This is a genomic window from Sorangium sp. So ce131, from assembly GCF_051519095.1.
In the GTDB taxonomy this organism is placed as follows: domain Bacteria; phylum Myxococcota_A; class Polyangia; order Polyangiales; family Polyangiaceae; genus Sorangium.
Genome location: NZ_CP150455.1, coordinates 13,222,648 through 13,280,318 on the forward strand (window position 1 = coordinate 13,222,648; position 57,671 = coordinate 13,280,318).

The 57,671-nt window shown below is 72.5% G+C and carries 40 protein-coding genes (2 of these 40 only partly in view); 26 read left to right on the forward strand and 14 right to left on the reverse strand.

The annotated features are described in order from the left end of the window. Positions 1-441, forward strand: partial view of a hypothetical protein gene (locus tag WMF43_RS48085; RefSeq protein WP_437675613.1) — the 3' portion only. Its footprint begins 114 nt before the window's first position; the window shows 441 of its 555 coding nt (coding positions 115-555); the start codon falls outside the window, past its left edge; the stop codon is at positions 439-441. 46 nt (positions 442-487) lie between these two features. Continuing rightward, positions 488-706 (forward strand): hypothetical protein, encoded by a 219-nt coding sequence (locus WMF43_RS48090; RefSeq protein ID WP_437675614.1) that lies wholly within the window; start codon positions 488-490, stop codon positions 704-706. A 749-nt stretch (positions 707-1,455) separates the two neighbouring features. Here WMF43_RS48090 and WMF43_RS48095 read toward each other — a convergent pair. Together WMF43_RS48095 and WMF43_RS48100 are read right to left on the reverse strand one after the other, a co-directional pair. Next, positions 1,456-1,935, reverse strand: coding sequence for a hemerythrin domain-containing protein (locus WMF43_RS48095; protein WP_437675615.1), 480 nt, complete (start codon positions 1,933-1,935; stop codon positions 1,456-1,458). Between the two features lie 88 nt (positions 1,936-2,023). Further along, on the reverse strand, positions 2,024-2,221 hold the full coding sequence (locus WMF43_RS48100) for a hypothetical protein (protein ID WP_437675616.1): 198 nt from the start codon (positions 2,219-2,221) through the stop codon (positions 2,024-2,026). Positions 2,222-2,984: 763 nt separating this feature from the next. Here WMF43_RS48100 and WMF43_RS48105 point away from each other — a divergent pair. From WMF43_RS48105 to WMF43_RS48115, 3 genes are read left to right on the forward strand one after another with little or no spacing between them, the layout of a single operon-like run. Next, on the forward strand, positions 2,985-4,418 hold the full coding sequence (locus WMF43_RS48105) for a sigma-54-dependent transcriptional regulator (protein ID WP_437675617.1): 1,434 nt from the start codon (positions 2,985-2,987) through the stop codon (positions 4,416-4,418). Between the two features lie 25 nt (positions 4,419-4,443). Continuing rightward, positions 4,444-5,139 (forward strand): histidine kinase, encoded by a 696-nt coding sequence (locus WMF43_RS48110; RefSeq protein WP_437684277.1) that lies wholly within the window; start codon positions 4,444-4,446, stop codon positions 5,137-5,139. Beyond that, positions 5,136-5,507 (forward strand): response regulator, encoded by a 372-nt coding sequence (locus tag WMF43_RS48115; RefSeq protein ID WP_437675618.1) that lies wholly within the window; start codon positions 5,136-5,138, stop codon positions 5,505-5,507. The genes WMF43_RS48110 and WMF43_RS48115 overlap by 4 nt, the downstream gene beginning before the upstream one ends. On the opposite strand, the gene WMF43_RS48120 is transcribed toward WMF43_RS48115, so the two are convergent. Beyond that, entirely contained in the window at positions 5,508-6,938 is a 1,431-nt protein-coding gene (locus tag WMF43_RS48120; RefSeq protein ID WP_437675619.1) for a helix-turn-helix domain-containing protein, read from the reverse strand. A 212-nt stretch (positions 6,939-7,150) separates the two neighbouring features. On the opposite strand from WMF43_RS48120, the gene aceB reads away from it, so the two are divergent. From aceB to WMF43_RS48145, 5 genes are all read left to right on the forward strand, one after another. Next, positions 7,151-8,794 carry a malate synthase A gene (gene aceB / locus WMF43_RS48125; RefSeq protein WP_437675620.1) on the forward strand — a complete coding sequence of 548 codons (1,644 nt, stop codon included), beginning with the start codon at positions 7,151-7,153 and terminating at the stop codon, positions 8,792-8,794. Between the two features lie 55 nt (positions 8,795-8,849). Next, positions 8,850-10,148, forward strand: a complete 1,299-nt coding sequence (gene aceA / locus WMF43_RS48130; RefSeq protein ID WP_437675621.1) for an isocitrate lyase — start codon at positions 8,850-8,852, stop codon at positions 10,146-10,148. Positions 10,149-10,321: 173 nt separating this feature from the next. Beyond that, positions 10,322-12,688: a glutamine--tRNA ligase/YqeY domain fusion protein gene (locus WMF43_RS48135; protein ID WP_437675622.1), complete on the forward strand. Its 2,367-nt coding sequence runs from the start codon at positions 10,322-10,324 to the stop codon at positions 12,686-12,688. A 390-nt stretch (positions 12,689-13,078) separates the two neighbouring features. After that, entirely contained in the window at positions 13,079-13,912 is an 834-nt protein-coding gene (locus tag WMF43_RS48140; RefSeq protein ID WP_437675623.1) for a hypothetical protein, read from the forward strand. A 3-nt stretch (positions 13,913-13,915) separates the two neighbouring features. Continuing rightward, a complete protein-coding gene (locus tag WMF43_RS48145) occupies positions 13,916-17,860 on the forward strand; it encodes a serine/threonine-protein kinase (RefSeq protein ID WP_437675624.1) in 3,945 nt (1,314 codons plus the stop codon). Positions 17,861-17,884: 24 nt separating this feature from the next. Here the strand turns inward: WMF43_RS48145 and WMF43_RS48150 are convergent, their stop codons facing one another. The 3 genes from WMF43_RS48150 to WMF43_RS48160 form a co-directional block, all read right to left on the reverse strand. Then, on the reverse strand, positions 17,885-18,742 hold the full coding sequence (locus tag WMF43_RS48150) for a nucleotidyltransferase family protein (RefSeq protein WP_437675625.1): 858 nt from the start codon (positions 18,740-18,742) through the stop codon (positions 17,885-17,887). 540 nt (positions 18,743-19,282) lie between these two features. Further along, a complete protein-coding gene (locus WMF43_RS48155) occupies positions 19,283-23,815 on the reverse strand; it encodes a serine/threonine-protein kinase (protein WP_437675626.1) in 4,533 nt (1,510 codons plus the stop codon). A gap of 8 nt (positions 23,816-23,823) precedes the next feature. Then, on the reverse strand, positions 23,824-24,666 hold the full coding sequence (locus WMF43_RS48160; protein ID WP_437675627.1) for a hypothetical protein: 843 nt from the start codon (positions 24,664-24,666) through the stop codon (positions 23,824-23,826). 191 nt (positions 24,667-24,857) lie between these two features. On the opposite strand from WMF43_RS48160, the gene WMF43_RS48165 reads away from it, so the two are divergent. Next, positions 24,858-26,354, forward strand: coding sequence for a serine/threonine-protein kinase (locus WMF43_RS48165; protein ID WP_437675628.1), 1,497 nt, complete (start codon positions 24,858-24,860; stop codon positions 26,352-26,354). Positions 26,355-26,678: 324 nt separating this feature from the next. Further along, positions 26,679-27,764: a ferritin-like domain-containing protein gene (locus tag WMF43_RS48170; protein ID WP_437675629.1), complete on the forward strand. Its 1,086-nt coding sequence runs from the start codon at positions 26,679-26,681 to the stop codon at positions 27,762-27,764. Positions 27,765-27,809: 45 nt separating this feature from the next. Here the strand turns inward: WMF43_RS48170 and WMF43_RS48175 are convergent, their stop codons facing one another. Further along, positions 27,810-28,889 (reverse strand): hypothetical protein, encoded by a 1,080-nt coding sequence (locus tag WMF43_RS48175; RefSeq protein WP_437675630.1) that lies wholly within the window; start codon positions 28,887-28,889, stop codon positions 27,810-27,812. 363 nt (positions 28,890-29,252) lie between these two features. After that, a complete protein-coding gene (locus WMF43_RS48180) occupies positions 29,253-29,480 on the reverse strand; it encodes a hypothetical protein (protein WP_437675631.1) in 228 nt (75 codons plus the stop codon). A 395-nt stretch (positions 29,481-29,875) separates the two neighbouring features. On the opposite strand from WMF43_RS48180, the gene WMF43_RS48185 reads away from it, so the two are divergent. Next, positions 29,876-30,571: an RNA polymerase sigma factor gene (locus WMF43_RS48185; RefSeq protein WP_437675632.1), complete on the forward strand. Its 696-nt coding sequence runs from the start codon at positions 29,876-29,878 to the stop codon at positions 30,569-30,571. Then, positions 30,568-31,881 carry a FecR domain-containing protein gene (locus WMF43_RS48190; RefSeq protein WP_437675633.1) on the forward strand — a complete coding sequence of 438 codons (1,314 nt, stop codon included), beginning with the start codon at positions 30,568-30,570 and terminating at the stop codon, positions 31,879-31,881. Before WMF43_RS48185 ends, WMF43_RS48190 begins: the two co-directional genes overlap by 4 nt. A 114-nt stretch (positions 31,882-31,995) precedes the next feature. On the opposite strand, the gene WMF43_RS48195 is transcribed toward WMF43_RS48190, so the two are convergent. After that, positions 31,996-33,762, reverse strand: a complete 1,767-nt coding sequence (locus WMF43_RS48195; RefSeq protein WP_437675634.1) for a sigma 54-interacting transcriptional regulator — start codon at positions 33,760-33,762, stop codon at positions 31,996-31,998. A 323-nt stretch (positions 33,763-34,085) separates the two neighbouring features. Next, on the reverse strand, positions 34,086-34,532 hold the full coding sequence (locus WMF43_RS48200) for a hypothetical protein (RefSeq protein ID WP_437675635.1): 447 nt from the start codon (positions 34,530-34,532) through the stop codon (positions 34,086-34,088). A gap of 515 nt (positions 34,533-35,047) precedes the next feature. Between WMF43_RS48200 and WMF43_RS48205 the strand changes: the two genes are divergently transcribed. From WMF43_RS48205 to WMF43_RS48230, 6 genes are all read left to right on the forward strand, one after another. Continuing rightward, positions 35,048-36,283: a hypothetical protein gene (locus WMF43_RS48205; protein WP_437675636.1), complete on the forward strand. Its 1,236-nt coding sequence runs from the start codon at positions 35,048-35,050 to the stop codon at positions 36,281-36,283. 45 nt (positions 36,284-36,328) lie between these two features. Further along, positions 36,329-37,747 carry an SIR2 family protein gene (locus WMF43_RS48210; RefSeq protein ID WP_437675637.1) on the forward strand — a complete coding sequence of 473 codons (1,419 nt, stop codon included), beginning with the start codon at positions 36,329-36,331 and terminating at the stop codon, positions 37,745-37,747. A gap of 329 nt (positions 37,748-38,076) precedes the next feature. Next, positions 38,077-38,508, forward strand: coding sequence for a hypothetical protein (locus tag WMF43_RS48215; RefSeq protein ID WP_437675638.1), 432 nt, complete (start codon positions 38,077-38,079; stop codon positions 38,506-38,508). 261 nt (positions 38,509-38,769) lie between these two features. Continuing rightward, entirely contained in the window at positions 38,770-41,664 is a 2,895-nt protein-coding gene (locus tag WMF43_RS48220; RefSeq protein WP_437675639.1) for a hypothetical protein, read from the forward strand. After that, positions 41,661-43,346 (forward strand): hypothetical protein, encoded by a 1,686-nt coding sequence (locus WMF43_RS48225; protein ID WP_437675640.1) that lies wholly within the window; start codon positions 41,661-41,663, stop codon positions 43,344-43,346. The genes WMF43_RS48220 and WMF43_RS48225 overlap by 4 nt, the downstream gene beginning before the upstream one ends. 931 nt (positions 43,347-44,277) lie before the next feature. Beyond that, positions 44,278-46,002 (forward strand): PHP domain-containing protein, encoded by a 1,725-nt coding sequence (locus tag WMF43_RS48230; RefSeq protein ID WP_437675641.1) that lies wholly within the window; start codon positions 44,278-44,280, stop codon positions 46,000-46,002. Positions 46,003-46,081: 79 nt separating this feature from the next. Here the strand turns inward: WMF43_RS48230 and WMF43_RS48235 are convergent, their stop codons facing one another. From WMF43_RS48235 to WMF43_RS48250, 4 genes are all read right to left on the reverse strand, one after another. Beyond that, positions 46,082-46,519, reverse strand: coding sequence for a CBS domain-containing protein (locus WMF43_RS48235; RefSeq protein ID WP_437675642.1), 438 nt, complete (start codon positions 46,517-46,519; stop codon positions 46,082-46,084). A 309-nt stretch (positions 46,520-46,828) separates the two neighbouring features. Further along, complete coding sequence (locus WMF43_RS48240; RefSeq protein ID WP_437675643.1) at positions 46,829-47,926, reverse strand: 3-oxoacyl-ACP synthase III family protein; 1,098 nt, start codon at positions 47,924-47,926, stop codon at positions 46,829-46,831. Positions 47,927-47,971: 45 nt separating this feature from the next. Next, complete coding sequence (locus tag WMF43_RS48245; RefSeq protein WP_437675644.1) at positions 47,972-49,831, reverse strand: thiamine pyrophosphate-binding protein; 1,860 nt, start codon at positions 49,829-49,831, stop codon at positions 47,972-47,974. Positions 49,832-50,135: 304 nt separating this feature from the next. Continuing rightward, entirely contained in the window at positions 50,136-50,630 is a 495-nt protein-coding gene (locus WMF43_RS48250; RefSeq protein WP_437675645.1) for a hypothetical protein, read from the reverse strand. A gap of 104 nt (positions 50,631-50,734) precedes the next feature. Here WMF43_RS48250 and WMF43_RS48255 point away from each other — a divergent pair, with 104 nt between their 5' ends. The 6 genes from WMF43_RS48255 to WMF43_RS48280 form a co-directional block, all read left to right on the forward strand. After that, the gene (locus WMF43_RS48255) at positions 50,735-52,135 is read left to right on the forward strand and encodes a pyridoxal-phosphate dependent enzyme (RefSeq protein ID WP_437675646.1); all 1,401 of its coding nucleotides are present in this window, start codon (positions 50,735-50,737) and stop codon (positions 52,133-52,135) included. A 52-nt stretch (positions 52,136-52,187) separates the two neighbouring features. Further along, on the forward strand, positions 52,188-53,147 hold the full coding sequence (locus tag WMF43_RS48260) for a cyclase family protein (protein WP_437675647.1): 960 nt from the start codon (positions 52,188-52,190) through the stop codon (positions 53,145-53,147). A 479-nt stretch (positions 53,148-53,626) separates the two neighbouring features. Beyond that, positions 53,627-53,971 carry a hypothetical protein gene (locus WMF43_RS48265; protein ID WP_437675648.1) on the forward strand — a complete coding sequence of 115 codons (345 nt, stop codon included), beginning with the start codon at positions 53,627-53,629 and terminating at the stop codon, positions 53,969-53,971. A gap of 342 nt (positions 53,972-54,313) precedes the next feature. After that, a complete protein-coding gene (locus WMF43_RS48270; protein WP_437675649.1) occupies positions 54,314-56,854 on the forward strand; it encodes an AAA-like domain-containing protein in 2,541 nt (846 codons plus the stop codon). Continuing rightward, entirely contained in the window at positions 56,851-57,360 is a 510-nt protein-coding gene (locus WMF43_RS48275; RefSeq protein ID WP_437684230.1) for an AAA-like domain-containing protein, read from the forward strand. The genes WMF43_RS48270 and WMF43_RS48275 overlap by 4 nt, the downstream gene beginning before the upstream one ends. Before the next feature lie 117 nt (positions 57,361-57,477). Beyond that, positions 57,478-57,671 carry the 5' portion of a tetratricopeptide repeat protein gene (locus tag WMF43_RS48280; protein WP_437675650.1) on the forward strand. 1,477 nt of this gene lie beyond the right edge of the window, so 194 of the gene's 1,671 nt are visible here — the first part of the coding sequence; its start codon is at positions 57,478-57,480; the stop codon falls past the right edge of the window.

The window sequence follows — 57,671 nt, forward strand, 5'->3', positions numbered from 1 at the left end:
CAGAAGGCGGCGGAGGTCGCGAGCGAGCTCGACAAGAAGGTCGCCGAGATCGATCAGCGGGCGGAGCGGGAGACCGACAAGGCGCTGCGGGAGGCCGCGGAGGAGCTCAACGAAGCCGCGATCGACGCCCGCGAGAAGAGCGCGGAGGCGCAGTCGGAGCTCGCGAAGGCGCGCGACGACGTGCGCGAGTCGACGACGCGCCGGGTCGAGAACCTCGAGAAGGACGTCGTGGAGCTCCGCGCCAAGCTCGAGAAGAAGATGCCCAAGGTCGAGGCCGACAAGCTGGTGAAGGAGCTGGAGCAGAAGTCGGAGGCGGTCCGCAGGAGCCTGCGCGACCTCGACGCGGCGACGAGCACGAACCTCAATGACGTGAGGAGGGTCGTCACGCAGCAGGTCGAGGAGCTCGATCGCGCCATCCAGGAAGCGAGGCGGCGCGTCTGAGCGCAGGCGTGTCGGTTTCACGAATTGCTGACATCAGGAGGATCCCATGGAAAATCAGAAGGTTTCTCAGCAGAAGCAGTCCACGGAGATCGAGGGCGAGGGCAACCACTCGGCCGACCGGCGCTACCGCGAGGGTGTGGAGAGGTCGGTGAAGGGCGGCCACATCGAGGAGGGCGCCGAGGAGGCTGCCCGCGCGCTGGACGGTCCGGAAGGCGAGGAGCTGCGCGAGGCCCAGGAGGCGACGCGCAAGGGCAGGCCGAGCTGAGCCGGCGGAGGAAGCCATGATCCGGGAGCTCCGTTGCAAGGCTTGCGGCCGGAGGTACATCTTTGTGTCGACGGCGGCGGCGCCGTGCCGAGCTTGCGGCTCGGGGCTCGAAGAGATGGAGCTCGAGCGCGGGATTTACGAGCTCGCGGACGAGGGGGCGACGAGCGCTTCCTCGTCGGCGGGGCCGAGCCGGGAGGACAGGATGGTTCCGGAGGATCTCGGGTATGGGGAGTCTCATGGGTATGGGCCTTCCCATGGGGGACCCACCGGCCCCGGCGACGCGCCAGCGACCACCCCTTGAGGCACGACGTTCCCCTGTTCGCGAGCTCCGCCGCCATCCCCCCCACCCCGTCTTTCGTCCCTCGTCCCCCGTCCCCCGTCCCTCGTCTTTCGTCCCTCGTCTTTCGTCTCTCGTCCCTCGTGCACGTCCTCGTGATCGTGCTCGTGATCGATCGTGCGCTAGCCCGCTCACCCGTTATCGGCGAGGACGAGCAGGCCGGAGCGTGCACGAGGACGTGCATGTAACGATCACGATCACGATCACGAGGACGTGCACGAAAGACGAAAGACGAGGGACGAGAGACGAAAGACGAGAGACGAAAGACGAGAGACGATGACAAAAGAGAACGGAGACGCCGGCCGCCGGCGCTGAACGCACGACACCCCTCAAGCGCTCGGGGGAGCGCTGGAGAGCCTCGCAGAACTCGACTTGAAGGGGGAGAAGACGACCCGGGCAGAGGCGCCGGCCGTCAGGCCGCCGTCGCCGTGCGCACCGGGGCGACGGCCGGACCATGGCTGCGGTGAGAGTGCGCGACGAGCGCGTCGTACAGCTCCAGCATCTGCTGCCCGAGCCGCTCGTTCACGTCCTCCGTCAGCTCCACCTCGATCTTCGGCAAGAGCTCCCTCTCCTCCTCGACGACGTGGTGCGCCACGAGATCCCTCAGCGCGATGAGCTTGCTCCTGAAGCTCGGATCCTCCGGCGCCGTGTTGACCACACGCCGGATCTCGAACCGAGCGACCGTGTGCTCCTCGCAAGCCCCTCCGATGAGATCCGGCTCGATCGCCAGCAGCTCCGGAAAGAGCACCACCTGCTCGGCGAGCATGTGGGCCAGCAGGTGCTTCGTCAGCTCGTCCGTCACCCGCTGGACATCGCCTTTGCCCGAGAGCGCCAGATCAAACAGCCTCTCGGCTTCGCGGTGTTGCCCCTTCAAGAGCTGGGTCGCTTTCATGCATTCTTCTCCCAAAGAACGGAGGTTGAGGTCGGAGGTCCTGAGTTCTGGTCAAGAGGAGTCTTGTCCGCCCGGCGTCGCGCAGCGCTCAGGCCGCGAGGTGCGCAACACCCCGCAGCGGCTCGCCGCCGAGCAGCACGCGCAGCAGCGACGACCGGAGCACCAGCTCCCTCGAGGACGCCGCCGCGATGAGGATGGCCGCGCTCACGCGGCCGAGGAGACCAAGCTTGTCCCGCAAGCGCGACTGAAAGCTCGAAGAAGGCTCGCCCGGCCGCTGAATCAGCATCTCGACATCACACATCCGCGCGCCCAGCGAGGCTGCACACTCGGTCCAGGAGGCGCCGGACTCAGCGATTGCGAGGCGCTCCCCGCCCCGCACCCCGCCGCGTCGCCCCCTCTCCATCATGGAGCACGCCCGAGCAAGCTCCATGCCGCGTGCCGCAGCCAGGAGGAACGCTGGCCCTCACGCGGAATGTGAGCCTGGTTGTGCAATTTCGCCCCTCCAGGCCGGGAACCTCGCCAGACTCAGCCGCCGCGACGCTCCGAGCTGAACTATGTCGAACACGGAACAGCCGGATCGCATGAAATGTTCACCAGCCGCGCCAGAGGGCTCCAGCCCACGCGACACCCACGGTGCGTCCGTCGTGGCCAATGGCGCGGATTCACTCCGCTCTTCCGTAAGCTCGCCCGCCCCTGCGACCCCCGGTCCCTTGACCAGGGCGCGCGGTCGTTGAAGAAAAACAGGACGGTCATGCCTGGAAAGGCCGGCCGCCGGCGACATTACCGGGAGGCAGGCGGGCCTCCAGGGCTCCGACGCCGTCAGCCGGGGCGGATGACCTCCCCGGGGAGCGCTCCGCCCCCCACGTCCGGGGGAGCAGCACTCGACGCGGAGCATCCGCTGAGGCAAGAACGCCCAGGTGTGGCGAAACGTCACGTGAAAGAACGGCAGCGCTGAGCTGGCTGGGCTTGATAGCGAGGTGCCTCCGTGGCACGTTCCCTGCAACTGCAGGCAGCGGTCGACCTATAGAGCTGCCGGGGAAGGACACGCGATGAGCGGCAGGATACTCGTCGTAGATGACGACGAAGCGACGTGCGATCTGGTCGAAGCCCTCCTCAAGAGGCAGGAATTCTCGGTGGCGGCGAGGACCTCCGCCAAGAGCGCGCTGGAGCTTGTCAGCGAGGACGATTTCGACGTCGTGCTCACCGACGTCGGCATGAGCGAGATGAGCGGGCTCGAGCTGTGCGAGCGCATCCTCGGCGCGCGGCCCGACATGCTCGTCATCGTGATGACGGCGCTCGGGAGCATGGAGACCGCCATCTCCGCGATGCGCGCCGGGGCGTTCGACTTCGTCACGAAGCCGCTCGACTCGAACCTCCTCGGCCTCACCGTGTCGCGGGCCGTCCAGCACCGGCGGCTCCGCTCCGAGGTGCGGCGCCTCCGCGAGGCCGCCCACGACGTCCAGCAGACCAAGGGCCTCGTCGGGCGCAGCCCCGCGATGAAGCGCGTGTACGACCTGATCGGGCGCGTCGCGCGGAGCGACGCGTCCGTCCTCGTGCACGGCGAGACGGGCACCGGCAAGGAGCTCATCGCGCGCGCCATCCACGAGGCGAGCGGCAGGCCCGGGCCGTTCGTGGCCGTCAACTGTGCCGCCGTGCCGCAGGCCCTGCTCGAGAGCGAGCTCTTCGGGCACGCGCGCGGCGCCTTCACCGACGCCAAGACCCAGCGGACCGGGCTCTTCCTGGAGGCGAGCGGCGGCACCATCTTCCTCGACGAGATCGGCGAGATGCCGCTAGAGGTCCAGCCGAAGCTGCTCCGCGCGCTCCAGGAGCGGAAGGTGCGGCCGGTGGGCTCGAACGCCGAGATCCCCTTCGACGCGCGCATCGTGACCGCGACGAACCGCGACCTCGAGACCGAGGTGTACGAGAAGCGGTTCCGCGAGGACCTCTATTACCGCGTCAATGTGGTGAAGATCGACCTGCCGCCGCTCCGCGAGCGCGGGACCGACGTGCTCCACCTCGCGATGCACTTCCTCGAGAAGTTCTCGTCCCGCAGCGGCAAGGGCGTGCTCTCGCTCTCGACCGCGGCGGCGGAGAAGCTCACCGCGTACAACTGGCCCGGCAACGTGCGCGAGCTGGAGAACAGCATCGAACGCGCGGTGGCGCTCGCCCGCTTCGAGCAGATCACCGTCGAGGACCTGCCCGAGAAGGTCCAGGCCTACCGGCCCGACCGCTTCGTCGTCGCCGTCGACGAGCCGGCGGAGATCATGACGATGGACGAGCTCGAGAAGCGCTACATCAAGCGGGTGCTCGCGCTGGTCGGCGGCAACAAGTCGCGCGCCGCGCAGATGCTCGGGTTCGACCGGCGCACGCTCTACCGCAAGCTGGAGCGCTACGGCGAGCAGGATGGCTCGGGGGGTGACGAAGGCCCAGACAAGGACAAGGCTGCCTCTTCGCCAGGATCGGCGAGCTCTACCCTGAGCTGACGGAGGCGTGAGGCACGAAAGAAGAATGACGGAAAAGGCGCTGCCCGAGTCGGTCTACAAACTGTTCGCCCGCACGGGGCACGACGTCCGCGGACCCGCCGGCGTCGTCGCCGGCGCGCTCGACGAGCTCGAGCGCGCGCTCGGCGGGGAGGCCACGGCTCGGAACGCCGCGTTCTTCACGATGGCGCGGCGGGGCGTGCGGCGCCTGCTCCGCCTCGCCGACCGCTACACCGCCGCGTCCGAGCTGGCGCGCCAGGGGGACGCCCCGGTGCAGGCGATGGACCTCGAGGCGCTCGTCCGCCAGGCCGTGTCGGAGGCGTCGTTCGTGTACGGCAGGCGCCAGGTCACGGTCGCGCTCGACCTCGCGCCGCTGCGCGGCTTCGCCCACGCCCCGTCGATGACCGCGGCGCTCGCGGACGCGCTCATGCTCGCCCTGCGCGCCGCCCGGTCGCGGGTCGCGGTGGAGCTCGCCGCCCACGGCGAAAAGGCGCGCGTGGTGCTCACGAGCGACGCGGACACGGCGACCGTGGAGGAGCTCTTCCAGGCCGCGCTCCTGCCCGACTCGGATCCGCTCGACGAGGGCGCGTTGCCCGTCCGGGTCATCGACGGCGTGCTCAAGGCGCACGGCGGCACGGCGCGGGCCGAGCGCACCGGCGCGGAGACGCGCATCACCCTGGAGTGGCCCCTGAAGGAAGCGGACCACAAGGCCGCCGGCCGATGAGCGACGAGCTTCCCCTGGTCCTCGTGGTCGACGACGACGACGACACGGCGTCGCTGCTCGGCATGGCGCTCCGCCGCCGGGGGTTCCGCGTGAGCGCGGCGCCCTCGTGCGCCGCGGCGCGCGCGGCGCTCGCCGAGCGCACGGTCGACGCCCTGGTGACGGACGTGTCGCTCCCGGATGGCAGCGGCATCGAGCTCGCCGCCTCGCTCGAGACCAAGCCGCGCGCGATCATCGTGGTGAGCGGCTTCGGCGGCGACGACGACCGCGAGAAGAGCCGCGCCGCCGGCGCCCACGCCCACCTCGTCAAGCCGGTCGACGTGGCCCGGCTCGTGTCCACGCTCAACGGGCTGCTCGGCCGACAGGGCTGATCACTTGCCGACGGGCGCATAGAACGAGACGCCCCGGCGGTTCTCGTCGAGGCGCAGCGGGTGCTGCAGCGACGGGAGCGCCCGCTGCGCGCAGTCGAGGCGCTCACACGTCCGGCACGTCACGCCCACCGGCACGGCGGCGTCGATGTTGTCGAGGTCCACGCCGTCGGCGTAGACGAGCTCGCGGGCGTAGCGCACGTCGCAGCCCATGCCGATCGACTGCACGGTGTGCGGCACGTGGTAGCCGCCGCGATCGCTGCGCACGGTGCGGGCAATGCAGAAGTAGACGGCGCCGTCGGGCATCTGCGAGAGCTGGACCCGGATCATGCCGGGCGTCATGAGCGCGGTGTGGATGTTCCAGCGGGGGCACGCGCCGCTGAACCGCGCGAAGCGGATGCCCGAGCCGCTGAAGCGCTTCGAGATGTTGCCGGCGATGTCGATGCGGACCATGTGCATCGGCACGCCCTCGGCGCCGGGGCGGCGGAGCGTGGTCAGCCGGTGGCACACCTGCTCGAAGCTCGTGCCGAAGCGGTGCGCGAGCAGCTCGATGTCGTAGCGCTCGGTGCGCGCCGCCTCGAGGAACGGCTGGTACGGCATGAGGACGGCCGCGGCGAAGTAGTTGGCGAGCGCGACGCGGGCGAGCGCGCGCGACTCCGGGGTCGTGAGGTTCTCGTCGCGCAGGACGCGGTCGATCGCCGACGACTGCGTCAGCAGGCCGACCTGGTGCGCGAGCTGGAAGCGGCGGCTCCGGGGCGGCAGCACCTCGGAGATGCTGAGCACGCGCCGGTCCGGGTCGTACCGCCGCATCGCCTGGCGCTCGTCCGCGACCCGCACGATGCGCACGTCGATGCCGCGCGTCGCCTGCAGGTACCGGACGAGCCCCCGGTACACGTCGTCAGCGTCGAGCTGCCCCTCCCGCCAGAGCACCTCGGCCCCCTCCTCGAGCTCGGGGAAGTGGTTCATCCGGCGCTGGATGAGGTCGCTGACCTCCTCCGACGGCAGGCGCGAGTTGTCGACCCCCACGAACCCGTCGCCCGCCAGCCGCTCCCCGAGTGTATCCAGCGACTCTCGGGTCGTTGCGTACGTCCGGTAGAGCGTGAGCACCGCGCGCGCGACGTTCGGGGACGACGCGACGAGCTCGCGCAGGTCCGCGTTCGTCAGCCCGTGGCTCTCGAAGATGGGATCGCCGAAGACCTCGTGGAGGTCGGCCGTGAGCCGGACGTCCTCTTCCGACGCGAACGTCTGGAGATCCAGCTGGAATACCTGAGCCAGCCGGATCAGAAGTGGTGCGGTCAACGGTCTTCGGTTGTTTTCTATGAGATTCAGATAACTCGCTGAGACCCCGAGTCGATCCGCGAGGTCGACCTGCGTCATGTGCTCACGACGCCGGAGCGCCCGGACCTTGGCTCCGAGTAGAGGTGCATCGGCCATGAGAACCCTCCCGAACGTAGCTTGACTTACTGAACCCGCGTGTAGACCCGGGATCCGGTCGTGGAAATTTACAATAGTTTACTCGTTGACAACCTGTAAAGGTCTTTTGTCAACATCGTTATCTGCCTGGATTTCAAAGGGAAGTTGACCCTGAAACACAGTGGACAATCATAGGTTCGTTGTAACGACGCGCAGCGTTGCAGGAGATGCGGATGAGCCACCTTCATGAGACCTTGAACCTCAGCCTGCTCGGCCCCCGGGTCGCGGGCGACGACGCCGTGCTCACGCCCGAGGCCCTTCGCTTCCTCGCGAGCCTCGGGCGGAAATTCACGGACCGGGTGCCGGCGCTGCTCGGCCGCCGCCGCGAGGTGCAGGCGCGGCTGGACAAGGGCGAACGGTTCGATTTCCTCCGCGAGACGCGGGACGTGCGCGAGGGGGACTGGACGGTCGCGCCGCTGCCGGAGGACCTGCTCGACCGGCGGGTGGAGATCACGGGGCCGGTCGATCCCAAGATGATCATCAACGCGCTGAACTCGGGCGCGAGCGTGTTCATGGCGGACTTCGAGGACGCGACGTCCCCGACGTGGAAGAACCTCATCGAGGGGCAGGCCGCGCTGCGGCTCGCGGCGCGCCGCGAGCTCCGTTACGAGGATCCGGCGACAGGCAAACGCTACGCCCTCGGCGACAAGCTGGCGACCCTGCTCGTGCGCCCGCGCGGCTGGCACCTCTGGGAGAGGCACGTGGAGCTCGACGGAAAGCCGCTTCCGGGCGGGCTCTTCGACTTCGGGCTCTTCTTCTTCCACAACGCGCGTGAGCTCGTCCGGCGCGGCACCGGCCCGTATTTCTACCTGCCGAAGATGGAGAGTCACCTCGAAGCGCGGCTTTGGAATGACATCTTCCTTTTCGCGCAGGAGGCGCTCGGCCTGCCCGCCGGCACGATCAAGGCGACGGTCCTCATCGAGACGTTGCCCGCGGCGTTCGAGATGGACGAGATCCTCTATGAGCTCCGGCAGCACTCCGCCGGGCTCAACTGCGGTCGGTGGGATTACATCTTCAGCTTCATCAAGAAGCTGCGGAACGACCCGTCCTGCGTGATGCCGGACCGCTCGCAGGTGACGATGGAGCAGCATTTCCTGCGCTCGTACACCCAGCTGCTCGTGAAGACCTGCCACCGTCGCGGCGTGCACGCGATGGGCGGCATGGCGGCGCAGATCCCGATCAAGAGCGACCCCGAGGCGAACCGCGCGGCGCTCGAGAAGGTGCGCGCGGACAAGCTGCGCGAGGTCAAGGACGGGCACGACGGCACCTGGGTCGCGCACCCGGGGCTCGTGCCGCTCGCGCGCGAGGTGTTCGACGCGCACATGCCCGCGCCGAACCAGATCGATCGCAAGCGCGAGGACGTGCAGGTCGCCGCGGCCGATCTGCTGAAGGTCCCCGCGGGCCCGCGCACCGAGGCCGGCCTGCGCCACAACATCCGCGTCGGCGTCCAGTACCTCGAGGCGTGGATCAGCGGCCTCGGCTGCGTCCCGCTCTACAACCTCATGGAGGACGCGGCGACGGCGGAGATCTCCCGCACCCAGGTCTGGCAGTGGATCCGCCACAAGGCGACGCTGGACGACGGCGCGCCGCTCACCGTGGAGCGCTTCCGCGCCGCGATGGACAGCGAGATGGCGGCCCTGCGCGGCGCGCTCGGCGAGGCGCGCTTCGACGGCGGTCGCTTCGCCGAGGCGCGCGCGCTGTTCGAGCGCCTGTCGATCGGCGACACGTTCGAGGAGTTCCTCACCCTGCCTGCCTACGAGCTCTTGATCGTGAGGGCCAAGCCCGGGAGCGCAGAGCGCTCGCAGCCCGCGATCTGATGTCAACCGAGCGGCAGCCGCCGCCCGAAACCCCAACCGCACGAGGAGCCGAGTCATGTCCGCTGCTTTCCCGCTGAACCCGTCGCACCCCGCCGACGCGCTGCACGCGACGCCGAGCGATCTCTCCCCTGGCCGCTGGAACGGGATCGTCCGCCCGTACTCTGAGGCCGACGTCGCGCGCCTCCGCGGCACCGTCCGCATCGACTACACGCTCGCGACCCTCGGGGCGAAGCGGCTCTGGCACCTCCTGCACAGCGAGCCGTACGTCGCGGCGCTCGGCGCGCTCACCGGGAACCAGGCGATGCAGCAGGTCCGGGCCGGGCTCAAGGCCATCTACCTGAGCGGGTGGCAGGTGGCGGCCGACAACAACGAGGCGGGGACGATGTACCCCGATCAGAGCCTGTACCCCGCGAACAGCGTGCCGACGCTCGTGCGCCGCATCAACCAGGCGCTGCTCCGCGCCGACCAGATCGAGCACGCCGAGGGCAAGCCCGGGCGCCACTGGCTCGCCCCCATCATGGCGGACGCGGAGGCCGGCTTCGGCGGGCCGCTGAACGCGTTCGAGCTGATGAAGGCGATGATCGAGGCGGGCGCCTCGGGCGTGCACTTCGAGGACCAGCTCGCCTCCGAGAAGAAGTGCGGGCACATGGGCGGCAAGGTGCTCCTGCCGACGAGCCAGTTCATCCGGACCCTCGTCGCGGCCCGCCTCGCGAGCGACGTGATGGGCGTGCCGACGATCCTCGTCGCCCGCACCGACGCGGACAGCGCCAAGCTGATCACCTCCGACGTGGACCCGCGCGACAAGCCGTTCATCACCGGCGACCGCACGCCCGAGGGCTTCTACGTGCTGAAGGGCGGCCTCGACGCGGCGATCGCGCGCGGGCTCGCCTACGCGCCCTACGCCGACCTCGTCTGGTGCGAGACGTCGACGCCGGACCTCGACCAGGCGAAGCGGTTCGCGGAGGCGATGCACAAGCAGTTCCCGGGCAAGCTGCTCGCGTACAACTGCTCTCCGTCGTTCAACTGGAAGAAGCACCTCGACGACGCGACGATCGCGCGCTTCCAGCGCGAGCTCGGCGCGATGGGGTACAAGTTCCAGTTCGTCACCCTCGCCGGGTTCCACGCGCTGAACCACAGCATGTTCGAGCTCGCCCGGCAGTACCAGCGCCGCGGGATGTCCGCGTACTCCGAGCTCCAGCAGGCCGAGTTCGCCGGCGAGCAGTTCGGCTACAGCGCCACGCGCCACCAGCGCGAGGTCGGGACGGGCTACTTCGACGAGGTCGCCCAGGTGATCTCCGGCGGCGCGGCGTCCACGCTGGCGCTGCACGAGTCGACCGAGGCCGCCCAGTTCTGAGCCCCCGGGGCCGCCCCGGGCGCGTGGTCGCCGGCCCGCCCGGCCCGCCCGGGCCGACGGCCGGGGCCGCCCTCTCGGCGGTGGTCCAGGAGGTGCCGTTCGAGTAGGCTCCGCACGGGCGTCGGCGCCCGGTCTCGCCCGGCCGCGTCGCCCGAGCCGAGGTGAGAAGAGCTGTGACAACGCCGACCCAGAGACCGAACGACGGCGAGAGCGGCGCCGTTCCTTCCAATTTCATCCGCAACATCATCGCCGAGGACCTCGCCGCGGGCAGGCACCAGCGGGTCGTCACCCGGTTCCCGCCCGAGCCGAACGGCTACCTCCACATCGGACATGCGAAGTCCATCCTGCTCAACTTCGGGCTGGCGGGCGAGTTCGGGGGCGCGTGCCACATGCGCTTCGACGACACGAACCCCGCCGCCGAGGACGTGGAGTACGTCGAGTCCATCCTGCGGGACGTGCGCTGGCTCGGCGGCGACTGGGGCGACAAGCTCTTCTACGCGTCGGACTACTTCGAGCGGCTGTACGCGTTCGCGGTGGAGCTCATCCGGAAGCAGAAGGCGTACGTGTGCAGCCTGAGCGAGGCCGAGACCCGCGAGTTCCGTGGCACCGTCACCGAGCCCGGGCGGGAGAGCCCTTACCGGAGCCGGTCCGTCGAGGAGAGCCTCGACCTCTTCGCCCGGATGCGAAGAGGGGAGTTCCCGGAGGGCGCGCACGTGCTCAGGGCCAAGATCGACATGGCCTCTCCCAACATGAAGATGCGCGATCCGCCGATCTACCGCATCAAGCGCGCGCACCACTACCGGACGGGCGACGCCTGGTCCGTCTACCCGCTCTACGATTTCGCCCACAGCCTCTCGGACGCGATCGAGGGGATCACCCACTCGATCTGCACGCTGGAGTTCGAGAACAACCGGGAGCTCTATGACTGGTTCATCGAGCACCTCGACGTCCCGTCCCGCCCCCGGCAGTACGAGTTCGCGCGGCTCAACCTGAGCTACACGCTGATGAGCAAGCGCAAGCTGCTCGAGCTCGTGAAGGGCGGGCACGTGAAGGGCTGGGACGACCCGCGCATGCCCACCATCGCCGGCATCCGGCGCCGCGGCGTGACCCCGGAGGCGATCCGCGCCTTCTGCGAGGAGATCGGCGTCGCCAAGACGAACAGCATGGTGGACATGGCGAAGTTCGAGTCGTGCGTCCGCGACGACCTGAACCTCCGCGCCCCGCGCGTGATGGCGGTGCTGCGCCCGCTCCGCGTCGTGCTCGAGAACTACCCCGAGGGGCAGGTGGAGGAGCTCGACGCGCCCTACTGGCCCGAGGACGTGCCGCGGCAGGGCTCCCGGAAGGTGCCTTTCTCCCGGGTGCTCTACATCGAGCGCGACGACTTCCTCGAGGACCCGCCCAAGAAGTGGTTCCGCCTCGCGCCCGGGCAGGAGGTGCGGCTCCGGTACGCGGGGTTCATCACCTGCCGCGAGGTGGTGAAAGACCCGACCACGGGCGAGGTGGTCGAGCTCCGGTGCACCTACGATCACGCCACGAAGGGGGGAGAGGCGCCGGACGGCCGCAAGCCGAAGGGGACGCTCCACTGGGTGTCGGCCGCCCACGCGATCCCCGCCGAGGTGCGGCTCTACGACCGGCTCTTCACGGTGGAGCGGCCCGACACCGGCGAGGAGGGGAGAGACTTCAAGGAGCACCTGAACCCCACGTCGCTGGTGACGCTGACCGGGTGCCGGGTGGAGCCGAGCCTCGCCGCGGCGGAGCGGGGCAGCCACGTCCAGTTCGAGCGCCAGGGGTTCTTCTTCGTGGACCCCATCGACTCCGCCCCGGGCGCGCCCGTGTTCAACCGCACCGTGGCGCTCAAGGACTCGTGGTCGAAGATCGCCGACCAGAAGCCCGCGGCGGGACAGGCCGCGGCGCCCGCGCCCGAGGCCGCCGCCGCGAAGGCGCAGCCCGCGAAGCCGAAGGCCGAGCGCGCGCCGCTCGAGGAGCGGCTCGCGCGGCTCGACCCGGCGCGCGCCGCGAAGGCCAGGCACCTCGTCGAGGCGCGCGGCATCCCCGGCGACGACGCGGTCGTCCTGGCCGAAGACGACGGCCTGCTCCGGCTGTTCGAGGAGGCCGTGTCCGTCCACGATAACCCGAGGAGCGCCGCCAACTGGGTCATTCACTCGCTCTCGCGCGAGCTGAAGGACAGGAAGGCAGGCGACCTGCCCTTCTCAGGTGCGCAGCTGGGCGAGTTATTGTGTCTGATCGATGACGGGACCATTTCCGGAAAGATCGCGAAAGACGTGCTCGCTGAAATGGTGCAGCGAGGCGGTAGTCCGAGGGCGATCGTCGAGCAGAAGGGGCTCCGGCAGGTCGCCGACTCCGGCGCCCTGGAGCGCATGGTCGACCAGATCATCGCCGGTCATCCCGGCGAGGTCGCCCGCTTTCGCGCGGGGAATACGAAGCTGATCGGGTTCTTCGTCGGCCAGGTGATGAAGGCCTCCGGCGGCAAGGCGAACCCGGATCTGGTCAATACGCTCCTGGCCAAGAAGCTGGCGTAAGTCTCTCACCCACACGCGGGCGCGCGCGCTCATCCGATGGGAGGCGCGCGCGGCCCGGCGATCTCCCGCGCCTGCGCGAATCCGCGGCTTTCTCGCATCCAGCGTGCACGCCCGCCGCGCCAGCGCACCTCCGCGCCTGGGCGCGGCTCGGCGGCTTTCTCGAGCCCGAGGTGCGCGCGCGCGCTGCGCTAGCGTACCTCCGCGCCTAGGCGCGGAGTCGCGTCCCCGCCGATTCGGAGGTGCGCGCGAGTGCTGCGCCCTGCGTATCTCCACGCCCGGCACCTGACCACGGGATGCCTGTCACGCATGTGTGTAGAAACATGCTTCGGAAAAAAGCAAGATAAAATATTTGAATCCTTGATTGGCCGTGGTGTAGAAGAGATTAAGACTATGGAACTCGCGCGTCAGATTGCTCTCATCGTCTGCGTGGCTGCATCGACCGCACAGATCGCCTGTGTCGCCTCAACCGAGCTTGGGGACGAGGAGGCGGTGGAAGAGGCCCAGCAGGAGCTCCTGGTCCACAACGCGCTGACGCGGAACGCTCTCACGCGAAACGCGCTTACGCGGAATGCGCTCACGCGGAATGCGCTGACACGGAACGCGCTCACCCGGAACGCGCTCATGGGCAACTCGTTCACGAGCGAGGCGCTCCGAGATCCCGAGTCGAGGGAGCTGCTCAGCTTCATCGTGAGCTGCGCGCTCCCGGAGGACGACCACATCGTGGTCGACGTCGGTCGCGAGTCCTACCAGTTCGACGGCGAGCTCGGCCTCGCGCCCGAGTGGGGCAGCCGGCGCGGCTCGTGCGACGAGAACTGCCAGGAGTGGGTCTCTGCGTGCCTGCTCGCGCGGGTGAACCACCGCGGCGAGCACGTGACGATCTCGCTGCGCGGCAAGAGCAGCGCGCTCAAGGCGTCGTCGACGGAACGGGAGGAGTACGAGGAGGCCGAGGCGGCCTACTACGGCAACGTCTTCCTGGCCGAGCAGCGCCGCTACGCGTGCCTCGCGCCCGGACAGACGTCCATCCCGCGCGTCTGCGGGGACTCGCTCGACGATTGTGTGGTCGACGTCGTGGGCGAATGTGAAGATGTGTGCGACAGGCCGCGGCGCGACGGCAGCTTCCCGGATTGTAGGGACCGCAACCCCTACGAGCTGCCGTGCGGTCTCCGTGTCTTTCCCCCGCGAACCGATCTATACAAGAGCTCAATCACCGTTTTCCTCGAATAGCGTGTGGATCCAGGCACCGTCCTCGCCAGCCGCTTCGTCGTTGATCGGCAAGTCGCGGCCGGGGGGATGGGGACTGTCTACCGCGCGCTCGACCGGCTCGATCAGCGCCCGGTCGCCCTCAAAGTCCTCCAGAGCCGCGAGGCCTTCGACGTCGAGCGCTTCGAGCGCGAGTCGCAGATCCTCGCCGAGCTGAGCCACCCCGGGATCGTGCGGTACGTCGCGCACGGGAGGACGGGCGCGGGCGAGCACTACCTCGCGATGGAGTGGCTGGAGGGCGAGGACCTGGCGGCGTGCCTCGCGCGCCGGCAGCTCGCGGTGGCCGAGAGCCTCTCGGTGCTGCGCCGGACGGCGGACGCGCTCGCCTTCGCGCACTCGCGCGGGATCATCCACCGCGACGTCAAGCCGAGCAACATCTTCCTCGTCGCCGGCGACGTGGCGCAGCTGAAGCTCGTCGACTTCGGGATCGCGCGGCCCGACGGGGAGTCGCGGCGGCTGACGTACACGGGCGGGATCCTGGGGACGCCCGGGTACATCGCGCCCGAGCAGATCGAGAGCGGGGCGTCCCACGACGCGCGGGCGGACGTGTTCTCGCTGGCGTGCGTGTTCTACGAGTGCATCGCGGGCCGGCCCGCCTTCGAGGGGGCGCACGTCATGGCGGCGCTCGCGAAGCTCCTGTTCCAGCAGACGCCGCGGCTGCGCGAGGTCCGCGCGGACGTACCGGAGCCGCTCGATCAGCTGATCGACCGGATGATGGCCAAGAGCCCCGAGGACCGGCCGCGCGACTGCGGCGACGTCGGGGCGCAGATCGCGCAGATCGCGGACGTGCTCGACGCGTGGGCGGCGCCGCGGCCGACCACGATGGCGTCGCAGCGCGACGCGACCATGCGCTCGGCGCGGCCGCCGGGGTTCCTCACGCGCAGCGAGCAGCGGCTCGTGTCCCTCGTGCTCGCCGGCGAGCCGGACGACGTCGAGATGAGCGTGGCGGCGGCCGGCGGCGTGCCGAGCGCGTCGGACGTGTCGAGCGTGCTGCAGGAGATCACGAGCGAGGGGCCGGGCTCGACGGTGCCGCGCTCGGAGGTGCGGGCGGCGGTGGAGCCGTACGGCGCCCACATCACGGAGATCTCGCGCGGCTCGCTCGTCGCGATCCTCGCGGGCGCGGGGAGCGCGGTCGACCGGGCGGAGCGGGCGGCGCGGTGCGCGCTCGCGCTGCGCGCCCGGTTCCCGGGGATCCCGCTCGCGGTGGCGACAGGAAGGGGGGTGTCGTCGGCGACGCTCATCGAGGGCGACGTGATCGACCGCGGGATGCGCGCGCTGCGCGCGGCGCAGGCGGGGATCGTCCGGCTCGACGACGTGACGGCCAGCATCGTCGGCGGCCGGCTCAAGGTGGAGGCGGACGAGAAGGGGCCGTTCTTGACCGCGAGCGAGGCGGCGGCCGACGAGAGCACCCCCGTGCTGCTCGGCAAGCCGAGCCTCTGGGTCGGCCGGAGCCGCGAGCTGTCGATGCTCGAGGGGGTGTTCTCCGGGTGCGTGAGCGAGTCGCTGGCGAGCGCGGTGCTCGTGATCGGGCCGCCGGGGGCCGGCAAATCGCGGCTCCGCCTGGAGTTCCTCACGCGGGTGCGGCGCCAGTTCGGCCCGGTGGAGATCCTCTCCGGCAGGGCGGAGTCGGTGGCGGCGGGCTCGCCGTTCGGGCTCATCGCGGACGCGATCCGCAAGGCGGCGGGGATGCGCGAGGGAGAGCCGGTGGAGGCGCGGCGGCGCAAGCTGAAGCGGCGGCTCGGGCGGCACCTCTCGGGCGAGGCGCTGAACCGTATCGCGGCGTTCCTGGGCGAGATCTCGCGGACGCCGTTCCTCGACGGCGAGACGAGCGGGCTGCGCGCGGCGCGCGACAACGCGATGCTGATGGCCGACGCGACGCGCGCGGCCTGGGAGGACTGGCTCGCCGCCGAGTGCGCGGCGCAGCCGGTGCTGCTCGTGCTCGAGGACCTCCAGTGGGGCGATCCGGCGACCGTGCGCCTCATCGATCAGACGCTCAGGAACCTCCGGGACCTGCCGCTCATGCTGCTCGCGCTGGCCCGGCCCGAGGTGAACAAGCAGTTCCCCAGCCTGTGGATCGACCGCGAGGTGCAGACGATCAAGCTCGGGCCGCTGCCGGCGAAGGCGAGCGAGCGGATGGTGCGCAGCGCGCTGGGCGAGGAGACGCCCGCGGAGACGGTTTCGCGGGTGGTGGAGCGGGCCGACGGCAACCCGTTCTACCTGGAAGAGCTGATCCGCGCGGTCGCGGACGGCAAGGGGGACGTGCTGCCCGACTCGGTGCTGGGGACCGTGGAGGCGCGGCTCGACGCCGAGGGGCACGAGGCGAAGCGGGTGCTGCGGGCGGCGAGCGTGTTCGGCGACCGGTTCTCGAAGCTCGGGGTGTCGGCGCTGCTCGGCGGGGCGACGCGGGTGAAGGAGACCGAGACGTGGCTCGACGCGCTGGCGGCGCGCGAGCTCATCGCGCCGGCGTCGACGCCGGGGTGGCTCGGGCCGATGGACTACGTGTTCCGCCACGCGATCGTGCGCGAGGCGGCGTACGCGATGCTGACGGAGCCGGACCGCGTGCTCGGCCACAAGCTCGCCGGGGAGTGGCTCGAGCGCAGCGGGCACACCGACGCGATGGCGCTGGCGCAGCACTTCCACCTCGGCGGCGAGCCGGCGCGCGCGGTGCGGTGGTACCGGCGGGCGGCGGAGCAGGCGATCGAGGCGAACGACCTGGCGAGCGCGCTGGCGCGGGCCGAGATGGGCGTCCTGTGCGGGGCGGCGGACGAGGAGCTCGGGCGCCTGCGGCTCGTGGAGGCCGAGGCGAGCGTGTGGCGGCAGGAGACGGCGCTCGCCGCGCAGCGCGGCACCGAGGCGGCGAGCCTGGTGCGGCAGGGGAGCTCGATCTGGTTCCGCGCGATCGCGCAGGTGATCATCGCGGAGGGGAAGCTCGGCCACTTCGACCGCGTCGAGGCTTGGGCGGCGCGGGTGGCGGAGGCGCCGGGCGGGCAGAGCGCCCGGATCATGTGCGTGTGCGAGGCCGCGACGTACCTGATCTTCGGGGGGCGTTACGCGGCGGCAGACCGGCTGATCCGGATGCTCGACGCCGTCGCGAGCGACCCCGCGGCGCTCGATCCGCAGACGGCGGGGCTCTACGAGCAGGTGCGCGCGATCCGGGCGCAGACGCGGGGGGACGTGGGGGCGGCGCTGAGCGGGCTCACGGCGGCGCTCGAGGCGTTCGAGAAGGCCGGGGACCGCCGGAACGCCTGCGCGGTGCGCGAGAACCTGGGCTTCCTCTACGGCGAGCTCGGCGATTTCGAGGTGGCCGAGTCGGCGCTCCGGACGGCGCTCGCGGCGGCGCAGCGCATGGGGCTCGACGATCTGGAGACGGCGGCGCTCCAGAACCTCGGGTACGTCATCGCGCACCTCGGGCAGCTCGAGGAGGCGAAGCAGCTCGAGCAGCGCGCGGCCGCGGCGTTCCAGCAGCAGGGCGACCGGCGCATGGAGGGGGTGACGCTCACGTACCTGGCGAAGATCCTGCTGCTCTCGGGCGATCCCGCGGCGGCCGAGCGCGAGGCGCGCGCGGCGGTCGAGGCGCTGACGGTGGCGCCGCCGCTGCGGGCGGCGGCGGTCGCGGTCCTCTCGCGCGCGCTGCTCGCGCAGGGGCGCGGGGACGAGGCGCTGCCGGCCGCGCGGGAGGCGTTCGCGCAGCTCGAGGAGGCGGGCTCGCTCGAGGAGGGCGAGTCGCTGGTGCGGCTGGTCTACGCCGAGGCGCTGGCCGCCGGCGGGGCAGAGCGCGAGGCGGCGGAGGCGCTCGCCGCCGCGCGCGAGCACCTGCTCTGCCGCGCGGCGAAGATCACCGATCCGAGCTTCCGAGAGCGCTTCCTGACGTGTGTGCCCGACAACGCGCGGACGCTCGCGCTCGCCGGGTGAGGCGCGGGCAGCGCCGCGCCGGAATCAGGACGGGTCCGCGCCGGCGTGCTCGTGCCGGCCTTCGTGCTCGTGCCGGCCTTCGTGCTCGTGCCGGCCATCGGTCGCGTGCCGCTCCGCCTCCGCGGCGCCCTGCGGGCGCGGCCCGCCGTTCAGGATGCGCAGGGCCTCGCGGTAGCCGTGGAGCGTCCCGACATCCACGTACACGTGCCCGGCGTGGACCCCGCGGACCACGCCGCCGCGGGCGATGTACTCGTTGACGAGCGGGCCAAGGTGCTCGTCGCGGCAGCTCCGCGCGCACCAGAGCCGGTAGAGATCCTGGAGCACGGCGCCGGTCAGCTTGAAGGCGCCCCAGATCCAGCGCGAGCCGGCGCCGCCGCGCCCGGCCTGGATCTCGACGACGCGCCCGTCGCCGTCGGTGATGACGGCGTCGAAGGGCTCCGGGCGCTCGACCGGGAAGAGGAGGAACGAGAACGCGTGGGCGCCGAGCGCGGAGAAGCCGTCCTCAGGGAACCAGATCGTGCCGGGGAGGCCGACGAGCACGAGGTCTTCCGGCGGGATGAGCGGGAGCGCGCGGAAGAGCGCGTCGCAGAACCCCGCAGGGCTCGGCTGGATGACGTACGACAGGCTCGCCTCTCCGACCGAGGCGCCGAAGTAGTCGAGGAGCTCCGACGTGCCCGAGGAGATGACGAAGCAGATCTTGCTGGCTCCGGCGAGCACCATGCGCTCGACGAGGTGCTCGCTCACGGCGCGCGGCCGCTCGACGCCTCGCTCGAGGCGGCTGCCGACCGGGAGCAGCTCTCTCACGAAGGCGAGCGGCGGAGTGCGACTCCCGGCATCGGCAGCGGGGATGATCCCCCACAGGACGGGTCGTGCCGCACTCATGCTCGCGCCTCCTTCACCCCCGGATCGCCGCGCATGGATGTGGGGCCCGTGGGCGCGCGGCTTTCGTCAATGAATCCGGTCACTTCTATAGGTCCTCCGGTCCTTCGCGGCGCGCCGGTCGGCCGTGCATCAATGGATGACCGTTCCCGCTGTTCGCCGTGAGGTGGAGTTCAACATCGGGCGTTTGCCTTACGTGTCAAGCCGAGCACGGACTCTCGGTTGTCAAGCTGAGCTGTTGGGGTGAGCTGGTGAGTCGCGAAGTGTTTCGATTTGTCAAGATGTGATGGCCGCAGGTCTGTCAAGCCGCGATGGATGCCAATTTGTCAAGGCAGATGCATCCACGATCCAGGTCAGTACGGCCCGACGGGCGCGCATCATCGATGGCGGATTGACACGCTGGCCGGCGTGGCGCCCTGCCATGCTCCGGGAAGGTGAGGAGGGCGTGCGGGCAACGCCGTAGAAAGGATCAGGCCAGGACGTAAAGGGACGCCCTGACGGCGAAGACGATGGATGACGATGAATGACGATGAGGACGGGAGGTCACATGTCGGTCACGTCGGCGGCGACATCCTCGCGCGCGGCGTCGCTCGAGCCGGCGCGCACGTCCGCGCGGGTCTCCTCCGCCTCGCGCTGCGCGATCGCGGCGGCCTGGCGGCGCAGCCGGTCGCCCATCGCGTTCGGGATGCGCTCCGCGGCCAGGAGCGCGGCCGCGAGCGCGCGGCGCGCGGACTCGACGCGGCCGCGGCGCAGGGCGGCCACCGCGCGCATCTCGAGCACCTCGATGTGCTCCTGGCCGACGGATCGCTGCGCCGAGCGGTCCACGAGGGCGTCCCATTCGGCGTCGCGCCCGCCGCGGAGCGCGAGATCGAGCATGGCGCAGAGCACCTCCTCCGACGGGACCAGGAGCGCGTCGGCGAGGCCCTCCGCGCGCGCCTGCGCCTGCGCCTCGCCGAGCCGCTCGAGCAGCGCGCGGGCCTCGGCCTCCTCGCCGCAGTAGAAGAGGTGCCGGGCGAGGAGGAGCAGGGCGACCGGGCGGCACGTGCCGGCGAGCCGGCGCTGCTCGATCGCGAGCGCGCGCTCGATGTGCGGCCTCGCCGCCGCGAGGTCGTCCATGAGGTAGAGGTACTCGCCGAGGTTGTGCTCGCCGACCCGCTCGAGCCCGCTCTGGCCGAGCTCGCGCGCGAGCGAGAGGACGCGCTCGAGGTCCGCGATCGTGCGCGCCTTGTCGCCGCGGCACGCCCAGAGCAGCGCGCGGTTGTTCGTCACCGATCCGAGGTGGAGCGTGTCGCGGTGGGCCTCGCAGAGGGCGATGGCGCGGTCGAGCGCGTCCTCGGCGTCGTCGAGCCGGCCGAGCCCCTGGAGGACGAAGCCGAGCAGGATCAGCGAGATGACGAGCGTCTCGTAGCCGTCGTCGCCGAGCGCGGCGGCGGCCTCGGCGGCACGCTCGAGCGCGGCGGCGGCCTCCTCCTCGCGGCTGAAGCGGTGGAGCGAGCGCCCGACGCCGAGCGCGAGGCGCGCGGCGAGCGCCGGCGACAGCGCGATGCCGGCGGCGAGCGCGCCCGCCTCCTGGACGCGCTCCTCGGAGCTCTTGAGCTCGTCCATCCAGTCGAGCGCCGTGGCCTCGTCGAGGAGGATGTCGATCTGCGCCGGGACGTCGCCGCGCGCGCGCGCGATCGCCAGCGCGGCGGCGAAGTCGGCGAGCGCGTCGTGGTAGCGGCCCAGGCGGTAGCGCATGAGGCCGCGGCCCCGGTGCGCGGCGGCGCGGTCGGGGCGCGCGTCGTCGGGCGCGCCTGCGAGCGGCGCGCGGGGGGGCGCGCCTGCGAGCGGCGCGCGGGGGGGCGCGCCTGCGAGCGGCGCGCGGGGGGGCGCGCCTGCGAGCGGCGCGCGGGGGGGCGCGCCTGCGAGCGGCGCGCGGGGGGGCGCGCCTGCGAGCGGCGCGCGGGGGGGCGCGCCTGCGAGCGGCGCGCGGGCGGGGACGCTCGGGATCGTCGGCTCGAGCGGCTGCTCGAGCGCGCGGCTGTAGAAGGTCTCGGCGTCGAGGTACGCGTGCCGGGCGCGCGCGCGCTCGGCCAGGGCGAGGTAGGCGCGCTCGGCCACGGCGCCGAGGCCGGCCTGCGCGGCGTGGTACGCGAGCGGGAGGAGGCGCGCGTCCTTGAGGTGCGGCGCGGCGCCCTCGCCGGCCTCGCCGGAGGCCGCGTCGCGGTGCAGCTTGAAGGCCGCGAGGTGAGCGCGCCGGCGGAGCTGCTCGGGCGCCCCGCGGGCCACCGCCTCGCGGACCATCGCGTGGCGGAAGCCGACGCGGCCCCGGCGATCCTGGACCAGGAGGCCGGCGGCGATCAGGCGCTTCACGGCGACCGCGGCGTCGAGCGGCAGGTCGTCGGCCTCGCCCTGCTCGTCGAGCCGGTGGAGCACGCCGGCGACCTCGGCGACGGTGACGTCGGGGCCGAGGAGCGCGACGAGGCGCGCGTGCGCCTGCAGCGCGGGCGGGAGCGCGTCGATCTCGCCGAGCGCCAGCCAGTCCAGCAGCGGCAGGTCGGGGAGGCGATCGAGCTCGTCGGTGGCCAGGTACCACGCGTCGCCCTTCGGGTGCCGGCGGACGATGCCCTCGCGCTTGAGGCCGCGCACGAGCTCGATGAGCAGGAGCGGGACGCCCTGCGCACGATCGCAGAGGTGCGCGAGCGCGGGCTCGGGCACGTCCTCCGCGGGGAGGAGCAGCCGCCGGCAGAGGGCGATCGCGCTCTCGCGGTCGAGCGGGTCGAGGCGGTGGGTCTCGCGGCGCGCGGCCCGCTCGCCCCAGGCGGGGCGCGCGCGCTCGAAGACCGGGCGCGCGAAGGCGCAGATGAAGAGCGGCGCGCGCGCCTCGGCGAGCGCGGCGTACTCGAGCGCGGCGAGGGCGGCGTCGTCGGCCTCGTGCGCGTCGTCGAGGATGACGAGCAGCGGCGTCTCGTACGCCCGGCGGCGGAGGGCCTCGCCGGCCGCCACGGCGAGGGCGGCGCGGAGCGCGCCGGGCGCCGCGGCGAGCGCGCGGAGCTCGGGGTAACGCGCCGCGCCGCCCTCGCCGTCGCCGATCCAGCCGAGCGCGAGCGCCACCGCGGCCCCGTGCTTCGCGTACTGCGCGTCGCCGAGGCGGCGGCGGAGGAGCGCGCTGCCGCCGTCCGCCGGCGGCGACGTCGGCAGCGCGAGCGCGTGCTGGAGGATCTCGCGCGCGACCCGATCGGCCCCGCCCGCGACCGGCTCGCCGGTGTGGAGCTCGATCACCTCGGCGCGGGCGCCCTGCGCGCGCAGCCGCCGCACGAGGGCGCCGGCGAGGCGGCTCTTGCCGTGGCCGGCGGAGCCGATGACGCTGGCGATGGTGGGCGTCGCGTCCGCGGCGGCGTGGCGCGCGCCGGCGACGAGGGCCTCGAGGACGGCGTCCCGGCCGAAGAGCGGCTCGGACGTCGTGTCGCCCGCGGAGTCGGCCTGGGGCAGGGCGGAGGCGGGGCCGGACAGGGCGGCGGCGGGGCCGGACAGGGCGGCGGCGGGGAAAGAGGAGGAGGGGCCGTGCAGGGCGGAGGCGGCGCCGGGGGCGGCGGGCGCGCCGGGCGCGTGGGGTCCACCTTCGCCGAGCGCCGCTGCGGCGGCGGGGGACATGAGGATCCCTGCGGCGTCGCCGTCCGGGAAATGGTCCTCCCGCTGGAAGAGCGGGCTGAGGAACCGCCGGGTGCCGTCGGGCCGCACCTGGATCGACACGGACGCGACGTCGAGCAGACCGCGGGCGAGGATGTGCTGCTGCTCGAGCTCGCGGGCGCCGTGCGCGGCGCGGCGCAGCGGGCTGGCGCCGCCGTCGTGATCGAAGGCGGCGACGAAGCGGCGGCCCGCGGCGTGCGCGAGCTCGCCGCCCAGCGCGCTGAGCCGGCGCTGGAGGCTCACGACGTCGAGCTCGGCCTCGAAGAAGAGGAGCGCGACGGCGCGCCGCTCGAGCTTGCGAGGGCCCGGGGCGGGCGCCTCGGCGGCGGGGGGCGCGGCGAGCATGGAGAGCGCGGGGCGGCGATCCTGCGCGCGCTCGAGGCGCTCCAGGGTGGCGCCGAGCGCCGCGGCGCTCGCGAAGCGCTGGCCCCTGTCCTTGGCGAGGCACCGGAGCACGATCTGCTCGAGCGGGAGCGCGATCGGCGCGAGCGACGAGGGGCGCGGCGGGCGGCGGCTCAGGTGCTCCTGCCGCACGACCGCCGGCGGGCCCCAGAAGGGCGGCCTGCCGGTGAGCAGCTCGAACAGCACGACGCCCATGGCGTACACGTCCGCGCGCGCGTCGACCTCGCCGCGGCCGCCGCACTGCTCGGGCGCCATGTACTCCGCGGTGCCGGGCGCGTCGCGCTCGGCGGTGAGGCGCGGCGGTCCCTCCGCGGGCCCCGCCGCGAGGCCGAGATCGATGATGGTCGCGCGTAGCCCGCCGCCGCCGGCGCCCTTCGGCCCCGCGACGAGGATGTTCTCCGGCTTGAGGTCGCGGTGAACGTAGCCGCGCGCGTGGATCTCCGCGAGCGCCCGGAGGGCGGCGCGGGCGAGGGCGCACGCCTCGCGCGGCGGCACCGGGGAGGCGACGCCGGGCGCGATCAGGCGATCGGCCAGCGTGCGGGCCTCGATGTACTCCATGACGAAGTACGGCAGGCCGGAGGCGAGCTGGCCGCACGCATAGACGGCGGGCACGTGCGGCGGTCCGATGTCGTGGAGCGCCTTCATCTCCTCGACGAGGCGGAGCCCCGCCCCGGGCCGGTCGGCGCGCGCGACCTTGATCGCGACGGTCGGTCCGCCGCCCTCCGGCTCGGCCGCGAACACGGTCCCGAACCCGCCCGCGCCGGCGAGCCGGAAGCGCCGGAAGCCCGCGATGCTCGGCGGCGCGGCCTCGCGGGTCCCGCTCTCGCCGGTCTCGTCGGCGACGGGCGCGGCGCCGTGGGGCTCCGGGCAGCCCTGCCGCGCCACCGGTCCGTGCTGCGGACAGCCCGGGTCCGCCCGCGCGACCCGCCTGCCGCACTCCCTGCACCGCGCGGAGGGCGCCCCGGCGCACGCCGGGAGCCCGACTGGACGAGCGTCGAGCGGCATTGGGCGCCTCACGGCAGGAACGTCGTGATCACCGCGGAGGACGGCCCGTCCGGGCCGGCGCCGCAGCCCGACCGATACCTTCGCCGGTATTCGGTGGAGACGTCGCGCGCGTCACACGCGAGATCACATGAGCCCACGATGTGGATGTTCGCGCATTCCGAGGATCCGCCCGCCGGGGCCGGGCGCCCCGCCGCGCAGTCCCGGCCCAGGGCGCGGGAGTTCTCGACGTTGGCGTCGTTGTAGCAGGCAAAGAGGCGCGGCGGGCTGGTGAACAGATTGCCCCAGAACGCGCCTTCCTCGTCGGGATACCGCTCGACCTCGAGCGCGTCCGGATACCTGAGGGCCGCGTGCGCCGCGCGCGACGAGATCATCACCGAGGCGCCGCTCGAGTTGACGCGCGACGCCACGCAGGCCGATACCCATTGCTGGCGGGACGCGCTGAGCGGCTCGTCGCTCCAGCTCGGGGCGAGCCCCATGAGCCCTCTGTAGCTCTCCTCGTGCAGCGCGCCGAGCGTGTCGTGCCACGAGAAGCGGAGCGACTGCGACGCGCTCAGCGCGCAGCCCACAATGTATCGGAGGAGCTGCCTCGAGAGCCGGCCGGCCTCCCCGGGATCGCGCAGCGCGCGGAGGGCGCTCTCCGCGAGGCCGCTCTCCTCCAGTCTGTTCGGGGCGAGAGCGCCCGCGCTGAGCGCGTCCGGGTCGATGTGGCTCGGGTCGAGGGCGCGCGGGTCGAGGGAGTTGGGGTTCAGGAGCGCGCTCGCCGCCGCCTCGACCTCGCCCTCGAGCATGTCCGACTCCGGCGGACATCCGCCGCCGTCGCCGCAGCCGGGCATTGAAATCAATAGCAACATACTCGGGCACACCGAGCCGATACACCTCTTCATCTGTCCCCCCTATTTCTTTCAGCAGATGGAATAGACTACCGTATTGATAACGATGGATTTACTGTACCGCCAGGGGAGTCTACGGGTGGCGGCAACATGATCGTTCCGCGCCGGGAAAAAGGCCGCTCGGGCGATTCCTTATGTGGATCGGGGGAGTCATGATGATCGATGGGCTCGCGACGCGCGACGATGAGACAAGGGCGTTTTCGCAGGAGGAGAGGTCGTTCTCGAGAGGCGAGCTGGCGAGCGGCGCGCGCGCCGGCGATTACGTGGTAGGGTATTCTATCGCCCGGGGCGGATGCGGAGCCGTCTACCTGGCGAGGCACGCGCGGACCGGCGCGCGTGTGGCGATCAAGGTGCTCCACGGGACGCTCGCCGCGTCGCCGAAGATGGTGAGGCGCTTCCTGCGCGAGGTCGAGGTGGTGCGGCTGCTCAAGCACCCTGGAATCGTGATGATCCATGACGCCGGCGAGCTCGCGGACGGCAGGCCGTTCTATGTGATGGAGCACCTCGACGGCGTGACGCTCGACGTGCTCCTCCGGGAGGAGGGGAGGCTCTCGCCGGCGCAGGCGCTCGAGCTGCTCGAGCCGGTCTGCTCGGCGCTCGACGCGGCGCACGCCGCGGGCATCGTCCATCGCGACGTGAAGGCCAGCAACATCTTCGTCACGGGGGGCGCGCCGCGGTCGGTGAAGCTCCTCGACTTCGGCATCGCGAAGCTGATGGAGCCCGACGCGAGCGCGTCCGGCTTCACGACGGCGGGGCGGGCGCCCGGCACGCTCACGATCATGGCGCCCGAGCAGATCCTCGGCGGGGCCATCGACGCGCGCGTCGACGTGTACGCGCTCGGCGTCCTGCTCCACCGGCTGCTCACGGGCAAGCTCCCGTTCTACTCGCCGGACGCGACCGAGCTGCTCCGGCAGCACCTGGAGGAGCCGCCGCCGCGCCCGAGCCGGCGGACGCCGCTGCCGCACGCGCTCGACGCGGTCGTGCTGCGGTGCCTGGAGAAGCAGCCGGAGCTCCGCTTCCCCTCGGTGATGAGCTTCCTCGGCACGCTGCGCGAGGCCGTGGGCGAGCCGGCGCAGGGAGGGAGCAGCCAGCCCGATCTCGTCAGCGACGCGATCGCGATCTACGTCGACCTCCGGGCGCGCCTCGACGCCGACGAGATCGACGACATGCTCGCCGAGGAGATCGGCCGCGTGCTCGACCTCGCGGAGGAGCGCCTCCGGGGCGCCGGGCTCGCGCTGGTGTCCATGACCGGCAACGAGATCCTCGCGATGCGCCTGCTCCCCGGCGACGCGGAGGGGGCGCTGCGGGGGCGGAGCGAGGTGATCGAGATCGCCGCGGCGCTCCACGACGAGATCGCGATCGTGACCCGCGCGGCCCGCCCGGGCGCCCGCGTGCACGCGAACCTGTGCCTGCACGCCGGGCAGGTGGTGGTGCGCTCGGCGCAGAGCCCGGAGATCGTGGGCGGCGCGCTGGCCCGGGTCGGCGCGTGGGCTCCGGCCGAGGACGTGGACGGGCTCTGCGCGACCGCGGAGGCGGTCCGCGGGCTCGACGAGCTCGAGCTCTCGGCGGGGCCGGCCGGCCTCGTGCTGATCGGCGGCCCGGCCCAGATCTCGTCGCCCGCGCCGACGCTGCGCAGCGGCCCGGCCTGAGGCCGGGGGGGCGCGCGCCCGCCGCGCGCCCGCCGCGCGTGCGTCCGCCGCATGCGCGTCCGCCGCGCCGCGTGTCATGTCAGGTGAGCGACCCGCCCACGTTCCGCGGTTCCCCTGCGGGGGATTCGGGGGACGCCGGAGTCGATATGACGATGTAAAATTATCATGCGCCGATTGCCGCTGGGCGATGGATGCCAGTATAACGGTCGTCCGCGAGCGGCGGTTCGCGCGCCTCGCCGCTCCGGAAAGCCCTCACTGTCCATGCGCATCCAGCAAGCTATACAGACCCTCCTCGATTCCGGCCCTCTCCTCCGCGACGCAGCGGTGAGCGGCAACGTCCGGGTGCTCGCGTCGCTGCTCGGGCCCGCGTTCCGCGGCTTCGTCCAGCGGCGCGGCAAGGGGGTGAGCTCGACCGATATCTCTGTTGGATACGAGGCCAGCTTCAACTGGAGTTACGGGCGGGACGACCCCGACATGGCGAGGCTCTACCAACTGGCCAAGACGTCCCAGTGGAACGCGACGACGGATCTCGACTGGTCGCGCGGGGTCGACTGGCACGATCCGACAATGCCGCTCCTGCCCGACAGCTGGATGCCGACGTCCAAGCTGCCCCTCTGGGGCCGGCTCTCCGAGCGGGAGCGGGCGACGCACCGCCACGGCTTCCTCTGCTGGATGCTGAGCCAGTTCCTGCACGGCGAGCAGGGCGCCCTGTTCGCCGCGTCGCAGATCACGGAGGCCGTGCCGTGGCTCGACGCGAAGCTGTACGGGAGCACGCAGGTCGCCGACGAGGGGCGCCACGTCGAGGTGTTCCACGCCTACCTCACGCAGAAGATGGAGAAGCTCTACGAGGTGAACGACAACCTGTATGTCGTCATCGACGCGATCATGAGCGACGGCCGGTGGGACATGAAGTTCCTCGGCATGCAGATCATGATCGAGGGCCTGGCGCTCGGCGCGTTCGGCTCGATCCGGCAGGTGACGAGCGAGCCGCTCCTCAAGGACGTGCTCCGATCGGTGATCACCGACGAGGCGCGCCACGTGCATTACGGCGTGCTCGCGCTGAGCAAGCTCTACCGCGAGGGCGTCGAGGAGCGGGCGCGCCACGAGCGGGAGGACTGGGCGTTCGAGCTGTCGCTGCTCCTGCGCAACCGGTTCCTGGCGCACGAGTTCTACGACGAGTTCTACGCCCACCACATGACGCGCCGGGAGTGGGACAAGCTCATCCTGGCCAGCGACCTGATGGGCTTCTTCCGCCGGACGATGTTCAAGCGGGTCGTGCCGAACCTGAAGCGGATCGGCCTGCTCACCCCGCGGGTCCGGCCGCGCTACGCGGCGCTCGGCCTGCTCGAGTACGAGCACGGGCGGTCCGCCGGGGAGCTCTCGCCGAGCGACCTCCTCGACGACGCGTGAGGGGGGGCGGGCGCGGGCAGGGGGAGCGCCCGCGCCGGGGGCAGATCAGCAGGTGGCGCCGATGCAGGCGGCGAGCTCGACGCCGCACTGCTCCTGGAGGCACGCGGGGTCGCCGCCGCAGGCGGGGAGCGCCGCGAAGGCGCAGTTCAGGACCTCGTCGACGAAGAACTGGACGTCGGCGCAGCCGCGCGCCACGCAGCTCGAGACGCACGCGAAGCTGAAGCCCGGCGGCGTCCGGTTCACGTCGAGGCAGCTGAACGAGCAGGTGATCACCTCGAGGCAGTCCGCGGGCTCACACGCGCCGCAGTCGGACGGGCAGCTGGTGCAGCCCTCGAAGTCCTCGCAGACGCCGTTCGGACACACCGAGCAGTCGCCGCAGTCGGTCGCGCACGAGGCGCACGTCTCGGCCCCCGAGCAGGCGCCGTCCCCGCACGAAGGGCAGCGCCCGCAGTCGTCGGGGCAGGAGAAGCAGCTCTCGGTGGCGGCGTTGCACACGCCGTTGCCGCACGGGGCGCACGCGCCGCAGTCGGGGGCGCAGGACAGGCAGTCCTCCGGCGCCGTGCAGGAGCCGTCGCCGCAGCTCGCGCAGACGCCGCAGTCGCCGGGGCACGTGAGGCACGTCTCGGCGCTGCCGCACGCGCCGTCGCCGCAGCCCGGACACAGGCCGCAGTCGACGGGACAGCTCGAGCACGCCTCGCTCGCCGGGTCGCACGCGCCGTCGCCGCAGCCCGGACACAGGCCGCAGTCGGCGGCGCAGTTGCCGCAGTTCTCGGACGCGTCGCAGGCGCCGTCGCCGCACGTCGCGCAGACGCCGCAGTCGGCCGCGCAGGTCGCGCACGACTCGCCGCCGGCGCAGTCTCCGTCGCCGCACCCGTCGCAGAGGCCGCAGTCGGGGCTGCAGCTGCCGCAGTCCTCCCCGCCATCACAGACGCCGTTGCCGCACGCCGCGGGCTCGGGGCCGGCCGCGCCGAAATCGTCCCACGCCTCGGAGCGGCCACAGCCCGCGCCGAGCGCCGCCCCGGCCAGGGCGGCGAGCGCGGACCAGGCGAAGGCGCGCGCGGACAGGAAGCCAGGGCGATGCCGCCCGGACCGCAGCAGGAAGCTCAGCCGGCTTGTGTGACCCATACGATCGGCTCCCGGGGACAGGAGAGTTCTCGGGTGGTGGGTGGAGGAGGCGGCTCCGGCTCGCGGGCCGCCGCTGCGCCGCTCTGGACCGTTCACCGCAGAGCGTGCAGGCGGAACATACAGGAGACGGCGGGTCGGATGACGCCAAAGCACGGGCGCGTCGCTTTCCTGCGCGCCGGTCGAACCCGCGGGAGAGCCGGGCGGCCGCGGCGACGAGCGGACGGGCCGAGCCGTCCTCGCAGGAGCGCGGGCGGGCCGCTCCGGGACCACAAAAGAAAAGAGGGCGACACCTCCGAGGAGGCGTCGCCCAAAGAGCTCCGCAGCGCGCGCTTCACCCAGGAAGCGACGCGCCGCGCAGGAGCCTCACTTCGCCGGCGCGGCAGCCGGGTCCGAGCCGGTCGTCGGAGCCGCCGGGTCGGCCGGAGCCGAGGGAGACGACTCCGGGGTCGCCGCGGGCGCCGTGTCGGCCGGGGCCGCCGCACCCGTGTCCGTCGGGGCCGCCGTCGACGGATCCGACGCCGGCGCGCTGCTGCCGCCGCAGGCGACGACGAGGGACGAGACGGCGACGAGCGCGAGAACGAGCTTCTTCATGGAATCCTCCGAAAAAGAGGGGCGGTGAGGCCGCCCCCGACCAACATGACGTAGGAGCCGCGCGCAAATCCGGCGGCCACCACCCAGACGCCCGTGGTCGACAGAACGGCTCACAGGTTTTTTCGATGAGCCGCCCGAGCCCTACCAGGCGTCTAGAAAACCGTGGGAAGCTCGGGGTGGTTCCGCCCTCCGGGCCTCCTGGCCGGGACGGGAGCCCAGGACGCGGGCCGCCTCCCCGGCGAGGGCCGGCTCCGCCCAGGGCGCAGCGACCATCTCCCGCTCCTTTCACGTTCCGTCACGTTCAGGAACCCATGGCTCTGAGACCTCAGCGAGGGCGCCTGCGCCTAGTCGAACCGGTCGTCCCGGCTGCCCCGGCGGCGGAGGCTCAGGACGACGTGGGCGAGTCCGGCCCCGTCTCCGCTCCGGAGGGGCGCGGCCGCAGGGAGGTGCTGCCCGGCCGCGCGCGCGCCGACGACGGCCGGCGCTCCGTCGCGAGCGCACCGGCGGAGCGCGGGGCGGGCCTTACGGAGCTGCCGGACGCGCAGCTCGTCGTGCTCGGCGCCCGTGGGGACGTCGGCGCGCTCGAGCAGCTCTACCGGCGGCACGCCGCCTTCGCCATCCACCTCGCGACGCGCATCGAGGGCTCGGCGCGCGACGTGGAGGACATCGTGCACGACGCCTTCCTCCGCGCGTTCGAGCGCCTCGGCGATCTCGTGGATCCCGCGGCGTTCCGCGCCTGGCTCGGCTCCATCGTCGTCCACAAGGTCCGCTCGCGGATGCGCCGCGCGCGGCTGCTCGGCCTGCTCGGGATGGGCAAGTCGAGCGAGCCGGTCGACCTCGACGCGCTCGCGAGCCCGGCCGCCTCGCCCCACACCCGCGCGCAGATCGCGCAGATCTACGCGCTGATCCAGACGCTGCCGGCCGACGAGCGGATCGCGTGGATCCTCCGCTCGGTGGAGGGCCACGATCTCGAGACCGTCGCGCAGATGACCGGCTGCTCGCTGGCCACCGTGAAGCGGCGGATCTCGCGCGCGCAACAGTTCCTCGACGGGCACTTCGTCGACCCAACCCACAACGAGGCATCACCATGAGCCGGCGAGGGCTACCCCGGATCGCACCGGCAGATCTGCGCGACCACGCGACCGAAGAGCGGATCGCGCGCGTCTGGGACCGCATCGAGCACGACCTCCAGGCGCGCCGCCCGGCGTCGCCGCGCCGCGCGAGCGTGGCCGCGGCGCTCGCGGCGGCGTCGTTCGCCGCGTTCGCCGGCGGCCTCTGGCTCGGCAGGGCGATCTGGAGCGAGCGCGACGCCGCGCTGGCGCCCACGGCCGTCGTGGCGCCGGTCGACGACATGCCGTCGCTGGTCGACGTGTTCGCCGCGGGCACGCACGGGCGCACCTTCCAGCTGCCGGGCGGCGGGACGATCTCGCTGACGCCGGGCACGACCGTCGAGGTCGAGCAGGCGCTCGGCGGCGCGCTGACGCTGCGGCTCGTGCAAGGGGAGGCGTCGCTCGACACCGCGAGCGGGGCGCGCACCGCCGCGCTCTCGATCGTCGCGGGGGCGGCGCGGCTCGCGACGTCGGCGGGCAGCGTGCTCCGCGTGAAGCACAACGTCGACGACATCGACGTGAACGTCACCGACGGCTCGGTCAGGCTCACGTCGCCGGCCGGCTCGCGGCAGCTCGGGCGCGGCGACGTCGCCGAGGAGGTGCCGATCCGGCAGCCGATGCCGATCGCCGTCGCGCCCTCGGAGCCGCTGCGGCCGCGCGTCTCGCCGTCGCCGCGCGCGAGCGCGGCGCTGCCCCCGGTGGAGGCCGCGGCCGCGGCGCCGCCGGCGCCGGACTGGCGCGCCCGCTACAACGCGGGCGACGCGGCCGAGGCGCTGCAGAGCCTGCGGCAGCAGGGCGGCGGGGTCGACGGCGCCATCGCGTCCGCGAGGACGGCGAAGGAGCTCATGGACCTCACCGATCTGCTGCGCGACAAGAGCGCCGACCACAGCAAGGGCGACGACCGCGCGGCCGCGGTGCGCGCGCTGACGCGCGTCGTCGAGGCCTTCCCGAACGACGCGAACGCGCAGATCGCGGCTTACACGCTCGGCAACATGTACGCCGAGATGGGCGAGCAGGCGCAGGCGGCGAAGTACTACGAGCAGGCGCGGTCGCTGTCGCCCGAGGGCAACCTCGCGGAGGACTCGTTCTGCAAGCGGATCCACGCGGAGGTGGTCGCCGGCCGCAAGGAAGAGGCGTCCGGGATGGCCAAGGAGTACGCGGCCAAGTACCCCGACGGCCGGTGCGAGGACGTCCATCAGCTCCTCTCCGGCGAGGAGACGGCGGACGAGGCAGCGGAAGAGCCCGCGGCCCCGCCCCAGCCCGCGGCGCCCGACGCGAGCCCCGCGCCCTGAGCTGCGCGCGCGTTCGGTCCTCCGGGCGCCCGGGGTCAGCCCGGGTGCCCGGAGCCGCGCGCGCGGGCTCGGTGCTCCATGCGCCCGGGGGCTCTCCCGGGCGCCCCTCTGCGCTCACGACCGCTGCTTCGCGCCCCGCTGCGACAGGCCGTACTGCTTCAGCTTCAGCACAAAGGTGCGGATCGGCATGCCGATGAGCTCCGCCGCGCGCGTCTGCACGCCGCCCGTGGCCTCGAGCGCCTCCTCCATGCGCCGGCGCTCGAGCTGCCGCAGCTCCTCGGCGATGGGGACCAGGCGCCGGGGCTCGCCGGCGCCGCTCGACGCGCGCGCGCCGTCCGCCGCGAGCTTCGCCGGGCCGGACACGGGCGGCGCTTCGCCGGGGCGCTCGGCCACGCGCGGGGGCAGGTCCCAGAGCTCGACCCGGTCGCCCCGCATCGTCGCCGCCGCGAACTCCATGGCGTTCTTCAGCTCCCGGACGTTGCCCGGCCACGTGTAGGCGGCGAGCCGGCAGAGCGCGGTGTCGGAGAGGTCGACCGGGGGCAGCTCGGTCCGCTCGCGCGCCTGGGCGAGGAAGGCGCGGGCGAGGACGGGGATCTCCCGCGGCCGCTGCCGCAGCGGGGGCAGGTCGACCGCGGCGGCGCCGAGGCGGAAGAGCAGGTCCTGCCGGAAACGCCCGGCCTTGCACTCGGCCTCGAGGTCGCGGTTGGTCGCGGCCACGACGCGGATGTCGATCTCGCGCTCGCGCACGTCGCCGAGGCGCGTGATGCACTTCGCCTCGAGCGCCCGCAGGAGCTTGGCCTGGGCGCGGAGCGGCAGCTCGCCGACCTCGTCGAGGAAGACGGTGCCGCCGCTCGCGCGCTCGAGCAGCCCCGGCTTCGCGGTGACCGCGCCGGAGAAGGCGCCCTTCTCGTAACCGAAGAGCTCGCTCTCGACGAGGGCCTCGGGCAGGGTCGCGCAGTTGAGCGGGATGAACGGGCCGCCGGCGCGCCGCGACCAGTGGTGGACGGCGGCGGCGGCGTTCTCCTTGCCCGCGCCCGTCTCGCCGAGCACGAGCACCGGCAGGTCGCTCTGGGCGAGCCGGCGGACGAGGCCGTAGAGCCGGATCATCGCGGGATCGGCGAGGATCAAGGTGTGCTCCCCGAGCGCGTGCCGCACCGTCGCCTCCGCGGCGGTGGCGAGGCCGCCCGGGGTGGCGACCTCGGCGGCCGCGCGCGCGCAGGAGAGCAGGGTGTCGGCGTCGCACCCGTCGGCGGGCAGGCAGGCGACGCCCGCGCGCAGCGCCGGCACGAGCGGGGCGAGCGCCTCCGCGAGGCTGCCGGCGGCGGCGCGCGCGGCCTCGCCGGCGAGCTCCGGGAAGACCGCGGCGAGCTCGGTGCCGCTGCTCCAGCCGACGACATCCATGAGGCGCACGGCGGCGATGGCCCGCTGGCCCACGTCCTGCGGCGCGCCTGGGCCGAGGAGGAAGGAGGCGACGGCGAGCGGTCGGCCATAGTCGGCGGCGCGCTCGATCTCCTCCTCGAGCCGCTGGCGCAGGTGCCCGGCGTCGGCCAGCCGCCGGCTGACCCGGGGCTCACAGTGCAGGATCAGCGCGATCTCGCCGAGGGTGATCACGTCCCCGGAGCGCAGCGTCCGCGCGGCCTCGATCCGCTCGCCGTTCACGCGCACCCCGTTGTGGCTCTCGAGATCGGTGATCCGCACCTCGCCTTCGGCCACCAGGAACCGCGCGTGACGGCGCGAGATCGCGGTGCTGTCGATGCGGAGATCGGCGTCCATGGCGCGCCCGACGAGCACCGTGCCGGTCGCCGGCAGCGAAAAGCGCGATGAAGATCCGCCCTGGACGACGAGCAGGTGGGGGCGCGCTCCGGGCGGCGGCGCGGACATGGTCGCTAGGGACTGAGTCTCCTCGGTCGGATCTGCGGGTGGACACATGGGAGGGGGGAGTATTGCTTCAGGCGGCAAGCCACACAACGCATGAAGCCCGGAGCCGACGGCAAGACCCGGAGGAGGCGAGCAATGCGCCGTTGACGGCCGGGATGGGCCGCGCCGCGGCGCCCGGGCGGCGGTGCGGCAGCTGCGGCGCGGCGCCGCGGAAGGCGCTCCGGCGCTGGCGGGGGCTCGGCCAACGAGGGGGAGCGTGCCCACGCTGGGCAGGAGGGCGCAGCGGCCCGCTCATTTGGCCAGCTTGTGCACCCTGGGCGGTGTGCTCAAGCTCGTCCCGTGGAGGGCGCGACAGTCCCGGGTGAGATGGCGCGGGTCCGCCTGGGCGGCGAGCGCCTCCGGCCTGCCGCCGAGGTGCACATCCGCATCATCTGCTTCGGGCCGGCGTCATAGAAATAGACGAACGAGGTGTCTGCCAGCGATAGCTGCGGCTGGTTCCCCGACCCGAGCGTCCCCGCGGGCCCTTCGCCCTTGTTGTCCTTGTCCACGACGTGGATGGCGCTGCTGATGACCAGAAGACGCGATCCATGACCGTAATCTCTCCCGGCCAATCCCCCGTCGCGACGGACTTCAACATGACACAAGCGCGTGTATTTCTCGGCGCTCGCGACGGGCTCGATCGAGTGAACTCCTTGAATCGGCATCCGGTACACGCCCGGCTCGCCGAAGTCGGTGAGGAACAGCGAGTCCCCGTCGCGCGCGAGCCTGGTCACGTACGACGCTCGCCCCCCGAGTCCCGTGGTCCTGCCGTCAGGCGATCTTGTCGGTCGCGAAGACGGTGTTTGTATCGCCGCCGGCCCACAGCACGCGACCGTCGTCCTCGTCGTCCTCCACCACGATCACCCGCTGTCTCACGCCGCGCGCCTCACGGGTGGAGCACGGGCACCGCCTCGGAGAGGAGATGGCGTCCGCCGCCGCCAGGACAAGAGAGCCCGCGAGTTCAACGTGCCGGCGCAGCGCGCCGCCCGTGCGTCCGCCGCGGCCCACCTCGCTCCCACCCAGGCAGGGGCGCTTGCCACATGGCCTGCTCCTCGTGGATCACGCCGCGAGCGTTCATGGTGGAATATTACGAGCAAACGCCGTCGCTCGTCGCCGGGCGCACGTCGCCGACGGGGCGCTCTGCAGCGGATCCAGGCGGCGGATGTGGCCGCCGGACACAAGGAACGTGGCCGCTGGGTACAAGAAAGAGGCATTCCAGAGAGCAAAGGAGTATGGGGCAGGTACCCCGATGGCCGGTGCGAGGAACTCCAGCGGATCATCTCCGGCAAGGAAGCTGCCGCCGGCGAAGGGGCCGCGCCGCCTCCGGCGCTGGCCGCCGGCGCGCGACCCGCGCCGCCCTTCGCCCGCGCTCGTCTCCGCCGCGCGCCTGTTCCTGCTGAGCTCGATCCTGGTGCTTGCCGCCGGGTCTGCGGCGGCGGCCGAGCTGCCCACCACGACGCCTGGCTCTGGCCGCGCCCCTGCCGCCGCGCCGAGCGCCGGCCGCGCGGCCGCGCCGAGCGCCGGCCCCGTGGCCGCGCCGGGCCGCGCCCCTGCCGCCGCGCCGAGCGCCGGCCGCGCGGCCGCGCCGGACACCATCGAGGTGCGCGTCGCGCTGTCGCGCGGCGCGGCGGAGGAGGTCTCCGCCGTGCGCCTGCGGCGCCTGCTCGAGATCGAGCTCCCGGACGGGGCGGCGCTCGCCGCCGAGCCGGTGGGGCCCCTCGGCGAGCGCGTCGCGACCGTGTGGATCGAGCGGCCCACCGCCGCCCGCCTCGAGGTCCAGCTGCGCCTCGACGGCCGCGCGGTCGTGCGGCGGCAGATCGCCGTCTCCGGGCTCACCTCGGATGTGGCCGCGCGCCTCGTGGCGATCGCCGCCTCGGAGCTGATCCGCGCCGAGATGCGCCGGGCGCGCGCCCCCCGGCGGCCGCCGTCGCCGCGGCGCCCGACGCCGGACGAGGTCGAGCTCGCGTCGCGCGATCTCGACGCGCTCACCGTCTCGGCCGGACCGTACGGGGCGCTCGTCTCGGGCGGACCGCGGGCGCTCGGCGGGGTCGGCCTCTCGGTCGGCCTGCGCCGCCTGCGGTTCACCGAGTCGCTGTTCGCCCGCCTGCTCGCCGACCCGTCCGGCGACGAGGCGCTGCGCTGGCTGGAGGCGGGCTTCTCGGGCGATTACCGCTTCTGGCTCGCGGCCTCGTGGCGCCTGTCGCTCGGCGCCACGGCGGCCGTGTCCTCGGTCAGGCTGCCCGCCAGCGCCGCCTACGGGATCGACGGCGCGCGCGACACCTGGTCCGCCCGCGCCGGCCTCGGGCTCGGCCTGGAGACGCGGCTCGGCGGCCCGCTGTGGCTCGGGCTCACGCTCGATCCCGGGGTCGTGCTCCGGCCGGCGCCTTACCAGGACGCCCACGGCGCGGCGCGCGCCGTCGAGGGGGCCTGGCTGGGCGTCGGCCTCTCGCTCGCCACCGAGCGGCGCTCCGCGGCGCCGCGGTGAGAGCGCCGCGCGGCGGTGAGACGATCCGCGGTATCCTGCCAGCGCATGGATGACGAGATCCTCGAGCAGCTGCGCGAGCGTTACACGTCAGGGAACCTCATCGTCTTCGCGGGCGCGGGCGTCTCGGCCGGGGCGGGGATGCCCAGCTGGAAGCAGCTCGCGGAGAAGCTGCGCGATCGCGCCAGGAAGGCGGGCGCGAGCCCCGCGGCCGTCGACGAGATCGAGCAGTGCATCGCCTCGAACCAGCTCATCCACGCGCTCTCCGCCGCGAAGCTCGCCCTCGGGCCGCAGGAGTTCAACCGGACCGTCGACCGGGAGCTCGACGACACCGGGCGCGACGTCCCCGAGACGGCGCTCGCGATCGCCGCGCTCAAGCCGAGGCTCAAGGCGGTGCTCACCACCAACATCGACCGGCTGCTGGAGCGCGCGTTCCAGGGCGAGTGGCGCGTCGTCGATCGGCCGACCGGCGACCTCGCCCAGGACAGCCGCTACATCTTCAAGCTGCACGGCACGCTGCGCGCGTGGGACACCTGGGTCTTCTCGCGCGACCAGTACGACAGCGCGATGTTCCACGCGCCGCTGCTCCAGGACGCGTTCAACGCGCTCTACCGCACGCACACGATCCTGTTCGTCGGCTTCGGCCTGGCCGACGACAACATCGACCTGACGCTCGGCCGCGTGCGCGCGCTCTCGGGCGGGCAGCCGCCGACCCACTTCGCGCTGCTCCCGAAGCCCGTGCCCGCGTTCCGCCGCCGGCTGCTCGAGGAGTCGGGCATCCGGCTCCTCGTCTACGAGAACCAGGCCGGGGATCACGCGGAGGTCGCGCAGGTCCTCCGCGGCCTCGCGCAGGGCGCCGCGCCGGCGCCGCCGCGCGCCGCGGCGCCCGCCGCGCCCGCCGCGCCGGCGGCGAGCCCGGGCGCGGCGCAGGGGACGAGCGCGGCGCGGGGAACGAGCGCGACGCACGCGACCGCCGAGCGGCCCGCGCCGGCGCAGCCGGCGAGCGCGGCCGCGCGGCCGGTGCGCGTCTTCTTCTCGTACGCCGCGCCCGACGAGGACCTGCTCGGGCGCCTCGAGGCGCACCTCACCCCGCTGCAGCGGGATGGGCTCATCGCGCCGTGGCACATCCGGAAGATCGGCGCCGGCGAGGATCTGGAGCGCGCGATCCGCGAGAACCTCGAGGCGGCCGACCTCGTCGTCCTGATGGTCAGCGCCAGCTTCCTCGCCTCCGAGCAGAGCGACGCCCAGGTGACCCGCGCGATGGAGCGGCGCGCGTCGGGGCAGGTCACGGTCGTGCCGGTCCTGCTCCGCCCGTGCGACTGGGAGACGTCGCGCTTCGCCGAGCTGCAGGTGGTGCCGCGCGACAGGAAGCCCGTGACCAAGTGGGAGGACACGGACGAGGCGCTCCTCCAGGTGGTGCGCGACATCCGCGCCGTCGTGACGAAGCTGCGCGCCGCGCCCCGGTGAGCCCGGGCGTCCTCGTCCGAGCGGCGTCCTCGTCCGAGCGGCGTCCTCGTCCGAGCGGCGCCCGCGCCCGCGCGGCGCGGGTATTCCTCGCTCTTCCTCACTCTTCCGCCTCGCCGGCGCGTGAGGGAAATCCCTCGGACCGCGCCGCGGCCTGGGCGCGACCGACGCCGCGAGGGCGCGGCGTTCCCCGGAGCTTTCTCGGGGTCTTCTGAGCCTCTCGGCTTGCCGCGCTGCGCCTCGGCCCGGCGGGCGCGGATGCACACGGGGACGCGCACGCGGCTTGCTTGGCCCGCTGACCGGACGACGCGAACCAGCGGAGAGGTGGCATCGTGAGCCCATTGCACAGAGAACGGGTGGTGACGGCGCGCGAGAGCAACCCGCACGAGGCGCGGCAAGGGGAGGAGGAGGCTCCGCCCGAGTCGGGCCGGCAGCCGGCGGTCTACACGGCGCGGGGTGGACCCACCGGCGAGCCCTGGCCGGAGCGCCCTCCGGTGCTCTCGCCGGACGAGGCGCGCGAGCTGGCCGAGCGCTGGGGCGCGATCCAGGCGGGCTTCATCGAGGCGCCGCGCGTCGCGGTCGAGCAGGCCGACGCGCTCGTGACCGAGGTGATCCAGCGGGTCGCGCAGAGCTTCCGGGAAGAGCGCGGCGCGCTGCAGCGCCTCATCAACGCCGACCTCGGGCAGGGGGAGGCGTCGACGGAGGAGCTCCGGCTCGCGCTGCGCAGGTACCGGTCCCTCCTAGGCCGCCTCCTCTCCTTCTGATTGAGCGGCGGTCACCCGCTTCGGATACGGGCCCATCTCGGCGTTTTCGGTGCTCAGCGCACTGGAGTGCGCTTGCGCGCCGAAAACGCCGATCTGGGCCCGTCTCCTGTGCGGGTGACCGCCGCTCTGTTCTTTGCGGCGCGAGGGGGAGAGAGAGAGGGGGGGCTGCTCAGGGGCGGGTGGCGAGAGCGCGGGGCTCGGCGCGAGGAGGCGCGCAGCGGGCGGTAGCGGGGGCTCGGCGCATCTGGCATGGTCGGCGCCATGCTCGTTCGCAGCGGTCTTTCCTCGGTTGGATGCGGCTCGCGGCGCGATGCGCGCCGACTGGCTCTGGCGGCGCTGCGGCGGCGATCGCTGCGGCTGCTCGGCGCGGCGCTCGCGCTCTCGGTCGGGTGCTCCAGCGCGGCGCCGGCGCCGCCTGCGCGGCAGCCGCCCGTCGTGAAGACGCCGCCGTCGCAGGCGAAGGCGCCAGGAGGGCCGCCGCTCTTGCCGGCCCACGTGGTCGCGGAGCTCGAGGACGAGGACGCGACGCCCTACCACGCGCGACGAGGGGACGAGGCGCTGCTGCTCTACGCGGCCGGCGGGCAGTGGAAGACGCGCGTGCTCGGCGCGGACGGGGCGCCGCGAGGCGAGGCGATCGAGGTCGGGCCGGCGCCCGCGGACGTGCCCGTCGCGGCGCTGCGCGCGGCGCCGGAGGGCTACGTCGCGGCCTGGATCGAGCAGGTCGAGGGCAGCCGGGCCGTGCGCATGCTCGCGCTCGACACGGCGGGCAAGGCGATCGCGCCGGCGAGCCTCGTCGCGCGCACGGCGGAGGAGATCACCTGGCTCGACGTGCTCCCGAACGCGAAGGGGGCGCTCGTGCTCTGGGAGATGCCGCGCGAGGACCGCGTCGACGTGGTCATGTCGGTGGTGACCATCGGCAAGGGCACCGTCAGCAAACCGACCGGGCCGGCGGCCGTCGCGCGGGGGGCGCTGAGCTGGCACGCGGTCGCGACCGAGGGCGGCGCGGCCGTCGCGCTGGTGCTCCCGCCGCCGGGCGGGGCGGCCAGGGGCGAGCAGCGGGCCGCGGACAAGGCGGGGGCGGAGGGCGCCGCCGAGGCCGCGAAGCTCGGATCCGTGTCGCTCGTGGAGATCGACGCGGCAGGGAAGCTGTCGGCGCCGGTCGTGGTCAGCGCCGGGCCGACGGCGCAGATCGATCTGGAGATCGCCGCCGTGGGTGGGCGTTACCTGCTCACCTGGACGGACGAGCGCGACATCGACAGCGCGGTCTACCTGGCGGCCGTGGAGCCCGGGGGCAAGGTGGTCGTGGCGCCGCGGCAGGCGACGCCGCCGTCCGGCGAGCAGGCGCTGGTGTCGCTCGTCGCGCCCGCCGCGCCGGGCGGCCGGGCGCTGCTCGCCTGGGAGGATCTGCTGCGCGCCCGCGACGGCAGCGGCGCGGAAGGGCGCGGCGCGGGGCGGCTCGTCCACCTCGCGTCGGTGGGGCCGGACGGGGCGCTCAGCGCGGAGCGGGCGGCGCTCGTCTTCAGCGCGAGCGGGCCGCCCGACCTCGCGGCGGACGGGGACGGGTTCGCGGCGGTGACGCTCGCGCCCGCGGCGCTCAAGGCGGGCGGCGGGCCGGCCGTCCCGCCGGTCTGGCCGACGTTCGTGCGCTTCGGCCCGGACCTCTCGGTCCGCGCGGCGGAGCCGGTGCGCGCCGCGCCGTTCGCGGCGACGGACGGCGTGCCGTACCTCGTGCGCGGGCTGAGCTGCCACAAGGGGGCGTGCTCGACGCTCGCGAGCGCCGCGGCCGGGGCCGGGCCGCAGCAGGGCGGCGCGGGCAAGGCGCCCGGCGGCCGCGCGCCGCTCGCGCTGGTGTCGCTGCCGGTGCGCGAGAGCGCGTGGCGCGCGCCCGCGTTCCGGGAGGACACGGACCCGCCGCCGCGCGCGACCGGGGTGCGCGCGCTCGTCGAGGGCGACTCCATCGCGGACGTCGCGGGCGTCGACCTGGAGGGCGGCGCGGCGCTGTCGGCGTGGGTCACGTACTTCGTCGAGGGCTCGTCCGACGGCGCGCCGCGCGGGCAGGACCTCGCGGCGACGCTGGCGGTGCGCGCCGCGGGCCCGGGCGGCCTCGGGAAGCTCAACGTGATCTCGCAGAAGGCGTCGTCGCTCGGCGGCGTGGCGATCGCGGCGGCGCCGCCGGCGGCGGGCGCGGGGCCGGCGGAGAGCGTGCTCGCGTGGGTCGCGCGGGAGCGGGGCGAGACGCAGGTCTACCTGACGAAGCTCGACGCGACGGGCGCGAAGGTCGCCCAGAAGAAGCTCACGACGGCGCCGCGGAAGAAGAAGCCGGGCGCCCCGGCGAGCGAGGCGACCGACGTGGCGATCGCGTACGACGGCGCGGGGGGCTTCATCGTGGCGTGGATCGACTCGCGCGACGGCAACGCCGAGGTGTACGCGGCGCGGGTAGACCGCGCGCTGAAGGCGACGGTGCCGGACCGGCGCATCACGAACGCGCCGCTCGACGCGGCCGAGGTGCAGATCGCGGTGCGCGGCCAGGAGGCGTGGCTCGTGTGGTCGGACGCGCGGCCGGCGGGCGGCGGGGCCGCCGGGGAGGGCGCGGCGGGCGCGGGCGCGGCCTCCGGAGCGAGCGGTGAGCCGAGCGGCGACATCTTCCTCGCGCGGCTCGACGCGAAGACGCTGCAGCGGATCGGGGATGAGTCGCGCCTGCACCCGTCGCCCGAGCACTCGCGGAGCCCGGTGATCGCGCCGCTCGAGGGCGGCTTCGTCGCCGGCTGGATCGAGGAGCCGGCCGGGGAGGGCGCGTCGGCCGGCGGGGGCGCGCGGCTCGCGCGGCTCGACGCGAGCGGCGCGGCGTCGGGCCCGGTGATCGCGCTGGCCGCCCCGGAGGGCGCCCCGGCGACGTCGGTCGCGCTCGCGTGCGACAAGGTCTGCCGCGGCGTGCTGGTGTCCGCGCCGGGGGACTCGGTGGTGCTGAACGCCTTCACGCTGGCGCCTGGCGACAGCGCCGCGCCCGCGCTGAAGCCGCTCGCGGGGCTCACGGGCGGCGCGTCGCGGGACGTGGCGCCGGCGTTCGCGGGCGGAAGCGGCGGGTCGCTGTTCTTCGCGGACGACTCGGCGAGCGGCGCGGGGCGGGTCCGGTGGATGACGATCACATGGCCATGAGCGGCGCGGAGGGCGCCGGCCGGCGTGGCGGCGCGGAGGGCGCTGGCCGGCGGAGCGGCGCGGAGGGCGCTGGCCGGCGGAGCGGCGCGGAGGGCGCTGGCCGGCGGCGCGGCGCGGCAGCGCGCGCCGGGGCGCTGCTGCTGCTGGGAGGGCTCGCGTCGGCGCTCGGCTGCCCCGGTCCGCCGGAGGTGCCGGTCCCGCCGGCGCGCCGCGCGGGGGGGCCGGCGGTCGCGCCGGGTTGCAAGGGGAGCGGCTGCTCGCAGGCCGACGCGCTGATCGCGGCCGCGCGGGCGTTCAGCGACGTGCGGCACGACTACCTCCTCGACACGTCGAGCGCGATGGTGCCGGGCCGCGGGATGTCGCGGAGCGCGGCGGGGGTGTTCTCCCCGGTCGGCGTCGCCTGCGCCCGGCGCAAGGCGGAGGTCGCGGCGCCGGCGACGCGTGCGGCCGCGGGGGCGCCTGCGGGGACGGGAGCGCCTGCGGCCGCGGGAGCGCCTGCGCCTGCGCCTGCGGCCGCGGAGGTGACGGGCGCGCCCGCGCCGGGGCAGGGCGAACGTGCGATCGACTTCCGCTACGTGGGCATCGCCGTCGATTCGGTCCTCGCGGGCGCCGACGTCGACCTGCCGGCGTACTTCAGCGCCGGGGGGACGGTCGACAAGCGCCGGCTGCGGCTCGTCGCCATGGCGCTCGTCGCGGACGAGGACCCGCAGTTCTTCGAGCCGACGGAGGACGTCGTGCCGGCGCCGGGCGGCGGCTGCGCCTGCGGCCGGGCGACGCACTTCATCGGGGCGGTGAAGCGCGGCGCGATGGTCGCGTACGAGACGGACGTGACCGCGGGCGAGGCGCACGGCACGGCGATGGGCCTGTTCAAGGCGCGGATCGCCGCGGGCGATCGCCGGGTGACGATGACGTCCGTCGGGGAGCTGTCCATCCAGGGCGTGGAGGGCGCGCCGGTGGCGGGCGCGCCGGACGGCGGGCCGGCGTTCGGCGCGCTGCGGATGGAGGTGAAGAAGGCGGTGCCGCTCGCGTACGCGATCTATCCGGTGGCCGACGTGTGCCGCTTTTCGCTCGCCGAGCCGGAGATCACGCCGCTGCCGCTCGACTTCGGCGTGGTGCCGTACGGCGCGACCGCGACGGCCCAGGCGATCCTCCGGAACCGGGCGCAGGTCGACGTGCGCGTGACCCACGGCGAGCGCACCGTCGAGGTGCCCGCGCACGGGAGCGCGGAGCTCACGTTCTCGTGGACGCCGGAGGGCAACACGGCCGCGTGTGAGCAGCAGACGCGGCGGGAGACGTTCGTCGTGCAGCCGAAGGACCCGGCCGCCCCGGTGGTCCCGCGCGAGCGGGCGGTCCCGGTGCCGCAGCAGGTGACGACGGGGATGCCGACGTTCTCGAGGCACGAGCCGATCGCGACCGAGACGGGCCGGTCCCCCGACTACAGCCGGGCGAGCGTCGACTGGACGTGCCCGGCCGGCTACGTGGTGGACCAGTGCGAGCCGCAGCTGGCGAGCTGCCTGTCGTCGACGGGCAGCTGCAATGCCGAAGGCTACCGGCTGACGGCCGAGGCGACGCCGGACGGGCGGGGGTGCGCCTTCCGGTGCACGGGGCCGAGCTCGTCGCTGTGGGGCGACCACGGGTGCACGTACACGGCGGCGATGGTGTGCCGGCTGGGGTGCAAGTAGCGGCCGGGGAGCTGCGATCGCGGGTGCTGGAAGTGCGTCGGGCTTCGCCGGAGGGGGTGGAGGACGTCGCGGGAAGTGAGCGGGGCTTCATCGAAGGGGGTGAACGGCCCTCGGGAAGTGCGCGGAGCTTCGCCGGAGGGGGTGGAGGACGTCGCGGGAAGTGAGCGGGGCTTCACCGAAGGGGGTGGACGGCCCTCGGGAAGCGCGCGGAGCTTCGCCGAAGGGGGTGGAGGACCTCGCGGGAAGTGAGCGGGGCTTCACCGAAGGGGGTGGACGTCCCTCGGGAAGCGCGCGGAGCTTCGTCACGGGGGGCAAGGACGCCGCGTGAAGTGGGCGGAGCTTCGCCAGGGGGAGCGAGCGTGGCTTCCGAGCCGTAGAGGCCAAAGACAAGGGCGATATCCACGGGTGTGTCGACCAAATCGTCACCAGGTGTTGCGCTCTGCCTTTCACTCTCTCATCGACATCGCCGAAGGCCAGCTCGCGTGGCTGACGATCACTTCGATGGCGCACGCATGCAGGATCTACAGCGCTGATATGGTGTGTTTCCGAGAGGCAGCGCAGAATATTTCCGCCTGTCAGAAGTCTTTGCAGGAATAACGACGAGGGAAGAGAGATTTCAACGCAAAGGCGCAAAGGCGCAAAGGCGCAAAAATACGAAGAAAATTCTGGTTTGCGTCTTTGCGCCTTTGCGTTGAAATCTCTCTGGATCCCTGGCCCGACTCGTGACGCTCGGAGCTAGACGAGCTGGCGATATCGGCCGAGCACGAGCGTCCCCACCGCGGCGATGGCCACGCGAGCCGCGACCCTGCCGCCGAGCGCGTCCGCCGGGAGCGCGTCCACGGCATCGCGACGGCAGTGTGGCAAACTGCCCCGCTGCCGCGGGCCGCACCGCGTGGCCTCCGCCAGGCAAGTGCTATATTCCCACCCATCTATGCTCGACAAGCTCGATATCGCCCGCGCCCTCCGCGAGATGGGGATGCTCCTCCAGATCAAGGGCGAGAACCCCTTCAAGGCGCGCGCCTACGAGACCGGCGCCGACGCCCTCGAGGAGCTCACGGACGACCTCGGCGCGCTCGTCGCGGCGAAGAAGCTGACCAGCCTCCGCGGCATCGGCGCGGCGCTCGCCGCCCAGATCGCCGAGCTCTACCAGACGGGGCGCTCCGAGCAGCTCGAGAAGCTCCGCGCCGAGCTGCCCCGCGGCGTGCTCGAGCTCTCGCAGGTGCCGGGCATGACCCTCAAGCGGATGAAGGCCCTCCACGAGGCGCTCGGCGTCGGCAGCGTGGAGGAGCTCAAGCAGGCGTGCCTCACCGGGAAGGTCCGCGCCGTGAAGGGCTTCGGGGCGAAGATCGAGTCGAGCCTGCTCGAGGGCATCCACCGCTACGAGACGCACGACGAGCGCGTCCTCCTCGTCGACGCGCTCGAGCTCGCCGAGCCGCTCCTCGGGCACGTGCGCGGGTGCGAGGCGGCCGAGCAGGCCGACCTCGCGGGCGACATCCGCCGCTGGGAAGAGACGGTGGCGCGCGTCGATCTCGTCGCCGCCGCGGACGACGCCGAAGAGGTCATCGACTGCTTCGTCCGGTTCCCGCGCGTCGCCGAGGTCGAGGAGCGCGACGGGCCGCGCTGCGCGGTGAGGTTCTCGGGAGGCCTGCGGGGCGAGCTCCTCTGCGTGCCGCCCCGGCACTACGCCGCCGCGCTCCTCCACCGCACCGGCGCGCCGGCCCACCTCGAGGCGCTCGCCGCGATCGCGCGCGAGCTGGGGCTCTCGCTGGACGAGCGGGGGCTCCTGCGCGGGAACAAGCGCCTGTCCGCGAAGACCGAGGAGGACCTCTACAGGCACCTCGGCCTCCCGCTCATCGCGCCGGAGCTCCGCGAAGGAGAGGGGGAGATCGAGGCCGCCGCGGCGGGGGGCGCCGCGGACGAGGGCGAGCTCATCGAGGAGGGCGATATCCAGGGGATGGTGCACTGCCACACCGTGTACTCGGACGGCAAGAACACCATCGAGGAAATGGCCCTGGAGGCCGAGGCGATGGGGATGAAATACCTCACCATCACCGATCACTCGCCCGCGGCCCACTACGCGGGCGGCGTCGGCGTCGACCGGCTGAAGCAGCAGTGGGACGAGATCGCCCGGGTGCAGGAGAAGGTGAAGGTGAAGCTCCTCCGCGGCACCGAGTCGGACATCCTCGAGTCGGGGGCGCTCGACTACCCGGACGACATCCTCGAGCGGTTCGACGTGATCATCGCGAGCATCCACTCGCGCATGAAGATGGACGCGGATCAGATGACCCGGCGGCTCGTGAGGGCGATGAAGCAGCCGGTCTTCAAGATCTGGGGGCACGCGCTCGGCCGGCTCATCCAGCGGCGGGAGCCGTTCGCGTGCCGGGTGGAAGAGGTGCTCGACGCGGTGGCCGAGTCGCGGGCGGCCGTCGAGGTCAACGGGGATCCCTACCGCCTCGACATGCAACCTCGGTGGATCAAGGAGGCGCGCAAGCGCGGTATCCGCTTCGTCATCTCGACGGACGCACACTCCACGAACGCGCTCCACAACCTGCGCTTCGGCGTGGGGACCGCGCGGCGCGGAGGCCTCCGCCGCGGCGAGGTCCTGAACGCGCTCGGCCCCGCCGCGTTCAGGAAGGCCGTCCGCCCGGCCGCCTGACGCGCCGAGGCCCTCACACCCGGACGTGCTCCGCCGGCGGCGCGGCGGCCTTCCCTGCGACGCCGCCGTCCGGGGGCGCTCAGCTGTAGACGCCCTGCACGTACTCGGTCAACATCTTGATCTCGGCCTCTTGCTCGCGGCTCGCCCAGTAGACGAGATCGCCAATCGAGATCATCCCGATCACCCGCCCGTCCTGGACCACCGGCAGGTGACGGCAGCGTCGCTCCGTCATGACCGCCATCGCCTGCCGCGCCTGTGTGCTCGGCTCGACGCAGACGACCTCGCGGGTCATCACCTCCGCGACCAGGGTCTTCGCCGGATCGCGCCGGGCCAGGATCACCCGCGTCATCACGTCCCGCTCGCTGACGATGCCGCTCGGCGATGAATCGATGCTCACGAGCAGCGCGCCCACGTGCCTCGCGCACATCGACTGCACGGCCTCGAAGACCCTCGCCTCCGGCGAGATGGTGTAGACGGCCCGACCCTTCTTGTTGAGGATTTCGCCGACGCTCTCCATGGCTGCCTCCTTCCGAGGCGGAAGCATGATGGAAGGTTCGCGTGGTGTCGCGTGGTCGAGCGCAAATTTTTCGGATTTCGTTCGCCCGATGACCACGCTCCCACGCTCGGCACAGCCGAGTCCGTATCAAGACCTCCTGGACATCGAGCCCGCGGGCGCGAGCACGTCTTGGACGGTGTGAGTCCGCCGAGCTCTGCGCTCATCGTGTCGACGGGCATCGGCACACCCGCCGAACGTCCGTGTCGGCGCGATGTCCTCCTCCCTTCCTGCGTCAGGGCGAGCAGGAGCTTGCCGAGCGTGGGGGCGTGCTCACGCGGACGAGCGGTATCGCCCCCAACGCATCACCATCACGGTCATGGTCATTCCGGTCGCGCCCGATACGGTCGCGACCACGTCACCGGGGCGCAGGATCCCCTCGCGCTCGCCGGTCGCCATGACCATCGGCAGGTTCGCGCCCGAGAGGCTCGACGCCCAGGCGAACGTGTCGGTCCGGCGCGCCTCCGGGAGACCCCAGATCGCCTGGATCGCGGACCCGAACCAGCCGGCCGCCTGGTGGGTGACGATCACGCCGATGTCCTTGCGCCCGAGGCCCGCCGCCGCGAGCGCCTGGTCGAGCATCGGATTCGCGTGCTCGGCAATGGCGAACAGCTGCTCGCGCGCCCTCCGCGGGTCCGCCAGATAAAGGACGTTCTTGCCCTGGTCGGTCCAGCGCTTGCCGGGCACGCCGGTCACGAGCGCGCCGTAGAAGCGGCCGTCGGTGAGGTGGGCCTCTCCGAGCACGCCCTCGCCGGCGGGCACCGGCCCGAGGACCACCGCGGTCGCGCCGTCGCCGAACCACACCGAGAACGGGTCCTCCGGGCGCAGGACGCGGCTCTGCGCGCTCGATTGCACCGCGAGGACGCAGCGCGCCTGGCCCGACCCGATCAGGGCGCGAGCGACCGCCACCTGCTGGGCGAACGCGTTGCACGTGCCCTCGGTCTGCAGCGTCAGGACGCCGGGCCGCAGCTCGAGCTCGCGGTGTAGCCGGCATCCGCTCGAGTTCTGCTGGAAGTCGGGGACCGTCCCGCCGATCAGGAGCGCGTCGACCTGATCGGCCAAGGCGCCCGAGCGCGCGAGCGCCTCGCGCGCCGCGGAGAGCTCCATGTCCGACGGCTCCATGTCGTCGGAGAGGACCCGGCGCTCGATCGCGCCCTCGAACGGATCGTCCTTGTAGGCCGCCATCGCCCGGGTGAGCGCCGCCGCGGCCGGCGATAGCTGCCTGTCGGCCTCGACAGGGCGCGTCACGCCGGCGGCGCGCTTCTCACGCCAACACGCGACCAGCTCCTTCGGCCACCAGTCGTTCGTACGGACGTTGGGCGGCAGGTACGTCCCGATGCCCCAGATCCCGACATGGATGATCTCTCTCATCGACCGCTCTCCCGGGCACCGCGGCGCCCTGCGCAGCGCCGGCTTCTACGGCTTCGGGGCGAACGCGCCGACGCGGTCCTTCTTGGGGAGCCGCACCTCGGGGTCGATCCGGACATCGACGACCACCGGCCCGGCGTGGCCGCTGATCAGCGGCGCCGCGCGGCGTAGCTGTCCGGGCCGGTCGACCCGGGTCGTCGCGGCGCCGAGGCCGGCGGCGAGCGCGCAGATATCCATGGGACCCGTCGGGTAGTCGGGCCTGCGGCCGTAGACCTTCGCGTGCCCGTTCTCGACCATTCCAAGCCGCTGATCGTTGAACACGAAGACGCGGATCGGCAGCCGCTCCTGGGCCGCGGTCGCGACCTCGAACGCGTTCATCGCGAAGCACCCGTCGCCGACGATCGCGGCGACCGCGCGGCGGCGGTGCGCCAGCTGCGCGCCGATCGCGGCGCCGATCGACTGGCCCATCGAGCCGAGGCCCGTCATCACGACATACCCGTCGGGGGCGACGACCTTGAGGTAATGCGTGGCGAACAGGAAATGCTCGCCCGAGTCGACCGTGTAAATGGTGTCGGGCGGCAGGAGCTCCTGGATCTCGGCGAGCGCGTCCTGCGGCGCGATCAGCGCGCCTTCGGCCGACGGCGCGAGCGGGTGCCGCGTCACGCCGCCGCGACGCGGGCTGCGCGGCCGGATCGACGCCGGCAGCTGCGCCTCGAGGCCGCGGAGGAACTCGGCGGCCGAGCTGACGATCGCGTGGGTCGGCGCATAGCTCTTGCCGAATTGCCGGGCGTCGATGTCGACGTGGACGAGCGCGCGCGACGGCTGGAGCAGCGGGCTGAAGCCGTCGGTCGCCAGGTCGCCGAGGCTCGTGCCGATCGCGACCAGCACGTCGAGGCCGCCCTCGAGGTAACCGAGGGCCGAGGGGTGGCCGCCGAGCCCGAGCACGCCGAGCGACAGCGGGTCGTCCTCGGAGAAGACGCCCTTTGCCTTCGGCGTCGTCGCGACCGGGCAGCAGAGGCGCGCGGCGACCCGGCGCAGGCGCGCCGCCGCGTCGCCGCCGCGCAGGCCGCTGCCGGCGAGGATCAGCGGCCGGCTGGCGCCGAGCAGGAGCCCCACGATGTCGTCGAGCATCGCCGGCGGCACCTCGCTCCGCAGGCTGACGTCGCCGCCGACCGCCGGCGGCGAGATCGCCGCGGTGGTCACGTCCATCGGCAGGGTCAGGAGGACCGGCCCCCGCCTGCCCGAGAGCGCCGTCGCGATCGCGCGGCGCAGCAGGTGGGGCAGCTGCTTCGCGTCCGGGACCTCGGCGGCCAGCTTCGTGATGTGGCGCGCCATGGCGACGATGTTGAGGCCGTGGGCCGAGCCGTCCTGCAGGACGCCCTTGCCGTGCGCGGATCGCGGCACCTCGCCGACCAGCAGGAGCACCGGGAGGCCGTCGCACCACGCCGAGGCCAGGCCGGTCATCGCGTTGAGGACGCCGGGGCCCGAGGTGACCGCCGCGACGCCGACGCGGCCGGTCGTCTGCGCATACCCGGCGGCCGCGAACATCGCGCCGCTCTCGTGCCTGGTCGTCACGACCTGGATCGGGCTGTCGAGCAGCGCGTCGTGCACCGGGGAGATCGCGCCGCCTGGCAATCCAAAGACCACGTCGACCCCCGCGGCCGAGAGCAGGTCGACGAGCACGTCGGCGGCGCGGCGCGGCGCCGGGCGGTCGAACGTCGCGACCGGCGGCAGGCTGCGCCGCAATCCCGACGGAGGGATCGCGCCCTCGGCAAAGCGGGTCGATAACGTCGACTCCACGGCGTCGAGGTGAGCTTCGTCCTCATCGGCGCTCACCACCCGCAGCGGCTCGGCTTTATCGAGGAGTGCCGTGGCGCCTGGCAGGGAGAGAATGGGGTCGCGTTGCATACACATGCCGCCTTGCCGTGGAACCTCGCATTGTACAGCGTGGTCCACGATACGCGGTGTCAATAATTCTTTTATTTCTATAAATGGGGTAGAGGGTACGAGGCCACCTTATACCCGCGACGATTTCGTTGGATGCCGGTCACCACGACACGACGCGCCCGTCGCGCGAGAACACGAGGGATCCGCGACCGCGAGGGGCCTGGCCGGGCTCGTGGCCGGGGGAGCTCGCCGGTCTCCCGGATGGATCTGGGCTGTGTGCCGTCGATGTCGGTAAAGCTGTACTCTCTCGCCAGCTCCGCCGCGATCAGGACCTCTCCGCTCCTGCGATCATGAGCGGGGCCGCCATTGCGCTCGCCGCGTAATTGGCCCGCACGCCGGCGCCGAACATCGTGTCCCAGCGCGCGAGCGGCGCGGTCCAAAACCCGGTCTCTTTCCAGAGCTCGCTCCCGTCATGGAAGTGCTCGTGCCCGCCCCAGACGTTGTTGACGGACACGTCGCGCCGCCCGTCCTGCTCGGCGCGGATCCTGTCGAGGACAGCCCGCGTCTGCGCGTCGTCCCGGTGGTCGCAGCGGGCGGCGATCCCGCGGCCGCCGAGCCGCGTCACCTCGCCGGCGGTGCCGTCGATCGTGCCGGGCAGCGGGATGGCCGCCTGGCCCTCCTCGATCGTCCGCCCCGTCACATGGACCGTGGCGCCGGCCTCGCCGAGGCCCAGCGCGATCCCCTGCCGACGCCTCGGTTCGCCCCCGTGACAAGCGCGACAGTTCCAGCAAGCGAGCCAGGCATGCTCGCGGTCCAACATAACGGACTTTTATCCGTTTTCCAAGGCCGTGCGCGCGCGGCGCGCCGCGACACACGGCAGAACACCTCGACAGAGGGTTCGCGTCGTGTGACCGTTGATCTGCCATGACATCACCGAGGCCAGCCCCTCCGACCGAAGCCAGCGTCATCGATCTCATCGGCCACACACCGATGATCCAGGTCACTCAGCTCGACACGGGGCCGTGCGAGCTGTTTCTCAAGATGGAGAGCCAGAACCCCGGCGGCAGCATCAAGGACCGCATCGGGCTCTCGATGATCGAGGCGGCCGAGCGGGCCGGCCAGCTCGGCGGCGAGCGGCGCCACCTCGTCGAGGCGACGGCGGGCAACACGGGCCTTGGCCTCGCGCTCGTCGCGGCGCGCAAGGGCTACCGGCTGACGCTCGTGATCCCGGACAAGATGAGCCAGGAGAAGGTCTTTCACCTGAAGGCGCTCGGCGCGAACGTGGTGATGACGCGCTCCGACGTCGAGAAGGGCCACCCGAGCTACTACCAGGACATGGCGGCCAGCATCGCGCGGGAGGAGGGCGCGTTCTACGTGAACCAGTTCGAGAACCCGGCGAACCCGCTCGCGCACGAGACCGGGACCGGCCCGGAGATCGACGCGCAGCTCGGCCACCGGATCGACGCGATGGTGTGCGGCGTCGGCTCCGGCGGCACCATGACGGGGCTCTCGCGCTACTTCGCGAAGGCGCAGCCGGGCTGCGAGATGGTGCTCGCCGACCCGGAGGGCTCGGTGCTCGCGGGCTACGTGAAGACGGGCAACCTCGGCAAGGCGGGCTCATGGCTCGTGGAGGGCATCGGCGAGGACTTCCTCCCCTCGATCCTCGACCTCTCCCGGGTTGAGCACGCTTACACGATCCCCGACCGGGAGAGCCTCGAGACGGCGCGGCTGCTCCTGTCCAAGACGGGCATCCTCGCGGGCTCGTCCTCCGGGACGCTGCTCGCCGCCGCGCTGCGCTATTGCCGCGAGCAGTCGTCGCCGAAGCGCGTGTGTACCCTCGTGTGCGACAGCGGCAACAAGTACCTCTCGAAGATGTACAACGACTTCTGGATGGCCGATCAAGGCTTCACCGAGCGGCAGCCGACAGGGGATCTGCGCGACGTGATCACGCGCCGCCACTCGGAGAGGGCGGTCGTGACCGTGCAGCGGGGGGACGCGCTCCTGGTCGCCTACGCGAGGATGAAGCTCTACGACGTGTCGCAGCTGCCGGTCCTGGAGGACGGCAAGATCGTCGGTTTGTTGGACGAGTCGGACCTGCTGCTCGCCGCGGTGGACGACGCGTCGCGCTTCCAGCAGCCGGTGGAGACGGCGATGACGACGCGGCTGCGGACCGTCGACGTGCGCACGCCGATCCGGGACCTGCTCCCGATGTTCGACGCCGGGCTCGTGCCGATCGTGACGGACGGGGACGAGTTCGTGGGGCTCGTGACGCGCATCGATCTGATCAACCACCTGCGGCGCCGGGTGAAGCTGCACGAGGTGTGAGCCGAGGCACGGCGCCTTGTGGTGTGGGCGGGCCTGTGATGACATGGGCGCCATGCACAAGGCGGATGGACTCAGCACGTTCTCTCTCCAGGTGAGCGCCAGGCGGGCAGCGGCCGGCGTGATGTGTTCGGGGGTGGTGGCCCTCGCGGGCTGCGCGGCGGGGGGGCCTGGCACGGCGGGGGGCCCGGGCGCGGCGGCGCCGGCCGCCGCGGCGGCGGCGCCGGCGGCTACGGCGGAGGGCGGCGGCGCGGCGGGCGGGTCGGCCGCCGCGCACGGCGCGCTGGGGGGGATCGATCTCGCATCGGCGCGGGTCGTCGACCTGTCGCACCCGATCACACCGGAGATGCCCCTCTTCCCGGGGAGCAAGCCGTACGCCACGCAGACGCTGGGAACGGTCGAGAAGGACGGGTATTACATCAACCGGTTCTCGATGGACGAGCACGCGGGCACACACGTGGACGCGCCGGCGCACTTCAAGACCGGGACGGCGACGGTCGAGCAGATCGCGCCGGAGCACCTCGTGGGGGCCGCGGCGGTCGTGGACGTGACGGCGAAGGTGGCGGCGAGCCCGGATCATCAGCTCACCGTGGAGGACCTCCGCGGCTGGGAGGCGCGGCACGGGGCCCTCGGCCCGCGGCATATCGTGCTCGTCCGGACCGGCTGGGCGGCGCGCTGGGGCGAGCCCGCGCGGTACCAGAACCAGGACGCAAAGGGCGTCATGCATTTCCCCGGCGTCTCGGTGGAGGCGAGCCGCTATCTGCACGAGCGCGGCGTGCGCGGCATCGGTATCGACACGCTCTCGACCGATCCCGGGCCGAGCCAGACGTTCGAACAGCACAAGACGTTCCTCGGGGCCGGCGGGTACCATATCGAGAACCTGGCCAACCTGGACCAGCTGCCGGAGACGGGGGCGGTCGTGATGGTGGCGCCGCTGCCGCTCGCGCGCGGGAGCGGCGCGCCGGCGCGGGTGCTGGCGCTGGTGCCGGCGGGCGGGGAAGGCGGCGCGCGGTAAGGAACTGGTTGCTGAGGCGCCGCCGGGGGGGCGGGCGGTGATGTGATGGAACGGACCAAAGGACGGGTGGTCCCCCACGACGCGTGGCGTCGTGGCGGCTGGTTTCCCGGTCCGACTTCCTGCAGTCGAGGTAGGGTCTGCGCCACGACCCACGCGCGCCTCGAGGTGTGGTGGAGCGGGTAGCGGGAGATGTGTGCTTCGTCGGCTCGGAGCCGCGCGCCGCTTCGCCGGCAACGTCTTGCCGTCACTGGCGCGCAAATACTTGCCGTACGAATCGTTCCCGGTAAGCGGTTGCCGGCGCGACCCTGATCCAACGGCGGATTCTGCGAATCTCCTCGAGTTGCTCGATCCGCCGCAATGGCACGATGACTGCATTTGTCGTGTGCGTGGGCGCTCAGGAGGTCCTGAGTACCCTCGACTACCGGGAGCCCGGTAGCCACGGATCATCTCGCTCTCATCCAAGAATGGAGGAATGAATCATGGCCGCTCGCAGCACGAACTGGACGATCACCAACGCCACGTCTTCCGACCTGAGCCTCTCCTCGTCGAAGCTCGCTCATGGCGTGTGGGCGAGCAACCCGCCGCAGGTCATCAAGCCCGGCAAGACGGCGGCGTTCTGCGCCGAGTCCGATGGCATGATGACCGGCGACGAGGGCACGATCACTTACACGTCCCCGGACGGCGACTTCGTCTTCCACTTCGACAATCCCTACATCGGAACAGACGAGTACAACGTAAGATGCCCGGACGGCTACGATCACAAGACAAACCAGCAGACCGGGAACGATCAGGCGCTCAGCACCCGCTGCTTCAAGATCGGCTGACGCTGGACCGGCCGCGCGGTGCGGATCGCCCTCTCGTCGCCTGAGGGAGCCGCACCGCGCGGCGCGTCGGTCGCGAAAGGCGTCACTCCAACGTCGAGCGACCGATCGAGCGCCGTCCGATGCCACGACGGAACGGACGAGTCTGCCTGCAACTGGGTGAAGCATCCACCTCGTGACGAGAGTGCTAACTCCCCGCGCGCTCGGCGCGTTGATTCTAGACATGGCGGAATTTGGCTTCGCTGGATCGTCGCCGGCGAGCTGCAGAGAGGCGTCGCAACCACCTCGTCACATTCTGCACTTTCTAAAAGCAAGGACTGGGTGTAGCCTGCGCAAATAAAGGCGGTGCCCAGCGCAGAGGAGACAGCTAGCCTCGGGGAAACGCTGCTCGACAAGTACCGCGTCGAGCGCGTGCTCGGGGAGGGGGGCATGGGCGTCGTGCTCGCGGCGAGGCACATCGACCTCGGTCAGCTCTTCGCCATCAAGCTCCTGCGCCGCGGCACGAGCTCCAATGCCAGCACGGTGAGCCGGTTCATGCGCGAGGCGCGCGCCGCGGCGCGCCTCACCAACGATCACGTCGCCAGGGTGTATGACGTGGGCCGCCTGGACAACGGCGCGCCGTACATGGTCATGGAGTACCTCGAGGGGAGCGACCTCAGCCAGGTCGTCTGCAGCCGCGGTGCGCTGCCGCTCGACGAGGTGGTGGTGCTCGTGCAGCAGGCGTGCGACGCGATCGCCGAGGCGCACACGCTCGGCATTGTTCACCGGGACCTCAAGCTAGCGAATCTCTTCCTCACCCGCCGCCGCAGCGGTGAGCCCTTTCTGAAGGTGCTCGACTTCGGCATCTCGAAGCAGCCCGAGGACGCCGAACAACTGACGAAGCCGGGCGCGATCGTCGGCTCGCCCCGCTACATGTCGCCGGAGCAGATAAGCGACCCCAAGACCGTTGACGGGCGCAGCGACATCTGGGCCATGGGCGTGATCTTGCACGAGCTCACGACGGGAAAGCCGCCCTTCGAGGGGAAAGGCCTGCCCGAGCTCATCATGAACGTGTTCTCCTCCGTTCCGCCACCGCCGAGCCGCTTGCGGCCTGAGCTGCCGACGGCGCTCGACGAGGTGGTCGCGCGGTGCCTGTGCAAGCACCGCGACGGGCGGTACGCGACGATCGCGGAGTTCGCCGCTGCCGTGGGGTCGATCGTGGGCGCGCGTGGCGAGCAGCCTCGGTCGGGGGCGACGCAGGGGGGCGCTACCCTCAAGGATACGTCCACGCTCGAGGTGCAGCACGAGCCTCCGCTCACGCCGACGCCCCGCGAGGGCACGGGAGAGCGCTCGAAGGCGCTCCCGGAGCCGAGGGTGTTCATCAGCTGCCGCGGGGACGTCGCGGAGGACGTCGAGGTCGCGCTGTCGTTCTACGATGCGCTGGTCGCCGCCGGCGTGTCTCCCTTCCTGGGCCCGAAGAGCATCCTCGAGAACGACAACTGGGTGCGTGCGGTGTCCCAGGCGCTGCGCGGCTGCGATGCGTTCTTGCTGCTGCTCTCCGCGAAGGCCGCGGTGAGCGAGATGGTCGCCGCCGAGCTCGACCTGGCGAGACAGCTGCGCGAGGGCCAGGCAGGGAGGCCGCACATCGTGCCTGTCCGGATCGGTGTCGCGGAGGGCGCATCGCAGGGCCATCCCTTGCAGGAGCGATTACAAGATCTGGAAGGAATCGGGTGGGGCAGCCCCGAAGACACCCCCGCCGTCGTCCGCTTCCTGCTCGAGAAGATCGGTCGGCGCGACCTGGCGCGGTGCAGGCCGGTGCGTGAGGCGAGGGGGTCGACCGTGGTGGCGCCGAGGAGCACGCCCCGGTCCACGGAGGACGTCCCGCTCGAGCTCCCGGGCGGCGTCGTCAGCGCGCAGTCGCCGTACTACGTCGTCCGCCCCTCGATCGAGGAGGCCTGCCTGCGAGAGATCAAGCGGGACGGCGCCCTGGTTCGCATCAAGGGCCCCAGACAGATGGGCAAGACCTCGCTCATGGCGCGCCTCCTGGGCCACGCCGCGAGGACAGGCGCGCGCACCGTGAGCATCAACCTGCAGATGGCCGACGGCGCGATCGTGGGCGACCTGAACCGCTTCCTGCGCTGGCTCTGCGCGGTCGTCACCCGGCGGCTGAAGCTGCCGTCGGCGCGCATCGACGACGCCTGGGACGACATCTTCGGCGCCAAGGACAACTGCACGGCCTACTTCGAGGAGCACCTCTTGCCAGAGGGTGAGCCGCTGGTGCTCGCGCTGGACAACGTCGATCGGATCTTCGTGTCACCTGGGACCGCGGAGGAGCTGCTGGCCCTGCTGCGAGCGTGGCACGAGATGAGCAAGAGCCAGGAGCCGTGGCGCAACCTGCGGCTCGTGCTCGCCTACTCGACAGAGATGTACCTGCCGATGAACATCAACCGCTCGCCGTTCAACGTCGGCCTGCCGGTTGCGCTGTCCGAGTGGGACGCCGGCATCGTGCACGGGATCGCGCGGCGCCATGGGCTGGCCTGGGGTGCGTCGGAGGTCGAGAGGCTGATGAGCCTGCTCGGCGGACACCCGCACCTCGTGCGGATCGCCTTGTACCATATCGCGCAGGGCATGAGCCTCTCGGACGTGCTGGCGACGGCCGCCACCGATCAGGGCTTGTTCGCCGATCACCTCAAACATCTCTTGTGGCAGCTCCAGCGCCAGCCGGAGCTCCACGAGGCCGCCCGGCGTGTGATGGCGGCCGCGGAGCCCGTGCGGCTCCGCACGGAGCTCGGCTTCAAGCTGGTGAGCCTGGGGCTCGTGCGGCTCGAGGGCAACGAGGTGCGGCCTGCCAGGGAGATCTACCGGCGTTACCTGAGCGAGCGCCTCTCCGCCGACGCGGAGCGCTGACGGGCGGGCGCGATGTCTGCTGGACAGGCGCTCGACCGGAAGCGCACAGGTTATATGAGAAGCGGTTCTACACTCGACACAGGAATACCTATGAACGTGTCAATCTCGGCACAACGATTCACATCGACCTCCGGGAGGGGGAGGTGCGGTCGTTGATGGATCTGCTGGGCGGGCACCCGCACCTCGTGCGGATTGCGCTGTATCATGTGGCAAGGGGGATGAGCCTCGCCGAGGTGCTCGCGACGGCCGCCACGGACCAGGGTCTGTTCGCGGACCACCTGAAGCACCTCCTGTGGGAGCTCACGGGGCGGCCGGAGCTGCACGAAGCGGCGCGCCAGGTGATGACGTCGGCGGAGCCTGCGCGGCTCCGCACGGACCTCGCGTTCAAGCTGGTGAGCCTGGGGGTGGGGCAGCTCCGGGGCAATGATGTGGTAGCGGCGTGCGAGCTGTACCGGCGGTACCTGGGGGAGCGGCTGCCAGTGCATGGGAGTGGCGAAAACGGTTGAGGTCTTAGGGGGTCTTAGGGGCGGTGGGGGCGCACTGGACGGAGGATTTCTGCTTTGCAAGCTGGGTGGCACAGGCTTATTTCGAAAAAGGCTGGTTGAAGCACGAGGAGGGAACGCATGACGACGACGGCGGACGACGAGAAGGTTGGCGGGCTCATGACCAGCGACCTACGAGACAAGATCCTGATTGCCGAAGGGCTGCGACGCGACAGGAAGTCACAAAAAGCGGAGCAACTCTTCGCGCAGCTGGAGAACGAGGAAGGCCTCTCCAGCATTCAGCGGCGGTGGATCCAGGCACATCACGCCGCGGC

Excerpts from the sequence above, each read along its gene's own strand:
- WMF43_RS48090 (WP_437675614.1), top strand. The coding sequence starts at position 488 with ATGGAAAATCAGAAGGTTTCTCAGCAGAAGCAGTCCACGGAGATCGAG.
- WMF43_RS48095 (WP_437675615.1), bottom strand. The coding sequence starts at position 1,935 with ATGAAAGCGACCCAGCTCTTGAAGGGGCAACACCGCGAAGCCGAGAGG.
- WMF43_RS48100 (WP_437675616.1), bottom strand. The coding sequence starts at position 2,221 with ATGCTGATTCAGCGGCCGGGCGAGCCTTCTTCGAGCTTTCAGTCGCGC.
- WMF43_RS48105 (WP_437675617.1), top strand. The coding sequence starts at position 2,985 with ATGAGCGGCAGGATACTCGTCGTAGATGACGACGAAGCGACGTGCGAT.
- WMF43_RS48110 (WP_437684277.1), top strand. The coding sequence starts at position 4,444 with ATGACGGAAAAGGCGCTGCCCGAGTCGGTCTACAAACTGTTCGCCCGC.
- WMF43_RS48115 (WP_437675618.1), top strand. The coding sequence starts at position 5,136 with ATGAGCGACGAGCTTCCCCTGGTCCTCGTGGTCGACGACGACGACGAC.
- WMF43_RS48120 (WP_437675619.1), bottom strand. The coding sequence starts at position 6,938 with ATGGCCGATGCACCTCTACTCGGAGCCAAGGTCCGGGCGCTCCGGCGT.
- aceB (WP_437675620.1), top strand. The coding sequence starts at position 7,151 with ATGAGCCACCTTCATGAGACCTTGAACCTCAGCCTGCTCGGCCCCCGG.
- aceA (WP_437675621.1), top strand. The coding sequence starts at position 8,850 with ATGTCCGCTGCTTTCCCGCTGAACCCGTCGCACCCCGCCGACGCGCTG.
- WMF43_RS48140 (WP_437675623.1), top strand. The coding sequence starts at position 13,079 with ATGGAACTCGCGCGTCAGATTGCTCTCATCGTCTGCGTGGCTGCATCG.
- WMF43_RS48150 (WP_437675625.1), bottom strand. The coding sequence starts at position 18,742 with ATGAGTGCGGCACGACCCGTCCTGTGGGGGATCATCCCCGCTGCCGAT.
- WMF43_RS48155 (WP_437675626.1), bottom strand. The coding sequence starts at position 23,815 with ATGCCGCTCGACGCTCGTCCAGTCGGGCTCCCGGCGTGCGCCGGGGCG.
- WMF43_RS48160 (WP_437675627.1), bottom strand. The coding sequence starts at position 24,666 with ATGTTGCTATTGATTTCAATGCCCGGCTGCGGCGACGGCGGCGGATGT.
- WMF43_RS48165 (WP_437675628.1), top strand. The coding sequence starts at position 24,858 with ATGATGATCGATGGGCTCGCGACGCGCGACGATGAGACAAGGGCGTTT.
- WMF43_RS48175 (WP_437675630.1), bottom strand. The coding sequence starts at position 28,889 with ATGGGTCACACAAGCCGGCTGAGCTTCCTGCTGCGGTCCGGGCGGCAT.
- WMF43_RS48180 (WP_437675631.1), bottom strand. The coding sequence starts at position 29,480 with ATGAAGAAGCTCGTTCTCGCGCTCGTCGCCGTCTCGTCCCTCGTCGTC.
- WMF43_RS48190 (WP_437675633.1), top strand. The coding sequence starts at position 30,568 with ATGAGCCGGCGAGGGCTACCCCGGATCGCACCGGCAGATCTGCGCGAC.
- WMF43_RS48195 (WP_437675634.1), bottom strand. The coding sequence starts at position 33,762 with ATGTCCGCGCCGCCGCCCGGAGCGCGCCCCCACCTGCTCGTCGTCCAG.
- WMF43_RS48205 (WP_437675636.1), top strand. The coding sequence starts at position 35,048 with ATGGCCGGTGCGAGGAACTCCAGCGGATCATCTCCGGCAAGGAAGCTG.
- WMF43_RS48210 (WP_437675637.1), top strand. The coding sequence starts at position 36,329 with ATGGATGACGAGATCCTCGAGCAGCTGCGCGAGCGTTACACGTCAGGG.
- WMF43_RS48220 (WP_437675639.1), top strand. The coding sequence starts at position 38,770 with ATGCTCGTTCGCAGCGGTCTTTCCTCGGTTGGATGCGGCTCGCGGCGC.
- WMF43_RS48225 (WP_437675640.1), top strand. The coding sequence starts at position 41,661 with ATGAGCGGCGCGGAGGGCGCCGGCCGGCGTGGCGGCGCGGAGGGCGCT.
- WMF43_RS48230 (WP_437675641.1), top strand. The coding sequence starts at position 44,278 with ATGCTCGACAAGCTCGATATCGCCCGCGCCCTCCGCGAGATGGGGATG.
- WMF43_RS48235 (WP_437675642.1), bottom strand. The coding sequence starts at position 46,519 with ATGGAGAGCGTCGGCGAAATCCTCAACAAGAAGGGTCGGGCCGTCTAC.
- WMF43_RS48240 (WP_437675643.1), bottom strand. The coding sequence starts at position 47,926 with ATGAGAGAGATCATCCATGTCGGGATCTGGGGCATCGGGACGTACCTG.
- WMF43_RS48245 (WP_437675644.1), bottom strand. The coding sequence starts at position 49,831 with ATGCAACGCGACCCCATTCTCTCCCTGCCAGGCGCCACGGCACTCCTC.
- WMF43_RS48250 (WP_437675645.1), bottom strand. The coding sequence starts at position 50,630 with ATGTTGGACCGCGAGCATGCCTGGCTCGCTTGCTGGAACTGTCGCGCT.
- WMF43_RS48255 (WP_437675646.1), top strand. The coding sequence starts at position 50,735 with ATGACATCACCGAGGCCAGCCCCTCCGACCGAAGCCAGCGTCATCGAT.
- WMF43_RS48260 (WP_437675647.1), top strand. The coding sequence starts at position 52,188 with ATGCACAAGGCGGATGGACTCAGCACGTTCTCTCTCCAGGTGAGCGCC.
- WMF43_RS48265 (WP_437675648.1), top strand. The coding sequence starts at position 53,627 with ATGGCCGCTCGCAGCACGAACTGGACGATCACCAACGCCACGTCTTCC.